Source organism: Microvirga sp. M2 (genome assembly GCF_047497095.1).
GTDB lineage: Bacteria > Pseudomonadota > Alphaproteobacteria > Rhizobiales > Beijerinckiaceae > Microvirga.
On the sequence record NZ_CP134063.1, the window covers coordinates 1169912 to 1223427 of the forward strand.

68 protein-coding genes are annotated in these 53516 nt (G+C 59.5%); 52 read left to right on the top strand and 16 right to left on the bottom strand.

The genetic code is table 11. The features are described 5' to 3' along the window. Positions 1 to 732 precede the first annotated feature (732 nt). Positions 733 to 1353 (bottom strand): response regulator FixJ, encoded by a 621-nt coding sequence (gene fixJ, locus RE429_RS05475; RefSeq protein WP_414473328.1) that lies wholly within the window; start codon positions 1351 to 1353, stop codon positions 733 to 735. 530 nt (positions 1354 to 1883) lie between these two features. On the opposite strand from fixJ, the gene flgB reads away from it, so the two are divergent. The 16 genes from flgB to RE429_RS05555 all read left to right on the top strand — a co-directional run bounded on the left by flgB (position 1884) and on the right by RE429_RS05555 (position 14736). Continuing rightward, the gene (gene flgB, locus RE429_RS05480) at positions 1884 to 2267 is read left to right on the top strand and encodes a flagellar basal body rod protein FlgB (RefSeq protein WP_414473329.1); all 384 of its coding nucleotides are present in this window, start codon (positions 1884 to 1886) and stop codon (positions 2265 to 2267) included. A gap of 5 nt (positions 2268 to 2272) precedes the next feature. Further along, positions 2273 to 2686 (top strand): flagellar basal body rod protein FlgC, encoded by a 414-nt coding sequence (gene flgC / locus RE429_RS05485; protein WP_414474132.1) that lies wholly within the window; start codon positions 2273 to 2275, stop codon positions 2684 to 2686. Position 2687: 1 nt separating this feature from the next. Then, positions 2688 to 3020: a flagellar hook-basal body complex protein FliE gene (locus RE429_RS05490; protein ID WP_414473330.1), complete on the top strand. Its 333-nt coding sequence runs from the start codon at positions 2688 to 2690 to the stop codon at positions 3018 to 3020. 10 nt (positions 3021 to 3030) lie between these two features. After that, entirely contained in the window at positions 3031 to 3819 is a 789-nt protein-coding gene (gene flgG / locus RE429_RS05495; protein WP_414473331.1) for a flagellar basal-body rod protein FlgG, read from the top strand. 101 nt (positions 3820 to 3920) lie between these two features. After that, on the top strand, positions 3921 to 4304 hold the full coding sequence (gene flgA / locus RE429_RS05500; protein ID WP_414473332.1) for a flagellar basal body P-ring formation chaperone FlgA: 384 nt from the start codon (positions 3921 to 3923) through the stop codon (positions 4302 to 4304). After that, positions 4301 to 5401, top strand: a complete 1101-nt coding sequence (gene flgI, locus RE429_RS05505; protein ID WP_414473333.1) for a flagellar basal body P-ring protein FlgI — start codon at positions 4301 to 4303, stop codon at positions 5399 to 5401. Before flgA ends, flgI begins: the two co-directional genes overlap by 4 nt. Next, complete coding sequence (locus RE429_RS05510; protein WP_414473334.1) at positions 5398 to 5907, top strand: MotE family protein; 510 nt, start codon at positions 5398 to 5400, stop codon at positions 5905 to 5907. The genes flgI and RE429_RS05510 overlap by 4 nt, the downstream gene beginning before the upstream one ends. Continuing rightward, positions 5904 to 6602 carry a flagellar basal body L-ring protein FlgH gene (gene flgH / locus RE429_RS05515; RefSeq protein WP_414473335.1) on the top strand — a complete coding sequence of 233 codons (699 nt, stop codon included), beginning with the start codon at positions 5904 to 5906 and terminating at the stop codon, positions 6600 to 6602. Before RE429_RS05510 ends, flgH begins: the two co-directional genes overlap by 4 nt. A 21-nt stretch (positions 6603 to 6623) precedes the next feature. Next, the gene (locus RE429_RS05520; protein ID WP_414473336.1) at positions 6624 to 7133 is read left to right on the top strand and encodes a flagellar basal body-associated FliL family protein; all 510 of its coding nucleotides are present in this window, start codon (positions 6624 to 6626) and stop codon (positions 7131 to 7133) included. A 76-nt stretch (positions 7134 to 7209) separates the two neighbouring features. Further along, positions 7210 to 7953 (top strand): flagellar type III secretion system pore protein FliP, encoded by a 744-nt coding sequence (gene fliP / locus RE429_RS05525; RefSeq protein ID WP_414473337.1) that lies wholly within the window; start codon positions 7210 to 7212, stop codon positions 7951 to 7953. Positions 7954 to 8040: 87 nt separating this feature from the next. After that, a complete protein-coding gene (gene fliF / locus RE429_RS05530) occupies positions 8041 to 9684 on the top strand; it encodes a flagellar basal-body MS-ring/collar protein FliF (protein ID WP_414473338.1) in 1644 nt (547 codons plus the stop codon). After that, positions 9684 to 10340: a hypothetical protein gene (locus RE429_RS05535; protein WP_414473339.1), complete on the top strand. Its 657-nt coding sequence runs from the start codon at positions 9684 to 9686 to the stop codon at positions 10338 to 10340. The genes fliF and RE429_RS05535 overlap by 1 nt, the downstream gene beginning before the upstream one ends. Next, positions 10334 to 11548 carry a MotB family protein gene (locus RE429_RS05540; protein WP_414473340.1) on the top strand — a complete coding sequence of 405 codons (1215 nt, stop codon included), beginning with the start codon at positions 10334 to 10336 and terminating at the stop codon, positions 11546 to 11548. The genes RE429_RS05535 and RE429_RS05540 overlap by 7 nt, the downstream gene beginning before the upstream one ends. Before the next feature lie 5 nt (positions 11549 to 11553). After that, a complete protein-coding gene (locus RE429_RS05545; RefSeq protein ID WP_414473341.1) occupies positions 11554 to 12837 on the top strand; it encodes a chemotaxis protein MotC in 1284 nt (427 codons plus the stop codon). A 434-nt stretch (positions 12838 to 13271) separates the two neighbouring features. Continuing rightward, complete coding sequence (locus RE429_RS05550) at positions 13272 to 14168, top strand: flagellar hook-length control protein FliK (protein ID WP_414473342.1); 897 nt, start codon at positions 13272 to 13274, stop codon at positions 14166 to 14168. Beyond that, positions 14113 to 14736 carry a transglycosylase SLT domain-containing protein gene (locus RE429_RS05555; RefSeq protein WP_414473343.1) on the top strand — a complete coding sequence of 208 codons (624 nt, stop codon included), beginning with the start codon at positions 14113 to 14115 and terminating at the stop codon, positions 14734 to 14736. Before RE429_RS05550 ends, RE429_RS05555 begins: the two co-directional genes overlap by 56 nt. Positions 14737 to 15578: 842 nt before the next feature. Here RE429_RS05555 and RE429_RS05560 read toward each other — a convergent pair. From RE429_RS05560 to motA, 7 genes are all read right to left on the bottom strand, one after another. Then, a complete protein-coding gene (locus RE429_RS05560; RefSeq protein ID WP_414473344.1) occupies positions 15579 to 16025 on the bottom strand; it encodes a hypothetical protein in 447 nt (148 codons plus the stop codon). Positions 16026 to 16075: 50 nt separating this feature from the next. Then, positions 16076 to 17140: a flagellar biosynthesis protein FlhB gene (gene flhB / locus RE429_RS05565; protein ID WP_414473345.1), complete on the bottom strand. Its 1065-nt coding sequence runs from the start codon at positions 17138 to 17140 to the stop codon at positions 16076 to 16078. Positions 17141 to 17156: 16 nt separating this feature from the next. After that, positions 17157 to 18185 (bottom strand): flagellar motor switch protein FliG, encoded by a 1029-nt coding sequence (locus RE429_RS05570; RefSeq protein ID WP_414473346.1) that lies wholly within the window; start codon positions 18183 to 18185, stop codon positions 17157 to 17159. A gap of 13 nt (positions 18186 to 18198) precedes the next feature. Next, positions 18199 to 18474: a flagellar motor switch protein FliN gene (gene fliN / locus RE429_RS05575; RefSeq protein WP_370439268.1), complete on the bottom strand. Its 276-nt coding sequence runs from the start codon at positions 18472 to 18474 to the stop codon at positions 18199 to 18201. A gap of 113 nt (positions 18475 to 18587) precedes the next feature. After that, positions 18588 to 18902, bottom strand: coding sequence for a hypothetical protein (locus tag RE429_RS05580; protein WP_414473347.1), 315 nt, complete (start codon positions 18900 to 18902; stop codon positions 18588 to 18590). Then, on the bottom strand, positions 18883 to 19812 hold the full coding sequence (locus tag RE429_RS05585) for a flagellar motor switch protein FliM (RefSeq protein WP_414474133.1): 930 nt from the start codon (positions 19810 to 19812) through the stop codon (positions 18883 to 18885). Before RE429_RS05585 ends, RE429_RS05580 begins: the two co-directional genes overlap by 20 nt. 2 nt (positions 19813 to 19814) lie before the next feature. Then, positions 19815 to 20696 carry a flagellar motor stator protein MotA gene (gene motA, locus RE429_RS05590; protein ID WP_414473348.1) on the bottom strand — a complete coding sequence of 294 codons (882 nt, stop codon included), beginning with the start codon at positions 20694 to 20696 and terminating at the stop codon, positions 19815 to 19817. A gap of 201 nt (positions 20697 to 20897) precedes the next feature. Between motA and flgF the strand changes: the two genes are divergently transcribed. From flgF to RE429_RS05705, 23 genes are all read left to right on the top strand, one after another. Then, positions 20898 to 21623: a flagellar basal-body rod protein FlgF gene (gene flgF, locus RE429_RS05595; protein ID WP_414473349.1), complete on the top strand. Its 726-nt coding sequence runs from the start codon at positions 20898 to 20900 to the stop codon at positions 21621 to 21623. Beyond that, complete coding sequence (gene fliI / locus RE429_RS05600; protein ID WP_414473350.1) at positions 21623 to 22954, top strand: flagellar protein export ATPase FliI; 1332 nt, start codon at positions 21623 to 21625, stop codon at positions 22952 to 22954. The genes flgF and fliI overlap by 1 nt, the downstream gene beginning before the upstream one ends. 90 nt (positions 22955 to 23044) lie before the next feature. Further along, the gene (locus RE429_RS05605) at positions 23045 to 24232 is read left to right on the top strand and encodes a flagellar hook protein FlgE (protein WP_414473351.1); all 1188 of its coding nucleotides are present in this window, start codon (positions 23045 to 23047) and stop codon (positions 24230 to 24232) included. 90 nt (positions 24233 to 24322) lie between these two features. Next, positions 24323 to 25726, top strand: a complete 1404-nt coding sequence (gene flgK, locus RE429_RS05610) for a flagellar hook-associated protein FlgK (RefSeq protein ID WP_414473352.1) — start codon at positions 24323 to 24325, stop codon at positions 25724 to 25726. Positions 25727 to 25729: 3 nt separating this feature from the next. Beyond that, a complete protein-coding gene (locus RE429_RS05615; RefSeq protein WP_414473353.1) occupies positions 25730 to 26764 on the top strand; it encodes a flagellar hook-associated family protein in 1035 nt (344 codons plus the stop codon). Between the two features lie 16 nt (positions 26765 to 26780). Further along, a complete protein-coding gene (flaF, locus tag RE429_RS05620; RefSeq protein ID WP_414473354.1) occupies positions 26781 to 27128 on the top strand; it encodes a flagellar biosynthesis regulator FlaF in 348 nt (115 codons plus the stop codon). Next, positions 27125 to 27547, top strand: a complete 423-nt coding sequence (gene flbT / locus RE429_RS05625) for a flagellar biosynthesis repressor FlbT (RefSeq protein ID WP_414473355.1) — start codon at positions 27125 to 27127, stop codon at positions 27545 to 27547. Before flaF ends, flbT begins: the two co-directional genes overlap by 4 nt. Positions 27548 to 27561: 14 nt before the next feature. Beyond that, complete coding sequence (gene flgD, locus RE429_RS05630) at positions 27562 to 27957, top strand: flagellar hook assembly protein FlgD (protein ID WP_414473356.1); 396 nt, start codon at positions 27562 to 27564, stop codon at positions 27955 to 27957. A 2-nt stretch (positions 27958 to 27959) separates the two neighbouring features. Then, positions 27960 to 28226: a flagellar biosynthetic protein FliQ gene (locus RE429_RS05635; RefSeq protein WP_414473357.1), complete on the top strand. Its 267-nt coding sequence runs from the start codon at positions 27960 to 27962 to the stop codon at positions 28224 to 28226. 260 nt (positions 28227 to 28486) lie between these two features. Further along, positions 28487 to 30562, top strand: a complete 2076-nt coding sequence (gene flhA / locus RE429_RS05640) for a flagellar biosynthesis protein FlhA (RefSeq protein WP_414473358.1) — start codon at positions 28487 to 28489, stop codon at positions 30560 to 30562. Then, positions 30559 to 31311: a flagellar biosynthesis protein FliR gene (gene fliR / locus RE429_RS05645; protein ID WP_414473359.1), complete on the top strand. Its 753-nt coding sequence runs from the start codon at positions 30559 to 30561 to the stop codon at positions 31309 to 31311. Before flhA ends, fliR begins: the two co-directional genes overlap by 4 nt. Before the next feature lie 6 nt (positions 31312 to 31317). Further along, a complete protein-coding gene (locus tag RE429_RS05650; RefSeq protein WP_414473360.1) occupies positions 31318 to 31716 on the top strand; it encodes a hypothetical protein in 399 nt (132 codons plus the stop codon). A 46-nt stretch (positions 31717 to 31762) separates the two neighbouring features. Continuing rightward, entirely contained in the window at positions 31763 to 32197 is a 435-nt protein-coding gene (locus tag RE429_RS05655; protein WP_414473361.1) for a rod-binding protein, read from the top strand. A gap of 10 nt (positions 32198 to 32207) precedes the next feature. Next, entirely contained in the window at positions 32208 to 32552 is a 345-nt protein-coding gene (locus RE429_RS05660; RefSeq protein ID WP_414473362.1) for a flagellar protein FlgN, read from the top strand. After that, complete coding sequence (locus tag RE429_RS05665) at positions 32549 to 32998, top strand: hypothetical protein (protein ID WP_414473363.1); 450 nt, start codon at positions 32549 to 32551, stop codon at positions 32996 to 32998. Before RE429_RS05660 ends, RE429_RS05665 begins: the two co-directional genes overlap by 4 nt. A gap of 55 nt (positions 32999 to 33053) precedes the next feature. Continuing rightward, entirely contained in the window at positions 33054 to 33437 is a 384-nt protein-coding gene (locus RE429_RS05670) for a response regulator (RefSeq protein WP_414473364.1), read from the top strand. Positions 33438 to 33441: 4 nt separating this feature from the next. Continuing rightward, positions 33442 to 34560: a protein-glutamate methylesterase/protein-glutamine glutaminase gene (locus RE429_RS05675; protein ID WP_414473365.1), complete on the top strand. Its 1119-nt coding sequence runs from the start codon at positions 33442 to 33444 to the stop codon at positions 34558 to 34560. Continuing rightward, positions 34557 to 35411 (top strand): CheR family methyltransferase, encoded by an 855-nt coding sequence (locus tag RE429_RS05680; RefSeq protein WP_414473366.1) that lies wholly within the window; start codon positions 34557 to 34559, stop codon positions 35409 to 35411. The genes RE429_RS05675 and RE429_RS05680 overlap by 4 nt, the downstream gene beginning before the upstream one ends. A gap of 520 nt (positions 35412 to 35931) precedes the next feature. Then, the gene (locus tag RE429_RS05685) at positions 35932 to 36831 is read left to right on the top strand and encodes a flagellin (RefSeq protein ID WP_414473367.1); all 900 of its coding nucleotides are present in this window, start codon (positions 35932 to 35934) and stop codon (positions 36829 to 36831) included. A 341-nt stretch (positions 36832 to 37172) separates the two neighbouring features. Continuing rightward, positions 37173 to 37472, top strand: coding sequence for a CheR family methyltransferase (locus RE429_RS05690; protein ID WP_414473368.1), 300 nt, complete (start codon positions 37173 to 37175; stop codon positions 37470 to 37472). Positions 37473 to 37810: 338 nt separating this feature from the next. After that, positions 37811 to 38683, top strand: coding sequence for a flagellin (locus RE429_RS05695; RefSeq protein ID WP_414473369.1), 873 nt, complete (start codon positions 37811 to 37813; stop codon positions 38681 to 38683). A 74-nt stretch (positions 38684 to 38757) separates the two neighbouring features. Further along, positions 38758 to 39357: a hypothetical protein gene (locus tag RE429_RS05700; protein WP_414473370.1), complete on the top strand. Its 600-nt coding sequence runs from the start codon at positions 38758 to 38760 to the stop codon at positions 39355 to 39357. A 36-nt stretch (positions 39358 to 39393) separates the two neighbouring features. After that, positions 39394 to 40176 (top strand): DUF1217 domain-containing protein, encoded by a 783-nt coding sequence (locus RE429_RS05705; RefSeq protein ID WP_414473371.1) that lies wholly within the window; start codon positions 39394 to 39396, stop codon positions 40174 to 40176. Between the two features lie 118 nt (positions 40177 to 40294). Here RE429_RS05705 and RE429_RS05710 read toward each other — a convergent pair whose 3' ends face one another. After that, entirely contained in the window at positions 40295 to 40900 is a 606-nt protein-coding gene (locus tag RE429_RS05710) for a hypothetical protein (protein ID WP_414473372.1), read from the bottom strand. A 243-nt stretch (positions 40901 to 41143) separates the two neighbouring features. Then, positions 41144 to 41311 (bottom strand): hypothetical protein, encoded by a 168-nt coding sequence (locus RE429_RS05715; RefSeq protein ID WP_414473373.1) that lies wholly within the window; start codon positions 41309 to 41311, stop codon positions 41144 to 41146. 146 nt (positions 41312 to 41457) lie between these two features. Between RE429_RS05715 and RE429_RS05720 the strand changes: the two genes are divergently transcribed. Next, on the top strand, positions 41458 to 41724 hold the full coding sequence (locus tag RE429_RS05720) for a GlsB/YeaQ/YmgE family stress response membrane protein (RefSeq protein WP_370436392.1): 267 nt from the start codon (positions 41458 to 41460) through the stop codon (positions 41722 to 41724). A 67-nt stretch (positions 41725 to 41791) separates the two neighbouring features. On the opposite strand, the gene RE429_RS05725 is transcribed toward RE429_RS05720, so the two are convergent. Further along, a complete protein-coding gene (locus tag RE429_RS05725) occupies positions 41792 to 42034 on the bottom strand; it encodes a YgaP-like transmembrane domain (RefSeq protein ID WP_414473374.1) in 243 nt (80 codons plus the stop codon). 126 nt (positions 42035 to 42160) lie between these two features. On the opposite strand from RE429_RS05725, the gene RE429_RS05730 reads away from it, so the two are divergent. Then, complete coding sequence (locus RE429_RS05730; protein ID WP_414473375.1) at positions 42161 to 42655, top strand: ferritin-like domain-containing protein; 495 nt, start codon at positions 42161 to 42163, stop codon at positions 42653 to 42655. A 169-nt stretch (positions 42656 to 42824) separates the two neighbouring features. Here the strand turns inward: RE429_RS05730 and RE429_RS05735 are convergent, their stop codons facing one another. The 3 genes from RE429_RS05735 to RE429_RS05745 form a co-directional block, all read right to left on the bottom strand. Then, the gene (locus RE429_RS05735) at positions 42825 to 43073 is read right to left on the bottom strand and encodes a hypothetical protein (protein WP_414473376.1); all 249 of its coding nucleotides are present in this window, start codon (positions 43071 to 43073) and stop codon (positions 42825 to 42827) included. Further along, positions 43060 to 43701, bottom strand: a complete 642-nt coding sequence (locus RE429_RS05740) for an acyl-homoserine-lactone synthase (RefSeq protein WP_414473377.1) — start codon at positions 43699 to 43701, stop codon at positions 43060 to 43062. The genes RE429_RS05735 and RE429_RS05740 overlap by 14 nt, the downstream gene beginning before the upstream one ends. An 82-nt stretch (positions 43702 to 43783) precedes the next feature. Then, positions 43784 to 44437, bottom strand: coding sequence for an autoinducer binding domain-containing protein (locus RE429_RS05745; protein WP_414473378.1), 654 nt, complete (start codon positions 44435 to 44437; stop codon positions 43784 to 43786). Between the two features lie 195 nt (positions 44438 to 44632). Between RE429_RS05745 and RE429_RS05750 the strand changes: the two genes are divergently transcribed. The 9 genes from RE429_RS05750 to RE429_RS05790 all read left to right on the top strand — a co-directional run bounded on the left by RE429_RS05750 (position 44633) and on the right by RE429_RS05790 (position 50323). Next, on the top strand, positions 44633 to 45019 hold the full coding sequence (locus RE429_RS05750; protein ID WP_414473379.1) for a helix-turn-helix domain-containing protein: 387 nt from the start codon (positions 44633 to 44635) through the stop codon (positions 45017 to 45019). A gap of 213 nt (positions 45020 to 45232) precedes the next feature. Then, the gene (locus RE429_RS05755; RefSeq protein ID WP_414473380.1) at positions 45233 to 45760 is read left to right on the top strand and encodes a hypothetical protein; all 528 of its coding nucleotides are present in this window, start codon (positions 45233 to 45235) and stop codon (positions 45758 to 45760) included. Between the two features lie 12 nt (positions 45761 to 45772). After that, the gene (locus RE429_RS05760; protein WP_414473381.1) at positions 45773 to 46168 is read left to right on the top strand and encodes a phage holin family protein; all 396 of its coding nucleotides are present in this window, start codon (positions 45773 to 45775) and stop codon (positions 46166 to 46168) included. Next, on the top strand, positions 46165 to 46578 hold the full coding sequence (locus tag RE429_RS05765) for a DUF3618 domain-containing protein (RefSeq protein WP_414473382.1): 414 nt from the start codon (positions 46165 to 46167) through the stop codon (positions 46576 to 46578). The genes RE429_RS05760 and RE429_RS05765 overlap by 4 nt, the downstream gene beginning before the upstream one ends. A gap of 20 nt (positions 46579 to 46598) precedes the next feature. Further along, positions 46599 to 47345, top strand: coding sequence for a hypothetical protein (locus tag RE429_RS05770; protein WP_414473383.1), 747 nt, complete (start codon positions 46599 to 46601; stop codon positions 47343 to 47345). A gap of 505 nt (positions 47346 to 47850) precedes the next feature. Beyond that, on the top strand, positions 47851 to 48192 hold the full coding sequence (locus tag RE429_RS05775; protein ID WP_414473384.1) for a response regulator: 342 nt from the start codon (positions 47851 to 47853) through the stop codon (positions 48190 to 48192). 43 nt (positions 48193 to 48235) lie between these two features. Further along, entirely contained in the window at positions 48236 to 49267 is a 1032-nt protein-coding gene (locus RE429_RS05780) for a UV damage endonuclease UvsE (protein WP_414473385.1), read from the top strand. Between the two features lie 108 nt (positions 49268 to 49375). Continuing rightward, the gene (locus RE429_RS05785) at positions 49376 to 49825 is read left to right on the top strand and encodes a response regulator (protein WP_414473386.1); all 450 of its coding nucleotides are present in this window, start codon (positions 49376 to 49378) and stop codon (positions 49823 to 49825) included. A gap of 186 nt (positions 49826 to 50011) precedes the next feature. Further along, positions 50012 to 50323: an SWIB/MDM2 domain-containing protein gene (locus RE429_RS05790; RefSeq protein ID WP_160884290.1), complete on the top strand. Its 312-nt coding sequence runs from the start codon at positions 50012 to 50014 to the stop codon at positions 50321 to 50323. 18 nt (positions 50324 to 50341) lie between these two features. Here the strand turns inward: RE429_RS05790 and RE429_RS05795 are convergent, their stop codons facing one another. Next, positions 50342 to 50950 (bottom strand): hypothetical protein, encoded by a 609-nt coding sequence (locus RE429_RS05795; protein ID WP_414473387.1) that lies wholly within the window; start codon positions 50948 to 50950, stop codon positions 50342 to 50344. A gap of 104 nt (positions 50951 to 51054) precedes the next feature. Here RE429_RS05795 and RE429_RS05800 point away from each other — a divergent pair, with 104 nt between their 5' ends. Together RE429_RS05800 and RE429_RS05805 are read left to right on the top strand one after the other, a co-directional pair. Then, a complete protein-coding gene (locus RE429_RS05800; RefSeq protein ID WP_414473388.1) occupies positions 51055 to 51918 on the top strand; it encodes a D-amino-acid transaminase in 864 nt (287 codons plus the stop codon). A gap of 157 nt (positions 51919 to 52075) precedes the next feature. Then, positions 52076 to 52417 (top strand): hypothetical protein, encoded by a 342-nt coding sequence (locus RE429_RS05805; protein ID WP_414473389.1) that lies wholly within the window; start codon positions 52076 to 52078, stop codon positions 52415 to 52417. A 6-nt stretch (positions 52418 to 52423) separates the two neighbouring features. Here RE429_RS05805 and RE429_RS05810 read toward each other — a convergent pair whose 3' ends face one another. After that, on the bottom strand, positions 52424 to 53446 hold the full coding sequence (locus tag RE429_RS05810; RefSeq protein WP_414473390.1) for a hypothetical protein: 1023 nt from the start codon (positions 53444 to 53446) through the stop codon (positions 52424 to 52426). Positions 53447 to 53516: the final 70 nt, after the last annotated feature.

Sequence of the window (53516 nt, forward strand, 5' to 3'; positions counted from 1 at the left end):
GCAACGCCCTGGGAGTACGGCAAATCTGAACCAGGTCGGCGCAGAGTCGAGAGCGCGCCATGTCCGGCGAGGGTTCACGGGCGGGATGGCCCCTATACCGTTTGCCTGTTCGGTCCCTCCGGGAGATGCTTCATCCGCGGTTTTCGGAGCTCTGCCCTGAAGCAGCTTTGGTTCGCTGATCGTGAAGGGATGGGAGTTTCGCCAACTGCGAATGCTGACGGTAAGCTTCCTTGTCGGCGATGGAACAAAAAATCCGAAGGACATCCTGCAAGACGTCACGTTTCGGTCGCAGTAGCCGGGAATGCCGACATACCAGCTGTGAGGATCGACCTGGGTTCTGGCCAGCCCCGGAACATACGCGAAGTCGATGCTCGACCCGTCTTCCGTCAAAAAGTCGAGGCCGACGACGGCAAAGTCGTGGGCGGCAAGGTTCTCTTCCTGGAGATGCCAGGCCAGCTGAAAGTCGATTTCGCACCACGTGTCTGCCTCCACGCCATCGAAATTCAAGACAGTGCGGGACCATCGATTATTGTTTGAGATAACATATCGGATCGGGTCCGCGTCGCGTGCCTCTCCCTCACGCAGGGTGCTTTGGATAGGTAGAAGGCAAGTGGGAGAGGGCATCGGGCACGCTTTGCGATCAAGGCTGCTCTGGAGGCCGCCGGCTCGGTCAATGGGGTGCCATGCTACCGGGCAGCGCGTCAGAGGCTTACGTTCTTCTAAGGAATGACATCAGTTGATGGTGACAGCCTCGACGAAGAGGGCCATTCGAATCAACTCGGAGAGGCTACGCGCCTCCATCTTGGCCATGACATTCGAGCGGTGAATCTCGACGGTCCGGATGCTGATGTTGAGCTCATGGGCGATGGCCTTGTTCGCCTTTCCTTCCACCAGGCAGTCCAGAACCTGGCGCTCCCGCTGAGAAAGGGACTGCAGTCGGGCTTGGGTCTTGAGCAGTTCCTGGCTTCGCCGGACACTCTTTTCATCGCACACAAGGGCAAACCGGACGACCTCCAGGAAGCGATCCTCACGGAAGGGTTTCTCGAGAAAGTCGATGGCTCCGGCCTTCATGGCCTCAACCGCAAGTGGGATGTCGGCATGCCCCGTCATGACGATGATGGGGGCGTTGAAGCCCCGCTCGTTAAGGCGCCGGATGAACTCCAGACCGTCGATCCCAGGCATGCGCACATCTGTAACGATGCAACAGCGTCCCGGATCGGAGACTTCCCTCAGGAATGAACTGGCCGACTCGTACAAGCGAACGTTCAGACCGGCGGATACGAGCAGAAAGGAGAGCGCCTTGCGCACTCCAACGTCATCGTCCACCACATATACGACCGCCCCGCTCGACATTGGGCCTACTCTCCTATTTCTGCCAAGGGAAGGGCAGGATGCGCCTCAAGCGAACGCCAAAGCGGAAGCGATCGTCCGCCATATGCCCCCGAGCCGCCTGACAGTTCGATGCGGATACTCACGATACATCTGTGCTCGTAACCGTCTCCAGGCGCTTCTTCAAGACCCTGATAAGCGTAGCTGAACATCGAAATCCGCTCGGCCCCGCTCCGCGATCCAGGCTGGTCCCGGGACTTGGCGATCAGCATCGGTCCGAGCGGTTCTGTGCCGTCATCCCATTGACCAGCAGTTGCACTTCTGAACAACAGTATATCGTCGCTACGATGTTCCCATTCAGCGCCATGACAGCCCGATGCGTGACGGGATCGAATGGCCTCCAGGACAAGCTGGACGGCCAAACACCGCTGGAGGCGTGAAGCCCACCGAGGACAAACGGGGGCCATCGGAGCGTCTCCGCACGGGCGACAGGTCAGCTCCATGCAAGGTTGCTTGGGTAAATGCACATTGACCCTGATGGCTTGGAGATCTCCGTGACGTCACCTGTCTATCTGTTCGATCTGGCATCGCGGCAGGCGCAATGGCTCGCTGCGCGGCAGACCACGATCTCAGGAAACATTGCGAACGCGAACACGCCAGGCTATCGCGCGAGGGATGTCGAGCCCTTTGTCGATATTCTGGACAAAACCAAATTGGCGATGGCCGCCACGAACAACGGACATATCGGCTTCGATGCGTCCCGGCCGGATGCCATGAAGGTCAAGAAGGCCGATACCTGGGACACCGTCTACTCACGCAACTCCGTCAGCATGGAGCAAGAGTTGATCAAGGCCGGGGAAGTCGATCGGCAGCACTCTTTGAACACCAGTATTATCAAAGCATTCCATCGGATGCTGATGTCGACGGTGAGAACTTGATGACGATCGATCCTCTTATTGCATCTACGAAACTTTCCAGCGCGGGACTCGAGGCCCAATCGGCACGCCTGCGCGTGATTTCCGAAAACGTTGCGAACGCTCAGTCCACGGGGCGTACGCCCGGGTCCGATCCCTACGCCCGAAAGACGATCACATTCAAGTCGGCACTCGACCGTGCGTTAGGAGCTTCATCCGTTTCCGTGAAGGAAGTCGGACGAGACGATACGCCATTCCCGGTCGAGTACGACCCCGGCAATCCCGCTGCGGATGAAAACGGAATGGTAAAAAAGCCAAACGTCAACATGCTGATCGAGATGGCCGACATGCGCGAAGCCAACCGGTCGTACCAGGCAAACCTGCAAATGATGAAGCAGGCCCGTGCGATGATTTCCGCAACCATCGACCTTATGAGAGGCTGATATGATCAGTGCAGCATCCTCGATCACCTCCCTGATCGATCACACATCCGCGGTAAGCTCCGCATCGACAGCTGCCGTCAGGCCGGTTGCCGCCGCACCTTCGAGCGGCGTCGGGCAGGTCAGCTTTCTCGACACCATGGCTCAGGTCGCCTCGTCGGCAATCGATACCTTGAAGGCGGGTGAGGCGTCTTCCATTTCCGGTATCCAGAGCAAGGCTTCGGTGCAGCAGGTGGCGGAAGCCGTCATGGCTGCCGAGCAGACACTCCAGACGGCAATCGCGATCCGCGACAAGGTTGTCGCGGCCTATCAGGAAATCGCCCGGATGGCGATCTAAGGAGATGACGATGAGAGCGCTTGCCATTGCTGCGACGGGCATGAATGCTCAGCAGCTCAACGTCGAAGTCATCGCGAACAACATCTCGAACGTGAACACGACTGCGTTCAAGAGCGCCCGCGCCGAATTCACGGACCTGCTGTATCAAGCCGAGCGTGCGCAGGCTGTCCCGACGCAGACCGGGGCGAGCCCGGTTCCGGAGGGTGCCATGCTGGGCCTCGGTGTCCGTGCGGCGGCAATTCGCAATCTGCACAGGCAAGGGTCTCTCACGAATACGTCGAACCAGTTCGATCTTGCCCTGAACGGAAGGGGTTGGTTCCAGGTGGACTCGCCCAACGGCGAAACGGTCTATACGCGGGCCGGCGCCTTCAACAAGGATGCCAATGGGCAGCTTGTCACTCTTGACGGCTACACGCTCAATCCGCCGATCATCGTTCCTCAGAACGCCATCGACGTGACGATCAACGAGTCGGGTGAGGTCTTCGCCAAGATCGACGGCCAAACAAATCCACAGAACATCGGACAGTTGACGCTCGCGAACTTTACCAATGATGCGGGCCTTGAGCCCCTCGGCGGCAACTATTACCGGGAAACGCTTGCCTCCGGTGCGCCCACGGTCGGAGTTCCGTCCGATCCGGGCTACGGCAAAATTCATCAAGGCTATCTTGAGGCTTCGAACGTCGATGCCATCAAGGAAATTACCAACCTCATCACGGCTCAGCGTGCATTCGAGATGAACTCCAAGGTCATTCAGGCAGCGGATGACATGGCGGGTACAGTCTCGAAGGGTATTCGCTGAGCGAAATGATGCCGGGTGATCTTATGAGACGTTTACTTCGCTTCGCAGTCATTGCGGCTACGGTTGCCATCATAATTCAACCGGCATTCGGCGAGGAGCGAGTGCTCCCCGTTCCGGCAGTCACGATCTACCCTGGCGATACGATCAGTGAATCGATGCTCAAGGACAGGGCGTTTCCTGAGAATTACCGTTTCCGGACGGCCGTCGTGGAGTCGCCGCGCGTCCTCGCCGGTAAAATGGCCCGCCGGACATTGCTGCCCGGAGAGCCGATTCCCATGAATGCCGTGGACGATCCGAAACTCGTCACGCGCGGAGCCCAGACGGCCATCCTGTTCGAGGAGGGTGGCCTGTCGATCATCGGCATCGGGATTCCGTTGCAATCGGGCACCTTGGGTGAGACGATTCAGGTGAAGAACGTCGATAGTGGCCGGATCATTACGGGGCGCGTTCAATCCGACGGCAGGATCAGGATCGGCATACAATGATCATCCGGGCTATTCTGTTTGTCCTGAGCATTCTCGTTGCGTCCCAGGCCGCGGCGGCCACACGCATCAAGGACGTAGCCAATGTCCAGGGCGTCCGTGACAATCAGCTGATCGGCTATGGCCTGGTCATGGGATTGCAGGGCACGGGCGATACGCTCCGGAACTCCCAATTTACCGAGCAGGCGTTGCAGTCGATGCTGGACCGAATGGGGGTGAATGTCAGAGACGTCAATCTGAGGACCAGAAACGTTGCGGCGGTTATCGTAACGGCTGACCTTCCCCCCTTCGTGGGGCCTGGATCGCGGATAGACGTTACAGTCACCTCCATGGGCGACGCGACGTCCCTGAAGGGCGGCACTCTGATGTTGACGGCCCTTCAGGGAGGCGACGGTCAGATCTATGCCGTGGCTCAGGGCGCCATCGTCGTGTCCGGTTTCTCGGCGCAAGGACAGGCGGAAACGCTGACGTCCGGCGTTGCGACGTCCGGCCGTATCGCGAACGGCGCCCTGGTCGAGCGGGAGGTATGGGGAGGTTTCGATGCCGTCGGGACGCTCGCCTTCGAGCTCAAGAACCCGGATTACAAAACGGCCACTCTGGTGACTGATGCGATCAATCAATATGCGCAGCACCGGTTCGGGATCCGTGTCGCTGCTCCGAAGGATTTTCGCACCGTCGTTCTTCAGAGGCCGAAGAATATCGCGGCGACCCGCTTCATCGCCGAACTGGGCGATATTGAGATCCAGCCGGACACACCGGCGCGTATTGTCGTCGATCAGAGGACCGGAACGGTCGTCATTGGCAAGAATGTGCAGATTTCGACCGTTGCCATTACTCACGGCGCTCTGACGATTCGCGTCACGGAGATGCCGGAGGTTTCGCAGCCTGATCCCTTGTCATTCGGTCAGACGGCGGTTGTGCCGCGAACTCAGATCTCTGCTGCCGAGGAGCGGGTCCCGCTTGCGATCGTCAGAGGTTCTGATCTGCAAACTTTGGTCAAAGGCCTGAATCAGATGGGACTTAAACCCTCCGATGTCATCGCGATACTGCAGGCGGTGAAGACCGCGGGAGCCCTCCAGGCAGAACTGGTGGTCCAATGATGAAGCACAAAGCTGTGACATTCGCACGGGTGCTCGTCGTTGGAGCGATGGCCGCTTTCGGCACACCCGGACTTGCCTTTGCCGAGGGAAAGGCGCCCGATCTCAAGAGCAGCAGCTATTGCGCGAATATTGCCGATGCCGCTGCAGATGCTCGCTTTGCTCTCCAAAAAGCGGAACTCGCCAATATGGAGAAGGAGATCGAGGGAAGGCTCAAGATCCTTGAAGCCAAGCGCGCCGAATACGAGGAGTGGCTTCGACGCCGCAATGAGGTTCTGGAGCGGGCGGACGAAACGGTCGTGGCGATCTATTCGCGCATGCGACCGGATGCGGCTGCGCTGCAATTGATCAACATGGAAGAGGAGATTGCGGCGGCGGTTATTGCCAGGCTCAACCCTCGAACGGCAAGCGCTATTCTGAATGAGATGGAGCCGGCGCGCGCAGCCCAGCTGGCCAATATCATCACAGACGCTCCTAAACGAGTTGCGAGCAACGGGAGGAAAGATTGAGATTTGTCATTGCCATTGGCAGCCTCTGCCTTCTTGCCGCCTGCGCAACCCGACCCGAGGAAATCGGTCGAGAGCCGACGATGTCGCCTGTCGGGGCAGGAATAGCGGTGGAGCGGGAGCCGCTTCCCGGAGTGTTCAGGAGCACGGCCAGCGCGGCGCCGAACTCCACCTGGAGCAATATCAGCGCCGATCTGTTCACCAGTCCCCGCGCACGACAGGTCGGCGATATCGTTACGGTCAATATCCAGATCGACGACAAGGCCCAGTTCGATAATGCAAGCGATCGATCCCGTTCGTCGAAGATCGACGCGGGACTTAGCTATGGATTCGCTTTCAAGGGCTGGCAGGCCGACGGAAAGGGTGACGTGGGGCTGGATTCCGCCTCGTCGTCGAAGGGGCAGGGGACGATCGACCGCTCCGAGAAGCTGCGCCTCTCGGTTGCCGCCATCGTGACGGAGGTTCTTCCGAACGGAAACGTCATCATCAGCGGCTCCCAGGAGGTCCGGGTCAACTATGAGGTGCGGATACTGAACATCGCCGGTATCGTGCGCCCGCGCGACATCTCGCCGAGAAACACGATCAGCTACGACAAGATTGCCGAAGCGCGCGTTTCGTACGGCGGCCGCGGGCGGATCATGGAAGTGCAGCAGCCTGCCTATGGACAGCAGATCTATGATGCCGTGGCTCCGTTCTGAGCAGGCGCGTAGGAACATCCCATGGCAGAGAACCTCGCGTTGCCCCCTCCGTCCCGTCAGAAGTCAGAAAAGGAAGGCGTCAAAAGCCTCCTTCTGACGCTTGCTCTGCTGACGCTTCTGTCTGCTCTCGTCGGCGGCGGCTTTGGGTTGTCTATCGTGACGAATATCGAAAAGAGGGTCGAGAAGAAGTACGCATCGCAGGTTGCGGAAGTGGGAGAGAAAAGTCCGTATTCCGGCGATATCACCGTTAAGAAGCTGGCACCTGTCGTCGCCAATCTCGCTGGCTCCGAAACCGACTGGATCCGTGTGGAAGCGTCCGTCGTTTACAAATCCGGATTTGAGTTCAACCCCGATCTTGTCGCAGCCGAGGCCCGACAGGATATCCTCGCCTATCTGAGAACCGTTACGCTGGCTCAGATCCAGGGTGCAAGCGGTCTCCTACATGTGCGAGAAGATCTCAACGAACGGGTTAAACTCAGATCCAAAGGGATGATCCAGGAGCTCGTTCTCGAGACCCTCGTCGTCCAGTAATCGGACGATCCCCATTCAGACGACTATTTTGGAGGCGCCTCATTCGGAGGTGTCTTCGTGGCGAAAGCACTCATTCATGAGCATTCGGCTTGTTTTCACGAGTTTGTTCATTCTTCTCCTGACGGGAGCTGGCGCGTCTGCTCAGGTTCCGAGCCTCGAGAACCTCCTCCCGCCCGGCGATGGGGCGGCGAGCGGACGAATCATTCAAATCGTCGTCCTGCTGACTGTCCTTTCTCTCGCACCGGGCCTTCTCATCATGGTGACGAGCTTCACACGGTTCGTCGTCGCATTTTCCTTTCTGCGCTCCGGCTTGGGACTGCAAAGCACCCCGGCCAACATCTTCTTGATAAGCCTCTCTCTTTTCATGACTTTCTTCGTTATGGGCCCGACTTTCGACAAGGCATGGAACGAAGGCGTTCGGCCTCTCACGGAGAACAGAATAACGGAGGCCGAGGCCTTTACCCGGACGGCCGATCCATTCCGGGAGTTCATGCTCGTCCATGTTCGTCCAAAAGACCTCCAGACCTTCATCGATCTGGCGTCCGCCAGCTATCCAGCGGCCGGCGAGGGAGAGAAGATCGATATGCGCATTCTCATCCCCGCATTCATGATTTCAGAGCTCCGGAGAGGCTTCGAGATCGGCTTTCTGATCGCTCTTCCCTTCCTGGTCATCGACATGATCGTGGCGACCCTCGTGATGTCCATGGGCATGATGATGATGCCGCCGACGGTCATTGCTCTTCCCTTCAAGATCCTTTTCTTCGTGCTCATCGACGGGTGGAACATCCTCGTCAGCGGACTGGTCCGGTCCTATTTCTGAAGCGTCCCGAAAAGGGCAGCAATCCTCGCACAAGGTTAATGGCGCAAGAAGAAATCTCGATTGGCCTTATTACTGCCGAGATTTTCGATGCCCGGTCGCCAGCATGCCGAAAGATTGTGGACGAGTCTGATGCAGCTTGGGGCACGCCGACTGGCGGCCCTGGCCGCGATCGGCCTTGTGGTGTTCCTTGCTGTCGGCATCGGCGCCTATTATCTCAGCCGCCCGGCCCAGGAGACGCTCTACACAGGCCTTGACCGCGAGGATGTCGGCCGAATGGGCGCCGTCCTCAAGGACGCGGGAATTGCGTTCGACGTCAGCTCCGACGGAACGGCCCTTCTCGTGAGCTACGGCAATACCGCTCAGGCCCGAATGCTGCTCGCCGAAAAGGGGCTGCCTCACAGCACGAAGTCCGGTTACGAGCTGTTTAACGATCTCGGGTCTCTGGGTCTGACGTCCTTTATGCAGGAGGTCACCAAGGTGCGTGCCCTCGAAGGGGAACTGGCTCGCACCATTCAAGGAATGAAGGGCATCAAGGCTGCCCGTGTTCACATCGTGCTGCCGGAACGCGGTTCATTCCGGCGCGACCAGCAACCTCCGTCAGCTTCCGTCGTGATCCGGACATCGCCTGCCGACGATACGTCTTCGGCGCAGGCGATCCGCCATCTTGTGGCCGCGGCCATTCCCGGCATGGCCGTCGACAAGGTGACGGTCATGAACACCGAGGGAACCCTTCTGGCCTCCGGAGACGAAGCCGCCAACGCATCCTCGGGCAAGCTGGCCAATCTTGAGAAAACCGTTGGGCTCGAGATTCAGGACAGCATCCGGCGGACCCTGTCACCCTACCTCGGCATCGGAAATTTCGAGATCAGCGTCGCCGCGCGGCTCAACACGGATAAGGTGAGCACCAACGAAACGATCTTCAATCCGGATTCCAAAGTCGAGCGGTCGACACGAACCGTGCGTGAAACCGAAGTCTCGCAGAATAAGACAGGCCAGCGGCCCACGACCGTTCAGCAGAATCTTCCGGAGGAGACCGTTCGTGGCGATTCGAACGACAGCTCAAGCGAGGATAACCAGCGTCGGGAAGAACTGACCAACTACGAGATATCTTCCAAGACGATTCAAACTGTCAGCGACGGTTACTCCATCAGGAATCTCTCGGTTGCCGTACTGGTCAACAAGTCCCGCATCGCGTCTCTGCTCGGCGAAGGGGCAAGCACGGGCCAGGTCGAAGAGAAGGTATCGGAGATCGAACAACTGGTATCCTCTGCGGCGGGGTTCAACAAGGATCGTGGGGACCAGATCAAGGTCGCTGCCGTGAGCTTCGTCGACGATAGCGGAGTGATGCAACCTGTCCCCGGGCCCTCGGTAGCCGAAATCCTGATGCGCCAATTCGGAACCGTTGTGAACGCCCTGACAGTGCTCGCTCTCTGTGCGATGCTGATCTGGTTCGGATTGCGTCCCGCCGTTCGCATGCTCATCGCCCGGCACCAGGCCGACATTGAGATTCAACGCGAGCAGATGGCGGCACTGGCAGCGGCCGAAGCCGCGAAGGAGCTCCAGATCGCCGAACAGGAAGGGGCGCTGCAGCATTCTCTTGAGGACAACTCAGGTCAGCCCTTGATCGAGATGCCGCGGACACCCCAGCGGAAGCTGGAGCAGATTGTCGAGCTTAGCGAAGAGCAGGCCGCTGCCGTCCTGAAACAATGGCTCCGGCAAGAGGCCGCATAATGTCGGGATCCATTGCAAGCCTCATCAGCGATTTCTCCGGCCCTGCCGCCCCCGATGGAATGGGAATCGGTATCCTGCGCCGGGTGCGGCAGGTTCCCGAGCCGGAGCCGGATCCGGTTCAGCCGGCGGTCGACCGCCAGGCTGAACTGATCAGGTCCCTCGAGCTCCGGGTGCGAGCGGAAGAAAGGGAAGCCGCCCGCACACAGCTTGAGCAGGCTCTGAAGACGGAGCAGGAGCGTCACCGTGAGGAGCTGGCGGCTCAACGGGAGATTTGGATCGAGCAGGAGGCCCAACAACTATCGATGCAGATCGTGACCGCGATCGGCAATCTCGAGGCTGCCCTGTCCGAGAAGGCGGCCAGAATTCTGTCCGCAGTCATTCCGGAAGCGCTCCGGCACAACGCGATCAGCGAGTTCCGGGAAGCCCTTGGCACGATACTCTCGGGCGAACCCGGCCCGCTCGTGAGAGTAACGGGACCCGAAGATATTCTGACGGCGCTAAAGGCCTGCATCGCTCCCCGCGACGGTGTCGTCGAGTTCATCCCAACCGATGCCGTCGAGGTGATGCTTGTCGCCGGCGATACAATCGTACAGACACAGTTCAGCGGTTGGTCCGACCGGCTGCAGAGCGCTCTAAAGGCAAAGTCGCCATGCTGAATACAGGCAAGCAGGAAATCATCATCGTTCGCCGCAGCGACGATGACGACGGCGCTGTCAAGGGCGGCGCGTGGAAAATCGCTCACGCCGACTTCATGACGGCCATGATGGCCTTCTTCCTGATCATGTGGCTCATCGGGGTCTCCGATCAGGACACCAAGGCCGGTGTGGCAAATTACTTCAATCCCGTTCAGTTGGCCGACTCGACCTCGAACAGGAAAGGACTGGAAGATCCCCAGAATGTCCCTCCCGAACGCGAGACCGAGCGCGACAAGAAGGGAAGGGAAAAAGGAAGCGGCTTGGGCACGGGGGGGAAATCCGAGCAGCTGCAGAAGCCTCGTTTCAAGGAGGGGGCACTGTTCCAGGACCCCTACGCCGTGCTCGCGAAGATCGCCGAGGAGATCGAGCCGAATCCCCACGATACTCTCGGGGCGGATGTGACGCCTGGTGAAAGCGACGTTCCGGGATTGAACAGCGGGGAGGTCTTCAGAGACCCTTTCGACCCGCTCTACTGGCAGGTTGCTCCTGTCGAGGACTTGAAGACGGAAACTCCGCCTAAGCCAGGAACCGCAAGCCCGCCTCCAAAGGCCGTGATCGACGTTCTCGCTCCATCCAACCCGAAGCCGCCAGCCGTGGAACGTTCCGCTTCGGGAACGGCGCAGGCCGCATCGACACAGGCGAAGCCGCCTGCTGAAGGGCAATCTTCGGTCGATGAAGGAGGAGGCAAGACGAGCCTGGAGGATGCCGCCGACCGGAAGGCCGCAGAGCTCAAGAAGGAAATCATGAATGCGGTTCAGCCTGAAACGGATGCGGCACCCAAGCCCCACATCGAAGTGCGGCGAACGGGTGCGGGCACGATGATCAGTCTGACGGACGATTTCGATTTCTCGATGTTTGCGGTTGGCTCCGCCGAGCCGCATGCCAAGGTCGTGCAGGCCATGGCGAAGATTGCGGCAATCCTGCAGTCCCGCCCTGGAAAGATCGTCATTCGAGGGCACACGGACAGCCGACCTTTCAGGTCCGCGAACTACGACAACTGGCGCTTGTCTCAAGCGCGGGCGCAGATGGCATTGTATATGCTTGTACGTGGCGGATTGGACGAGAACCGAATCGTGCGGGTGGAAGGCCATGCCGATCGTGACCCGAAGATTCCGTCGGATCCGAAAGCCGATCAGAATCGGCGGGTTGAAATATTGCTTCAGGAGTGATGACGGTGAACGGTCGACGCCAGGCTGCTCTTATGTTTGCTCTGTTGAGCGCATCCGGCGCTGCCATCGCCGAAGCCAAGCCGGACAGCGAGGCGAGCCTGCCGATCGTAGAGGAGCAGGCGCCGAAGGAGGGTGTTTCGAAACCCGTCCAGATGGTGCGAACCTTGCAGATGATGCAGGATCAGATCGCATTGGGTTCGACAGATGCCCATACGGGGCAACGAGGCTTGCTGACGATCCTCGACAGCCGATTTATGGCAATGGCGCCTGAGGTCTGGATGGATCGCAAGAATGTCCATGCTGCCATCGCGTTGACGCTGAGCGGCGGCAAACCGCAGATCCTCAGAAAGCTCCTGGAGATGGGTGATCCCGCTCTTCCTCTGGAGCATCGAACCTTGGTCGAGGGCGCTTTGGCCTATGTCGAGGGCCGGGAGGAAGAGGCGAAAAGCAAGCTGATGGCCGTGGACTTGCGGTCGCTGCCGCCGATGCTCGGCGCCCAGATCGCTCTGGTGCAATCGGCCCTTCTCGTTCGATCCGACGTGAAGAAGTCCGGTGATCTCCTGGATTTCGTCAGACTGCAAGCTCCGGGAACGCTTCTCGAAGAGGGCGCATTGCGGCGTCAGGTCTTCGTCGCCAGCCAGACGGGAGAGATGAAGAAGTTTCTCGCGCTCACGTCAGACTATCTGCGCCGCTACCGTCGTTCGGTTTACGCTGGGAACTTCAGGCAGCGTTTGGCTGCGGCTTTGACGAGAATCGACTTTGGAAAGGATCCGGCCCTTTTCGCCGATGTCGTGAAAGTGCTGGAGGACCTGGAACTGGAGCCGAGGCTGGACCTTTACCTCCTGGCTGCTCGCTCGTCCGTCGACCAAGGATTCACGGAATCCGCCCGCATGCTTGCCGACAAGGCGCAGGAGCTGTCGGAAGGCGATGTCGTCCGCTCCACGAGGGCGAAACTTTATCGCGCGGCCGCCATGATCGTACTCCCGGAGAGCATCGGTTCGGCCGTTGCGGATCTGAAGAGTATCGATGGATCGCTTCTTCCGGAGCGAGACGCCACGATCCTTGCGACAGCCCTGTCGATAGCCGGGCAAATACGACAACCGCCCGCTGGCGGTACGGTCGGTCCGCAGAATGCGGCGGGTCCGATAGCCGCTCAGGCCGACGCCGCTGCTCCAAAGAGTGCGACGACGGAGCAAGCGCCAGAACAGCCAGCGGCGCTATCAAAGGCGCGCCACATTTTGAGCCGCATCGATAAACTGATCAAGAACCAGGCGTCGACCGTTCAATGAACCCGTTTGACACTCTGTCCCGAAATCTCTCCCGGCCGGTCGATGCGCAATCCGCGCGGGAACCCGCTGCCGCTGCCGAGGGATTGAATGGGAAATCTGTATCCTCTGATGCGGACAGCTTCAGTACCTTCCTCCAAGGACTGTCCGATCGTCCGCAACGCGGCGCATCGTCCTCCCAGCCGGGCGACGGAACGCAGGCGCTCGAGCCGGCCGCTCAAGAGAACGTCGGCGACGCTGGTGGATTCGACTTTGCGAACTCGGTCTTTGCTCTTCTGCAAGGACTTCTTCCGGCGACATCCGGGCAGCAGGCGAGTACAGCAAGTTTCGATGCGAATGGGCAGGAGAATGATCCATCGGCATCACTTTCATTGGGAGGGATCCTGCAATCGCCGGAGGAAAGCGATGGCCCCTCGCTGACGGAAGCTCCAAAACTGATGATCGCAGTTCGGCATCAGGAGACGCATTTCAAGCCCGTACTCGAGAATTTCGAGACCGGGCTGACATCGGACGACCCTGTCGAGGGTGAGGTCTCCCCTGAGGTCGAGCTCGGCAACAGCCTTCCTCGCAAGTCGCCGGCGTCCGGCGCCCCAGAGTGGCGGGGCCCTGCCAAGGCTGTGCATGGGTCGAGTCAGCCGATCCCGGTGATGCAGGATTTACCGGGTGACGGTGGGAGCGGCGAGGATGTCCCAGCGGCGCATCCGATAGCCAGGCGTGCCAGCGGCACCCCGGAACTGCGGAACGAGATCGTCGCCAACACGGCAAAGCCGGAGGATCCGGTCAGTCTTCCCGCGGAGACGCTCCATAGGATCGCCAGCGCGGTCAGGTCCGATCTTCGAGCCATATCGGGAAGCGCTCCGCCTCAATCGCTCCCGGGAAGCGAGGCCATTCACAGCTTCTCCATCAAGGCCTCCGAGAGCGCGCTCAGGGTCCTTCACCTGCAGCTCCACCCCGCCGACCTGGGCTCAGTGACGATCAAGATGAGGCTTGCGGGCGAAAGCCTTGAAATGGAGCTGCATGTCGAGCGGGAAGAGACGGCTCAGCTCCTGCGCCACGACTCGGAAAAGCTCTCGGCGCTCCTGCGTGGATCCGGATATCGCCCGGATGTCATCAGCGTACAGGTGACCGATGGGGCTGTTCAGGATCGCGCTGCTCCACGACCGCACGGCGATATGCAGATGAACGGCCAATCGTTTCAGCACGGAGGAGCCGGTCAAGGGGGGCAGTCCCGAGACCAGGAAAAACCATATGCCAGTACGAGAGCAGAGCACCATCGGAATGTGGAGGAAGATCGGGGTCCGGACGGCCATCGCTCTGGCGGCGTTTACCTGTAGCCTGACAGCCTCGATTTCAGCCGAGACGGACTCCGCAAGTCAGCTCTGTGAACGGGAGATGCTGCGGGCATCGGCGAAATACGGTGTTCCCTTAGGGATGCTGTATTCGGTCGGCCTGACCGAAACGGGCCGCCGAGGGTCGCTCCAGCCATACGCCATGAACGTCGAAGGACGGGCAGTCTTTTCGAAGACGATGGCCGAAGCCGTTCAGCGATTTGGAGAGGCGCAGAGGGCAGGGACCAAGCTGATCGATCTCGGCTGCATGCAGATCAATCATTACTACCATCGCGATAAATTTCCGACTCTGGAAAGCATGCTCGATCCGCGTCACAATGTGGAATATGCCGCTCGCTTTCTCAGTGAGCTCAAGGGACGCCACGAAACATGGACGATGGCGGTAGCCCGCTATCACGCGGGCCCGGATAACGATCCGGCCCAAAAGCGCTATGTGTGCCGCGTGATCACGAACATGGTCGCAACGGGCTTTGGTGAATGGACGCCGAATGCCCGCTCATTCTGTGCCGATGCGCCGGGCCTGAGGCCGGGACAGACGGCATCCGACGGCTGAACTTCATGCATTGAAGGATCGGAGGGGCCATTGCACTCACGTCCGATCCCTCAACACGCCGCTCTTGAACATCCTCTCACGCAAAACCAGGCCCACTTTTTCGCACGATGCGCTAGCGGGTCATCTGGAGGGGAGCACCGGATTGATTGAACGTTCCGCTCAGCGACGCCTCTGTGCCTTCAAGACGAGCGATCTCCACGCCACGGGTGAGGAGAGTGACATTACCGCCTTCAAACTTCCACAGGTTGACACGGCGAAGCGTCTCGTTATCGCACTTGGAAACAGAGGCTTTGTAGAGGTCCAAGGATGCCGTGTTGGAAAGATGAACAAGGCAGGACCTCCCCTCCGAAACACGCACTTTCCAGGTTCCGGCGTATGAGGATGCGCGCCGTGGCGCGGTGAAAACGCCTGGAGGCGATTCGGCGGCAACCGGTGATTGCGCTGAGGTTGCAGGCATTGAAGGCCCGCTCGAAGGCGAAATCGGCTCCGCGACAGGCGTCATTGTCTGGCTTGCCGTCGGAACCTCGGCAGGAGGTCGAGGATCGACTGGCAGCCCGCTGTCGCGATAATACCAGTGCGGGCCGGATGCGGGCCGTTCTACACTCGCGGCCGCGTTTTCGACGGAATAGCCCAGTCCTGACATGACGAGCGGGCGCTGATTGGCAGGCGATCTGCCCCATGGCGCCGCGTACTGCGGATAGCTGCGTTGTGCAGCGACGGGTCCCCACGGCCCCTGTGACTGCAAGCTGTCGCTGGAATTGCAGCCGGCGAGCAAGCCGACGACCGGGAGGAGTAGAAGGGAGAAAGCGCCTCGTACCACGATCTGCACTCGATATCCGATATCAATGCCGCAAAGATTCCGTCGGGCAGTAAGGCGAGCGGAAACGGGGCGGCAAAGGTCTGAGACGGGCCGAAGTGACGATCCTCGCGAAGAAATGGGGGTCGAAATCAGCTTCGGGAAGCTCTTCCAGAAGAACTCTGTTAATATGCACCCCGACCGAGAACTCGCCGAGAATCAACTTGAAGTCGACGCTGACGACGTCGTGCGCGAATTCCATATCGAGGACGACGCAGGGTGGCTGGCCAAGCGCCGTGCTGATCGCGGCCGAGCGCGCATAGGACAATGTATGACCCTTGAAGAAGAGCTCGGCACAGGACGAGACGATCTCGTCCATGTTCCCGTGCAGTTCGTTGCTGACATAGGACTGGATGATCTCGGCGTCTACGAGACAGAAGTCGGCGATGACATCCTTGATATTGCAGGCGAGTACCTCTTCGAAGGCATTCACGTCAACATACCCGTGAAAGGACGTTGGTGTAGCCCTATGGGAAAGTCTTTTCATTTCGATCTCGTAAGGATGTAGAAGAGGATCTGAGCGACGGCCTTATAGAAATCAGGAGGAATCATGCGATCCACTTCAACATGATCGTACATGGATCTTGCCAGAGGCTTGTCCTCGATCACCGGAATGCCGTGCTTCTCGGCAGTTTCGCGAATCTTCAACGCAATGAGATCCTTGCCCTTTGCGACGACAATGGGGGCGCTCGCCTCGCTCCGCTCATAACGAAGCGCGATTGCATAATGCGTCGGATTGGCGATAACGAAAGTAGCCTTCGGGACGGCGGCAAGCATGCGCTTGCGGGCTCGATCCTGAGCCAGGGAACGCATCCGTGCCTTGACCATTGGATCACCTTCCAGCTGCTTGTACTCTTCCTTGACCTCCTGCGGAGTCATCTTCAGATCGCTGCGCCATTTGAAACGTGCCCAAACCAGGTCGGCCGCAACGAGGACGATTGTTGCAATGGCAATGGCCGACACCAGTCGCATCGCCATGCTCAGCATGAGCTCCGGAATGAGAGTCGGGTCACTGAACATGGCGTTGAAGACCTTGTGTTGCTCCGATCTCAGGAGCAGAATGGACACGATGGTAATGGTTCCGAACTTGAACAGCGATTTGGCGAACTCGACGAGGCCAGCACGGCTGAAGATCCGACTCCAGCCGCTAACCGGTGAGATCCGGTTCCACTGAGGCCGTATCCGTTCGGACACGAAGGACGGCAGATTCTGGAAGATCGAAGCGGCGAGGCTGCAGCCGGCAAGGACCGCGATGATTGGGACCAGGAAGCGGCCGACTTCAAGGGAAAGGGCCTGAAACAATGCCGCCGCATCCGCGCCCGAGTTCAGGCGAAAGTCCTGGGGGCGATCGATGAAGAGAGACAGCCTTTCCGTCAGGAACTTCGTGTTGCTTGGCGCAATGAAAGTCAGAACCAGAAGAATGCCGAGTATCGACGCGAAGATCGGCGCTTCTCTCGAGAAAGGTATGTTTCCCTTCTCGAGAGCATCTCGAACCTTCTTGTCGGAAGGTGCTTCGGTTTTGCTGTCCTTATCCTCGGCGTCTGACATCGGTCGCTAACGGCACTTACACGAAGGACTCGTCTTCAGTTTCGGAATTGATGACGATCTCTCCGCGCCCGGCCATGTCCAAAGCAAGATCCGTGATCGATCTGCGAGCCTCGGTAATATCGCGCTGAGGCGACGGCTCCTTGCTGCTCAGTTCGTGCTCGATCATGCGGCGGACGCGCGACGAGAGTGCTGCCAGGACCACTTTGCGGAACTCTTCGTTTGTGCCTTTCAGTGCCAGAACCACACGATCCGGGGGAACCTGATCGAACAGGGTGGTACGATCTCTTGGGGTCAGCTTCACGATGTCGTCGAAGGTGAAGAGAAGGCCTCTCAGGATCTCTGCAGACTTTGGACGCACGCTCGAAAGACTGGTGAGCACGTCCTCCATGTGCTCACGCTCCATCTTATTGATGATGTCCGCGATTTTTGCGTGAGTATCGGATCCGGCGTTCTTCGAAAAGTTCACCATGAAGTCTTCATGGAGGGTTCTTTCGATATTCTTCATTGTCTCATCGACAATGGGCTTCATGCTCAGCATACGCCGCATCAAGTTGTTGCGTAGGGGCTGAGGAAGTTGAGCCATGACCTTCGCGGCACATGATGGTTTGACTTTTGTCAAAATGAGCGCCGCCGTTTGGGGATGTTCTTTGAGCAGGTACGACGCGATGGCGCTTTCGGAGACAGTCGAGATGCGTTCCCAGATACTCCTGTTCGCAGTGCCGGCAACATCATTGAGGATATCGGCGATCTGCTCAGGCGAAAGAACGCCGGACAACAGCTTCTCGATATGGGCTACGCTGCCGATGACGTCAGCGCCGTTGGAGAAGTTCGAGGCGAATTCATCCACGAGGGCCTCGATTTGCGCCGGCGAAACAGCACCGAGCTGAGCCGCCGACTTCGTGACGACGCGGATTTCGTCCTCGCTGAAGTGCTTTAGAATTTTGTTTGCAGCAGGCTTCCCCATGGCCAGGAGAAGTGTTGCAACGCGTTCCGGCCCTTTCATGGCCTTGGCGCCGCTTGCTCTTACGGGAAAACTCGCAACCATGAGTGCAACCGCTTCAGCCGGTGATGTCGTTGGTTGGCGGTCCAACGATTTCGGTCAGGGAGATGCCGAATCGGGAATTGTCGTCCTCGACGACGACAACTTCTCCGCGCGCAATGACACGGCCGTTGACAACGACGTCAACAGGCTCGCCGACTCTGTGATCCAGAGGAACGATGGCGCCGCGTCCGAGCTTCATGAGGTTCGAGACCGGCATGGTCGCCGAGCCGAGGACGACCTGGATCGTCACGGGAATTCGCAGAATGGAATCGAGGTTGCGGCCGTTGTCCATCTTGCCGTCGCGCGAAACCGGGCCACCGAGGCTCTTGCCGAGTTCCCCGTCCTGCTGCCACGAGGCCTTGTCCTGGAAATTATTCTCAAAAGGATTGGACATGTTACAGATCCTTATACGCTGGAGCTGCGGGAGCTTGCCTTGGCAAGCTCTCGGGCAGATTGTGTCAGTGTTTCGAGCTGCCGGGCAGCTTCTCGCGCCTCTTCGATGCGCGTGCCGAGCAATGCGAGCGTCTCGCGGCCCTCGGAGCCGAAGCTCGCAACGGCGTTCTGAGCGCCGATGAGGGCTGCGCCGGTCTTGTCGAAGATGCGTTGATAGTCGGCGTGATACTGATCCAGTCGCTTGAGCTTCCGGTACATCAGGGCAACCATCGCGCTCGTAATGACCAGTGCGACGAAGAGAATGATGTTAGCGAGCGAAGACATCATCAAGAAACTCTTTCTCTTGGTCGATCAATTCATCGATTTTGAGGACATAGGACCCATCTGCCTGTCCCATGTGACACCAGAACAGGCTCTGCTGATTGCCTTCGAGCTTTACGCGCGTCTTGGGCGTGGCCTGCAACTCGATAACCTGTCCGACCTTCAATTCTGCAATTTCACCAAGCGAGAGGAATCGCTCCTCGAGAACGGCCGTCAGAGTGATCTCCGTTTTGCTGACTTCATTGGCCATCTGCTTCAGCCAACGCGGATCACGGCTGGTCGATTCCCCTGATACCACCTTCGAAAGTGATTTCCTCATCGGGTTGAGAGCCGATTGAGGAATAATGACGAACATCTCCCCACCGCGGTTGAGAGCCTGGAGAAGGAACTTGGCCGCGACGGCCTGATTGTTCCTTCTGCCGATGACGGCAAAATCCATACGGGTCTCGAGACGTTCGAGCTTGAACTTCGTGTTCGAAACGAGAGCGAAGGAGGCCTGGAGAGCCTTTGCGACCTGTTCGAACAGAACCTGAGCCATCCGGAGCTCGATGTTCGAGAAGCCACGCGCCTCTTCGACAGGTGGTTCCGAACCATCGGATCCGAACAGGACCTCTACCATCGTGTAGACGAAGTCGCGATCGAACCCGATGAGAATGTGGCTGTCCCAGTCCGGGGCATGAAAGATGCCCGCGACGGCGTTCGCCTCGTACATCTCCAGAATCTCGCTGACGCGACCGCTCTCGATCCCGCTGAGAGAATAGTACATGGGAGAGGCCGCCATATGGCGGAGATGCTCTGCACAGCTCGTAGACATGCGATCGAAGATCACATGGAGCATCGGCAGGCGATCAATGGAAAGTCCTGCGGAGTCAAGGAGCATATCGCGAATATCGCTGGGGCTTTGCATGCCGCTCATGATCACGCCGCCTCTCTCAGTTCCTCGACGCGGCTACCCATCGTGGTTGCCGTCTCGACCTCATCGATGGTCGGCCGGTAATCGACGGAAATGCCCTTTCGTCCGTGCTCGACGGCGATCTGCGGCAGAGCGCCGTTCATATACGCGATAAGTGCCTGTTTCACGATGACATAGACGCGGGTTTGCTTCTCGCGCGTCGCTTTCACCTTGTTGGCAAGCGGGGACAGGAAGGCATATGAGATGAAGATGCCCCCGAAGGTGCCCACGAGTGCCGACGCGATGAGACCGCCGAGGATTGCAGGCGACTGATCGATCGCTCCCAAAGCCTTCACGATTCCCAGAACCGCGGCCACGATACCGAGAGCGGGCAAGGCTTCCGCGACGGAGGTGAGCGAATAGTATGGCTTCGTGCGATCGCGCTTCAGAGTGGCGATCTCCTCCTCCATGAGCGCCTCGATTTCATGCGGGCGTGCGTTTCCGATGATGATCAGACGGACGTAATCGCAGATGAAAAGGGTCAGATCCTTGTCGTTCAGAACGCTCGGGAAGGCTTTGAAGATGGTCGATTCTTCAGGCCGGTCGATATGGGCCTCGACTTCGTTGCGGGGCTTGTTCTTCAGCTCCCGCAGAAGAGCGTAGAGAAGCCCCAGAATGGCGAGATACTGGTCTCTCTTGGGAACTTTGCCTTTGATGGCCTCGAGCGAGGCCCGGCCGGTGTCCTTCAAGAGAGGCATGGGATTCGCGATAATGAACGTGCCGATCGCGATCCCGCAGATAATGACGTATTCCCACGGCTGCCAGATGACGGAAAGATGCCCGCCCATGGCCACATAGCCGCTGACGAGCGAGCCGATGGCAACAACCAATCCAATGATGACGCCCAACCTGATAGTCCTCGTGCAAGCTCATTTCGTCCCCAATCCCTAATCGCGGAGGCTTGCGCGAAGCTGGAACCGACGGGGCAAGCCTCATGCAAGACTGGATTGATAGCTCTGTGCCGCTATCGCAGGCTGCCTAAGCTCTGCGTATCGGAATATTAACCTATATGGGCCGTGGCCGCCGAGCCGTGCCTATGGGAGGTCCAGATGCAATCCGCCCTCTACGTGTCGTTGTCGGCTCAGGTCGCGATGGAGAAGCGTCTCACGACCGTTGCTCACAACGTCGCCAACATGACGACCGGCGGCTTCCGTGCCGATGAGATCAAGTTCGAGGAGCTGCTCTCCCTCGCCGGAAAGAACGATGTTTCCTTCGCCTCATCGGGCCAGAATTTCATCTCGCGTCAGGCCGGGGCCCTGAACAAGACGGACAATCCTTTGGACGTTGCGATCCAGGGAGATGCCTGGTTCGCGTACAATGGACCGCGTGGTCCGGTCTACACGCGCGACGGCCGCTTCAGCATGAATGAGAATGGAGACCTGCTGACGGTCGACGGTCGCGCGGTCCTCGATTCCGGTGGTGCGCCCATCGCACTTGATCCGAATGCCGGCTCTCCGCACATCGCTCGCGATGGAACGATCACCCAGGGAGGCAATCAGGTCGGGATCCTCGGAATGTTCCAGTTGAGCAGCGGCAGCCGGCTGACCCGCTACGGGGGCTCCGGTATCATATCCAGCATCCCAGGTGAGGCCGTTCAGGACTTCACATCCAACGGCGTTCAGCAGGGATACAGCGAGGGATCCAACGTCAATCCGATCCTCGAGATGACGAAGATGATCGCACTCCAGAGGAACTTCGAGAGCGCTGCGACCACGATTCAGGAAAGCGAATCGACGCTGATGGATGCGATCCGGACACTGGGTCCTAGCAGCTGATGGGCGGCGTGAACACTCTCGGCGAGCTCGAGCGCCTCGTCCTTGCCCAAAGCACGGGAAACCGCCTGGTCAAAGTTGCGGGAACCATTCGCGAGGTCACGCCCAGCCACTACCGCGTGACGGGACTGTCTCGGTTCGTCAAGTTGGGAGATCAGGTCGGCTTCGAAGCGAATGACAAGGTTCACACCGGTGAGGTTGTCCGCATCGATCCTGACGGCTTGACGATCAAACCGTTCAACGGGCGGATCGACGCCAAGATCGGAACTCCTGCCTTCGTGGTGTCGAACAACGGCTTGAGCCCGGATCAAGGCTGGAAAGGGCGGGTCATCAACGCCCTCGGCGAGCCGCTCGACGGGCAGGGACCCCTGCCGGCCGGGGCCGTGCCCGTGCATCAGGATGCCGAACCGCCCTCTGCGATGACGCGAGCAAGGGTCCACAAGCCGCTGCAGACGGGCGTGAAGGCGATCGACCTCTTCACGCCGATCTGCCAGGGCCAGCGCATCGGAATCTTTGCCGGTTCAGGCGTGGGAAAATCCACACTTTTGACGATGCTGGCGAGATGCGAGGGGTTCGACACGATCGTCGTCGCCCTGGTGGGCGAGCGCGGCCGTGAGGTAAGAGAGTTTCTGGAGGGGGCGATACAGGCCAGCCTGCACAGGGCCGTTCTCGTCGTCTCCACAGGGGACGAGAGCCCGATGATGCGCCGTCAGGCGCCCAGAACGGCGATTTCGGTTGCCGAGTATTTCAGAGACCGCGGCGATTCGGTTCTGCTGATTGTCGACTCCGTGACCCGCTACGCTCATGCCGCGCGCGACGTGGCGCTTGCCGCCGGCGAGCCTGCCGTTGCGCGGGGCTACACTCCCAGCGTTTTCAGCGATTTGCCCCGGTTGCTTGAGAGGGCCGGTCCCGGGGAGGAGGGGAAGGGGTCGATTACCGGCATCTTCTCCGTTCTCATCGATGGCGATGATCATAACGATCCCGTAGCCGACAATATTCGCGGAACCCTCGACGGCCATATCGTTCTCGACCGTTCGATCGCCGATCAGGGCCGATACCCGGCGATCAATGTTCTCGGGTCCATCTCCCGCCTCGCAGATCATGTCTGGACACGGGAGCAGAAGGAGCTGGTCCGTCGCCTGCGCGGCATGATCGCCCGCTACGAAGATACCCGCGACCTGCGAATGATGGGTGGATACCAAGCGGGCGCCGACCAGGAGCTCGATCAGGCGGTCGTTCTCGTTCCGAAAATCTACGAAGCCCTTCGGCAGGACCCATCATCTCCCTTGAGCAGGGACGCCTTCATGGATCTCGCTCAGATGCTCAAGCCATGACGATCGTTGGGATCGTTTGCCCCTACATCCACCCCAGCTTCGCACAAGCATTCCGGTGCTACGCTCAAACTATATTTGCAGGAGTCTCACATGAGCCTTTATGGTGTCCTTCGCAGCGGCGTATCCGGCATGACCGCCCAGTCGAACAAGTTGGGAACGGTTGCCGAGAATATCCAGAACTCGAGCACCAACGGATACAAGCGAGCCTCCACGGAGTTCTCGTCCCTTATCCTGCCGTCAAGCTCAGGCTCATATAATTCAGGCTCGGTCACAAGCGCCGTCCGGTATACGATCTCGGACCAGGGCCCGATCAGCTATACGACCTCGGCTACCGATCTGGCGATCTCCGGCAACGGGTTTTTCGTCGTGTCCGATCCGAAGGGATCGCCCTATCTGACCCGGGCCGGCAACTTCGTCGTGGACGGGAAGACCGGCAATCTCCTCAACGCCTCCGGATTTACCCTGATGGGCTTTAGTCTTGCGGACGGGGCGGGCACCCCATCGCTGAACAGCCTCGACGGGATGGTCCCTGTCAACCTGGCCTCGTTCGGCATGCAGGCTTCCGCATCAACGAACGGTATATTTACGGGTAATCTGCCGTACGGTGCCGAGGACGGATCGACCAAGTTGTCCTCGCTCCAGGTGTACGACAATGTCGGCAATCCCGTGAAGATCAACATCAAGCTGGACAAAGTCGATGCGACGACTTGGACCATGACGGTCACCGACGCGGCCGGGGGCGTCCTGGAAGGCGCCGAGACGCCGATGGATCTGACGTTCGACGCCAACGGCAACATCGCTCCTCCGTCTGATCTGACATTCAAGATTCCCAACGGCAAAGATTTTACTCTCGATATGAAGGGCATGACGCAATTGGCCGGCGAATACTCGCTGACGGGCGCGTCCAACGGTAATGCTCCTTCGGCCGTCAAGAGCGCCGAGTTCGCCACCGACGGAACGGTCTACGCAGTGTACGAGGACGGCTCGCGTATCGCCGCCTACAGGATCCCGCTGGCGACCGTTCCGAGCCCTGACAATCTCAACCCGCGCGCCGGGAACGTCTACGAAGCAACCAACATGTCGGGCGGCTATCAGGTTGGATTCCCCGGCACCGTCGGCTTCGGATCGGTGGCGTCGGGGGCGCTTGAGGGCTCGAACGTCGATATCGGCACCGAACTGACGGCGATGATCGAAGCTCAGACCAGCTATACTGCGAACTCGAAGGTGTTTCAGACCGGATCCGAACTCCTCGACGTGCTCATGAACCTGAAGCGATAGCGTTTCCGGTCGATTCTTAGGGCTTTTGAGATGTCACTTTCGGTTGCCTATAATACGGCTCGGTCGTCGCTGCAGGCTTCGCAATCCCAAATGGCGATTGTTTCCCGCAACACGGCGGGGGCGTCCGACCCGGGATATTCGCGCAAGATCGGCGCCTTGATCACCACGGGCGGGGCCGCGCGTGTCACGGTGATCCGTGCCTCCGATCGAGCCCTCTTGAACAAGATGCTGGAGACCACTTCGGATGCAGCGATGCAGAAGTCGCTTCTGGAGGGGCTTCAAAAACTAAGCCAGACCATCGGGGATCCGGAGCTGGACGAGTCGCCCGCCGCCCGTGTCGGAGCGTTGAACGACGCGCTTCGGCAATATGCGAATGCTCCCGATGACAACGTATTGGCCCGCGGCTTCGTGAAAGCCGCGGCCGATCTCGCGACGAGTCTGAACCAGGCGACGGCAGCGATCAATGCGGTCCGTAAGGAGGCGCAGGTCCAGATTACGGAGTCCGTGTCTCGGATCAACGATATCCTGGCCAAGTTCAAGATGGCGAACGATGAGGTCATGAGCGGAAGTGCCCTCGGCAGGGATGTTTCGGATGCTCTCGATACGAGAGACTATCTCATCGCTCAGCTCTCCGAGGAAATCGGGATCACGGTCGTTCCGAGGGCCGACAACGATATAGCGCTCTATACGGATAGCGGCGTGCCGCTCTTCGACAGACTGCCCCGTACCGTGAAGTATGACGCGAGCGTTGGACTGGCACCCGGAAAGCCCGGCGGGGCGATCCTGATCGATGATGTTCCGGTTACAGGCGAGCAGTCGCCGATGCCTCTGAGTTCCGGCAGCCTAGTCGGTCTCGTCAAGGTCCGGGATGAGGCTGCGGTCGGATACCAGCGTCAGCTCGATGAGCTGGCTCGCGGCTTGATCTCGGCATTCGCCGAAGTCGACAAGTCGGGCGGTGGAAAGCCTGATCTCGTGGGCATCTTCACCTATGCGGGCGGGCCTGGCATTCCGACGATGCCGGCTGCCGAAGGACTCGCGGCGCAGATCAGGATCAACGATGCTGTCGACCCTTCACAAGGGACGGGCGGAAAATTCGAACGAATCCGCGACGGCGGCATCTATGGCGATCCGGATTACACGTATGGTGACGGCACGGCGTCCTTCTCGACGCGCCTTTATCAGCTGGTCGACGCCATGGGGGCCGATCGCGGGTTCGACCCGGGATTGGGCCTGGGAAGCACGATGACTCTGCATGAATTTGCATCGTCTTCCGCCGGCTGGGTCGAAGCGAAACGCCAGGACGCCTCGCAACAGGTGGCCTATCGCGAAACGCTGTTGGCGCAAGCATCCGAGGCCCTTTCGAATGCGACGGACGTCAACATGGATGATGAGACGGCGCTCATGCTCCAGTTCGAGAAATCCTATTCGGCCTCTGCGAAGCTGATCTCCGTCATCAATCAGATGCTTCAGACGCTCCTCAACGCGGTGGGCTAAGACATGAAGACAACATTCATCTCGACCACGACACTTTGGAATTCGCCCAGGTCGACACTCGACAAGCTCCAATCGGAGCTTGTGAAGGCCAACAAGGAGGTCGTGACAGGGCGCCACATGGATGTCGGTCTCGCTCTTGGGCGCAAGACCGGGAAGTCCTTGTCCCTGCGCCAGGAGAGATCGACCCTCGATACATTGACCGACAGCAATGCAACGGCAACACTTCGTCTGAAGTCCACGTCGGCTGCTCTCGATCAGGTTCGCACGGTTGCTGATAATTTCAAGGATACTCTTATCGCGTTGAACGTCGGCTCGCAGGACATGCCGCTGATCGTGAGCCAGGCAAAAGCCGGTCTCAACAAGCTGATCTCGACGTTGAACGAAAGCAATGGCGGGCAGTATCTCTTCGGTGGGGTGAATTCGAAGGCTCAGCCGCTCAACGAATATGTGCCCGGCCCGAAGGCCGCGATTGATGCCGCGTTCCTGGGTTTTTTCGGGTTTTCCCAAAGCGATCCCGGAGTTGCGGACATTACGCCGGGTGAGATGCAGGCGTTCTTGGATGGGCCTTTCGCCGAGATGTTCGCGGACGACTGGCAGGGCACATGGTCCCATGCATCCGAGCAGAACATTCAAAGCCTGATCTCCCCGACCGAGAGAGTCAAAACATCGGCGACGGCCGATGAAGCCGGATTTCGGAAGCTGGCGATGGGTTACACGATGATCATCGACCTCGGAGCCGCCGGGTTGAACGACGAAACCCGGAGCTCCCTTCTGAATAGGGCGATCGGCACACTTGGGGAAGCTGTCTCCGATGTGACGGAAATTCAGGCGGACCTTGGAACGGCCCAACAGAAGATTGACCGGGCCAATGAACGGATGAGCCTTCAGAAAACCTTCCTGGACGAGAGGATCACGAATTACGAGGCAGTCGATCCCGCAGAGGCGAAGGTTCGGGTCGATCAGATCTCAACACAGATTCAAGTGTCGTACTCCCTGACGGCACAGATCAATCAGCTCAGCTTGATCAAGTTCCTTTAACGGCAGGAATGCGTACATGTATCAGTTCTCCTACTCCGAGATCCTCGAGGATTCGCCGAAAGACTGCCGACAGCGCGAGTACGACCTTTTCGAGCGCGCTATCACGCTGCTACGGGCGGCCGAAGGGCATTCATCCCAGTCTCCCGAAATGCTGGGCGCCATCGTATTTCTTCAGCGCATCTGGACCTTCCTGATCAAGGACCTTGGGCATCCTGACAACGGCCTTCCTGATAAGCTGAAAGGACAGCTTATCTCGATCGGCCTGTGGGTGATGAAAGAATCCGATCTCATTATCCGCGGCGAGCATAACAATCTCGCTGCCCTCATCGACATCAATATTCTCATCAAGGACGGTCTGAAATGACTGCGAAGATGCGCTTTTCACTCAAGGCCGGAGAACGGATTTTCATCAACGGCGCCGTGCTGACAGTCAGTCAGAAGGTTACGCTCAGCCTCCTCAACGATGCTCGCTTTCTTCTGGAGAGCCATGTTCTCCAGCTGGCGGACGCGACGACGCCCATGCGGCAGCTCTATTTCGTGGTGCAGTCACTCCTGATCAACCCTCAGGAGGAGGCGAATGGAATGATTGCCTTTCGGACGATGCATGAAGCCGTCACGATGGTTACCACGGACGAGTCCGTGAAGGACGAGTTGAAGCGGATCGAGGGATTCGTCCTTGCAGGACGCACGTTCGAGGCTCTTAAGGTCATTCGGAACCTTTTCGAGCCCAATGAGAACTCTGCTCCCATGGAACCAGCCATCGTCCCCGGAAAAGCAGCCTAGCTCGGAGAACCGGAATGAATGTCCCATCGGTTACGGCTTCCGCAATGAGCCAGAAGACATCGACGACCGAAAAGTCGTCGACTGTCAGCTATGACAACTTCCTCCGCCTTCTGTTGACCCAGATGAAGAACCAGGATCCCACGGATCCCATGAAGTCGACGGAGTATATGGCCCAGCTCGCAACATTCTCCCAGGTCGAGCAAGCGGTGAAAAGCAACGAGAAGCTCGATGCATTGTTGTCGTCCTTTACGCTTTCCCAGGCGGACAGCGTCATCGGCCGAACAGTGACTTCCGCGGACGGCAAGGTTTCCGGAGAGGTCACTGCCGTGAGAATTACCAGTCAGGGGCTGCTCGCCACTCTCTCGACCGGCTATGAAATGCTGCTCGGGCAGGGCATCGTGGTCAGCTGACGATGAACGAGATCGACGCCCTGGAACTGGTCCGGACGGCCATATGGACCGTCATCGTCGGCTCCGGACCAGCCGTTCTGGCTGCAATGGTCATTGGTGTTGCGATTGCGCTCATCCAGGCGCTCACCCAGATTCAGGAGGTGACCCTCACATTCATCCCGAAGATCATCGCGATCCTCGTCGTCGCGCTACTGACCGGATCTTTCGCCGGATCGCAGATCTATGCCTTTACCGAGCTCGTCTACGGAAAGATTGTTACGGGGTTCTAGAGCATCGGACGTGAGAAGCGGAATCCACTTTTGGGGTTGAATCCGATCCTCTCTTCTTCAATGAGCGCATCGTCCGAGCGGAGAACCGGGTCCACTTTTCGCCAGCGCGGCCCGCCGGGTCCGCACGATGCGCTAGAACGTGACCTCGGGCCGTACCCTTCGAGAAAGGGATGCGCTCCCGGTCAGTGGCATGCGACCTTCGCGCAAGCTACATGGGGCATGTGTCAGACATACGGTCGGCTCACCGAATGGAAAGACACATGGCGTCAAGCGACACGATGGCAAAGGACCGCGGCCGGGATGTGATGTTCGCCGCCGGCGTTGTCGTCATCCTTGCAATTCTGTTTCTTCCGATCCCGCCGCTGGTCATCGATATGGGGCTGGCGTTCTCCATAGCCCTTTCGGTCCTCATCCTGATGGTCGCGCTGTGGATCCAGAAGCCTCTTGAGTTCTCCGCCTTCCCGACAGTCCTTCTGATCGCGACTCTCCTTCGACTTGCCCTCAGTATCGCGTCGACGCGCCTCATCCTGTCCCATGGCCATCAGGGCGTCGATGCCGCGGGTCATGTGATCAGCGGGTTCTCCCGATTTGTCATGAGCGGCGACTTTGTCATCGGCATTGTTGTCTTCATCATCCTGATCACCGTCAACTTCCTGGTGATCACCAAGGGCGCAACCCGCATCGCCGAGGTCGGGGCCCGCTTCACGCTCGACGCCATTCCTGGAAAGCAGATGGCGATCGATGCCGATCTGTCCGCGGGTCTGATCGACGAAAAGGAGGCCCAGAGAAGGCGCCGTGAGCTCGAGGAGGAAAGCGCATTCTTCGGCTCCATGGACGGCGCCTCGAAGTTCGTTCGCGGCGAGGCGATCGCAAGTCTGATTACAATCGCCGTCAATATCTTCGGCGGCATCATTATCGGTGTTACGCGGCATGGCCTCCCGCTGTCGAAAGCGGCGGATGTCTTCACCCAGCTGTCCGTCGGCGACGGCCTCGTCAGCCAGATCCCGGCCCTTGTCGTCTCCCTTGCGGCGGGCCTCCTCGTTTCCAAGGGCGGCACGCGCGGTCAGGCCCAGCAGGCGATCCTGGACCAGCTGGGCGCATATCCTCGCGCATTGATGGTCGCATCGGGGATGATGTTCATCTTCGCTGTCGTCCCAGGCCTGCCGATGTTGCCGTTCTTGGTGCTGGGAGGTTTCATGGGCTTCGTCGCCTATAGCATCCCTCGGCACCGCGCGGAGAATGAGGCCCGCGAGAAATTGGTTCAGGAGCAGGCGCAGCAGAGCAAACTCATCGAAGCGAGCGATACCGTCAAGGAGACGTTGAAAATTGCCGAGGTGGAGCTCTGCCTTGGCAAGCACCTCTCGTCCTTCCTCGCGAGTTCCCATGGCGACCTGGCTCATCGCGTGAAGAAGATGCGCAAAAAGTTCGCCCAGGATTTCGGGTTCGTTCTACCGGAGGTCAAGCTTTCGGATAGTTTTATGATTCCGGCAAAAAGTTACCAGATCAAGATTCACGGCACGGTCATCGCCACGCACGAGATTCGTCCGGGCGATCTCCTCGTGGTGCTGGGCGACGGTCCTGTTCCGGATGTTCCGGGCGACGAGGTTCGCGAACCGGCTTTCGGCATGCGGGCGCTCTGGGTGTCGGACGCCTATGCCGGCGAAATCAAGCGCCAGGGGTTCACGGCGGTAGACGGGGCCTCGGTGCTTCTGACCCATCTCAGCGAGGTCATCCGCAATAATTTGCCGCAGCTTCTCTCATACAAGGACGTCCGGAACCTCCTGGACGGGCTCGAGCCCGAATACAAGCGCCTGCTCGACGATATCTGCCCCTCACAGATATCCTACTCGGGCCTTCAGGCCGTTCTGAAGCTGTTGCTGGCCGAGCGGGTTTCCGTCCGAAACTTGGGGCTCATTCTGGAAGCGATCGCCGAGGTTGCCCCTCACGCGCGACGGGCGGAGCAGCTTGTCGAACACGTGCGCATGCGGATGGCTCAGCAAATATGCGGTGACCTGGCGGAAGGTGGAGCGCTCAACGTTCTTCGCCTTGGCAACAAATGGGACATCGCCTTTCATCAGAGTCTGAAACGTGACGCCAAGGGCGATGTGGTCGAGTTCGATATCGATCCGCGCCTTGTCGAGCAGTTCGGTACGGAGGCGTCGGAGGCGATCAAGGTCCGAATGGGACAGGTGAAGAACTTCGCCATCGTGACGGCTCCGGATGCGCGCCCCTATGTCCGAATGATCATTGAGCGAATGTTTTCGTCTTTGCCGGTCCTATCTCACCTTGAGATTGCGCGCGGAATCGAGGTCAACTCGCTTGGTACGGTCGCGTGACGACGATCACGACGGCAACATTGCTAGGGATCTTCCTGATCTTCTGCCGCATCGGCGGGTGCATGCTGATCGCGCCGGCGCTCTCGAGTGCCAGGATTCCGCCGCAGATCCGTCTGTTTCTGGCATTGACCGTCAGCCTCGCTCTTTCACCTGTTCTGCTGGATCAGATCGGAAGCGGCATTGCCGGGCAGCCTCCTGCCGTCGTACTCGGTTGGATCGCATCCGAACTCCTGGTTGGCTTGCTGATCGGCCTTTTGGCGAGAGTGTACTTCTTCGCGCTTCAGACGATGCTCGGCGCAGTAGCCATGGCTCTGAGCTACGGCGGAATGCCAGGAACCCCGATCGACGACGCCGAGCCGCTTCCTGCGATCAGCTCTCTCATCATGATGGTGGCGACTGCGGCAATCTTCCTGTCGGATCTTCACTGGGAGCTGTTCAGGGGATTGATCGCTTCGTATTCGAGGATGCCCGCGGGGCAGGGAATAGCCTTTCAATCGTCCCTGACAGAGATCGTCGACCAGGTCACTGCCGCTTTCGTCGTCTCGCTCAGGATAAGCAGTCCGTTCCTGCTCTACTCCGTGATCGTCAACCTTATGGCGGGCCTCACCAACAAGCTGACGCCTCAGATCCCCGTCTTCTTCATCGCCACACCCTTCGTCATGTTTGGAGGGCTGTTCGTTATGTACTTTGCCGTTCATGATTACGTGCTGCTCTTCATCGGAGCTTTCTCCTCATGGCTGAGAGGATGATCGTCCATGAAACAGAGATTGAAAAAGATCGACAGGCTGATCAGGGTTCAGCAGCACCTTCATAGAAAGGCAGAGCTCGATCTTGCCTCGCTGCAACGCAAGGAAGGCGAGCTGAAGGAGGCTCAGGAAGTCCTTCTTCAGACGATGGGTGAATCCGATGCGCTGCATGGCCTTTTCGTCAACGTTCTTGCCAAGCGATTGAAGGACCTGTCGTTGGAGGAGGTCCGCACGCAGGCGGAGATCGTCGGGCAGAAGTCCCTGACCGTCGAAAGGGCGCTGCAGGTCAAGCGCAGCGAGAGAATGCAGTCTCGCCTGAAGGAGGACATCCGGCACATGCGGGAAAGGGAGGAGCTTACCGAGATTCTCGAAGGTATGGCGCGGAAAGAGCGCACAAGCCTCCCGTAAGCCTCAGGCATTAGAGTTCCCCCGCAGTGAATACAAGGAAATCGGAATGGCGATCAGCCCACCGACCGACATCATCAGCGAGGTTGCCAGGGCCGCGGACCCGGCGCGATATCAGGCGGCCGCGCAGAGTCTGCTTCAGGGACAGGCTCCGGTGAACGGGGCGAGTTTCGAGGATGCGGTTCGTGCCGTGGCGCCTCGCCCGCTGGGTATAGGTGCCGACGTCTATCAGATCCGGAACTCCTTGCGAAACGATGCAGAATCGGCCGCGGCCGAGAAGGCGAGAAAGACCAGTCAGGAGTTCGAGGCCTTTATCCTTCAGACCTTCGTCGAGTCGATGCTCCCGAAGGATGCCGAGAATACCTACGGCAAGGGAAGCGCCGGATCCGTCTGGAGATCGATGCTGGCGGAGCAGATCGGCGTACAGGTCGCAAAAGCCGGCGGAATTGGGATTGCAAAGCACATTCTGGACGGGAAGAGATAAGGAGTTTCCGATGCTGACGAAGTCGCTGGATCGCCTCGAAGAGACGCTCGATCTCGAAACGACAGCTCTGTTGTCGCGGGACCTGAACAATCTCGACGAATTCAATCGTCGAAAGAGCCAAAGTCTTCTTGAAATCAGCCGGATGGCGCGCTCGGTCGAGACCGCCTCGATGAACGAGCTGTCCGTCAAGAGGCTCGAAAGGCTCAAGATGAAACTTGAGAAGAATCAGGAGATTCTTGAGCGCCACATGCGAGCCGTGCAGGAGATCTCCGCGGTCATTTCCGGCGCAATCCAGGCCGCCGAGTCGGATAGCACATACTCGGCCAACGTGATGCGTGGAGGGTATGGGGCGTGATCAAAAACGTCATAGCCGGATTCTGGGTTTGCGCGGTTACGCTTGGCTCATGCTATGCGGCTGTGACGTGGATGGTCGGCCGTTCCCCGGCGGAGGAACAGCCACATTACGAGGGCCTGCAGTACAAAAAGATCCCGCCGATCAACATTCCCATTATCGCCGAAGGGGCGGTGCAGGGATATGTTGTGGCGAATTTTGTTTTCACTGCGGATTCGAGGACGTTGCGAGAGATATCCGTTCCTCCTGAGGCATTTATTCAGGACGAGGTCTTCCGCTACATCTATTCGGACGAGACGCTCGATTTCAGAAGATTGTCCCGGTACAACGTGAACGGGATGATCAGCAATGTCAGGGAAAGAATTAACAAGCGCCTCGGTGCCGAGATCGTCAAAGAGATACTGATCGAGAACTTCAATTTTATCAGCAAATCGGACATCCGGTCCTGATCATTGTCCCCTTGGCGGCGTGGACATCTTGTATGGTTACTAGGAACTTTCCTCTATGACATATTGCCTAGTCGTGGATGACTCTCGCACCATACGAAAGGTGTCGCGGGAGATCCTTGCAAGCCTTTCGTTCGAGGTTGCCGAAGCGGAGAACGGCGAAGCCGGACTTGCGGCATGCCAGGAACGAATGCCGGACGTGATCCTTCTCGACTGGAACATGCCAGTCATGGATGGCTACAGCTTTCTCAAAGCGCTCCGGATGTACCCGGGTGGCGAAGCTCCCAAGGTCGTTTTCTGCACGACCGAGAACGATATGGATCATATCACCCGGGCCTTGGAGGCCGGGGCGGACGAGTACATCATGAAGCCGTTCGACAAGGCCATTCTGGAGGCGAAGTTCCAGGAACTCGGGCTTATCACCCACACTTCCCCGGCTTAAGGCGATGGCATCGAAACCGCTCCCCGCAACGAGCGTCAGCTTGCCGGAACCAGTTCGGGTCTTGGTCGTCGATGACAGCGCCGTCATCCGCGGCATGATTGCCCGTTGGGTCGGCGAAGCCGGCGGCTTTGAGGTCGTCTGTACGGCCGCCAATGGGCGAATGGCGGTCGATATGGTCGAGCGTCATAAGCCGGAAATCGTTCTCCTCGATATCGAGATGCCCGAGATCGACGGCTTGGCCGCGCTTCCGCTGATCTTGAAGGCGCATCCCGCCAGCAAGGTGATCGTGATCTCGACGCTGACAAAGCGGAATGCGCAGATTTCGCTGAAGTGCCTGTCCTTAGGGGCTGTCGATTACCTGGCAAAGCCGGAGAGCGCACGCAGTGCTGACGCGGCTGCGGTGTTCCGGCGGGAACTGGTAGAGAAATTGCGCGCATTGGGCGTGACGAAGCGCCGGCAGGTGCGGTCGGCACCTGCGGCATCCTCGACCTCCACTGCGATCCGGCAGGCCTCGCCGGTGCAGAGATCGGGAGGCGCGCGACCTCAATGCGTTCTCATCGGCTCGTCGACCGGCGGGCCCAGGGCCGTCGAACGGGTCCTGCAGGATCTCAAGCCGTCGCTTTTGGAGGTTCCTGTCCTGATCGTCCAGCACATGCCCGCCATGTTCACTGCGGTCTTCGCCGAACATCTCCAGGCGTTGCTCGCGGTTCCCTGTCGGGAGCCGGTGGATGGCGAGGCCATTCGGGCCGGCACGATCTTCATCGCCCCTGGAGGGCGCCATATGGGTGTGACCGTGACAGGAGGGAAGCCCGCCATCCGCCTCAGTGACGGTCCGCCTGAGAATTTCTGCCGTCCGGCCGTGGACGTCCTATTCCGGGAGGCGGCATCGGTCTTTGGTGCTGGAGCCATTGCCGTGGTGCTGACAGGCATGGGCTCCGATGGAACGAACGGTGCCCGCCATCTCACCAAGGCAGGTGCGACGGTCATCGCACAGGACGAGGCCAGCAGTATTGTCTGGGGAATGCCGGGAAGCGTCGTGAAGGCCGGCCTGGCTCACGACGTTCTGCCTCTGGACGCCATCGGTCGCTCAATGAAGAGTCTTATCGCAGGAAACGCACGATGACTGAATTGGAGTTCGAGGTCCTGCGCGCGTTCCTGAAGGCCCGGTCCGGCCTGGCCCTGTCTGTGGACAAGAGATATCTGGTGGAGAGCAGGCTCGCTTCCGTCTGCACGCGCTTTAAAGTCGAGAGCCTGTCGCGCTTGATCTGGGAGATCAAGTCCGGTCGATCGCCGGCCATGGAGATCGCCACAATCGAGGCCATGACGACGAACGAGACCTTCTTTTTCCGCGACAAGGCCCCGTTCGATCTGTTCCAGGATATTCTGATCCCGCGCTATCTCAAGGACCGAGCCGCAAGCCGCCGCCTCAGGATCTGGTGCGCCGCGGCATCGACCGGGCAGGAGCCTTATTCTCTCGCCATGCTTCTTAAGGAAGCGTCGGGGCGAATGCCGGGCTGGCACGTCGAGATCATCGCAACCGACATCTCGAACGACGTTCTCGAGAGGGCGCGGGCAGGCATCTACAATCAGTTCGAGGTTCAGAGAGGCCTGCCGATCCGCCTTCTCGTGAAGTATTTCACGCAGAAGGGTGAGCAGTGGCAGATCGCACCTGAGATCCGCTCGATGGTGGATTTCCGCTATCTCAATCTCATCGAGGATTTCAGCCGCCTTGGGCCGTTCGATATCGTGTATTGCCGGAACGTGTTGATCTACTTCGACGCTCCGACGAAAGCCCAGGTGCTTCGCAGGATCGCACAGGCAATGGCGCCCGACGGCAGCTTGGTGCTCGGAGCCTCCGAGACGATCCTCGGTATTACGGATGCCTTGTCGCTCGATCCGGCCTACCGGGGTTTGTACTCGAAATCCCCTTCGACGGGCCCGGCCTCCAGGTCGGCCCTGGCCGGGGTCCGCTAGAGCATCCAACGCAAATGCGTGTGACGATTTTGCGTAGAAAGATGCTCGAAATCATAGGCTGACAGGATCGGATGTGGGTTCGATGCCACGTCCGATGCGCTGGTCGGGGGACGTCGCCCGATCAGGTGTGGCAGATGTCGAAGGTCTTCCTCCGGCAGAAGTCGAGTACTCACGGCTCCTGATCTTTCGGAGGCGCTTGTGTGCTGCACGGTTGCTCATGGTTAACAGAGGAATAACAGTAATTTTGGGCTTTGTTGGAAAATCAATCTTGACTTCTCCGGCGCGGTTCGGTCATAACTGAACGAACGAAGGCAGGGATCTGATTTGATGACCCTGCATCGCGAACGCACTATGGAGTGCTCCTCTTTTCGGGCATGGCATGATGCCGCTCCATTTTACCGGTCGAGCCCGGATATCATGTGAGCAGCGGATCGAGTTTTTCTCGAGGCATGACGCCACTTCGCTGGGTCGGTTAGATCCCGACATTCCCTGAAAACCCCATTATTCAAGGAAGAAGCACATGTCTTCGATCAATACCAATCTGTCCGCCATCACCGCTCTGCAGTCCCTGAAGACCACGCAGAACGCCATGAACAAGACCCAGAACCAGATTTCGACGGGTCTGCGCGTCGGCTCGGCGGCCGACAATGCCTCCTACTTCTCCATCGCGACGCAGATGCGTTCCGACAATGGTGCTCTCGGCGCCGTGAAGGACTCGATCAAGCAGTCGAAGGCGATGATCGACACCTTCACGTCGGCTCTGGGCAAGATCTCGGCCTATCTCGACAAGGCCAAGCAGAACCTGGTCAATGCGACGCAGCCGGGCGCTCAGCAGGAGGAGATCAACACCGAGCTGGCGAAGCTGGCAGAAGGCATCAAGAACACGGCGGCTTCCGCCAACTTCAATGGCGAGAACTGGCTGCAGCAGTCGGATGCCGACGCTGCCCTTAACAAGGCCCTCGTCGTTTCCTATGACTCGAATGGCGCTGCCACGAGCAAGGTGGGCACGATCTCCGTCGACACCGGAGTGACGCAGATGTTCAATGCAACGCAGGCGGCGGGCGGCACCAGCAAGCTCGGCGATCTGATGGCTGCTCTGACTACCGGTTACAGCAACGCGACCGCGGATGTCGCGACCAAGGGGTCTCAGAAGCTCCTCGACGATCTCGAGACAGCAATCGACGACGTGAAGACGGCTGCTGCCCAGCTCGGCGCGACCAAGTCCCTGCTCGAGACGCAGGAAGAGTTCATCGGCGTGCTCTCCGACTCGCTGACGGCCGGCGTCAGCGCCTTCGTCGATGCCGACATGAACGAGGCCTCGACCCGCTTCCAGGCTCTGCAGACCCAGCAGCAGCTCGGCGTGCAGTCTCTCTCGATGGCGAACCAGAACAGCCAGATGATCCTGAAGCTCTTCCAGTAAGGGCCTCGGAATGGACTGAGAGGAGCCTCGCCTTGCAAAGGGCGAGGCTTCTTTTTTGAAGCATTGGTGCGGCCATGAGTCAGCAGCCGTCATATTCGATTTCAGTTAGATGCATTTCGAGCCTTGCCCTGGCGCTCGGCACAGCATGCTTTTTCGCTCCCGAGCGGGCGCAGGCTCTCGCGACCTGGATCGGCTCGTGGGACTATGTCGTCCGGCACGATCAGGAGGGGAGGCCGCAGGCCGCCTTCACGGCCTGATCTGTAAGGCCAAATCCGCCCGCCGATCCCCGGCCATGGAGATCGCCACGATCGAGGCCATGACGACGAACGTGACCTTCATTTTTGCGCGACAAGGCTCCGTTCGGTCCGTTCCAGAATATTCCGATCCCGCGCTATCTCAAGGACCGTGCCGCAAGCCGCCGCCTCGGGATCCGGTGTGCCGCGGCATCGACCGGGCAGGAGCCTTATTCTCTCGCCATGCTTCTTAAAGAAGCGTCGGGGCGAATGCCGGGCTGGCACGTCCAGATCATCGCAGCCGGCATCTCTGACGAGGTTCTCGAGAGGGCAAGGGCAGGCATCTACAAGGTGTGGCAGATGTCGAAGGTCTTCCTCCGGCAGAAGTCGAGTACTCACGGCTCCTGATCTTTCGGAGGCGCTTGTGTGCTGCACGGTTGCTCATGGTTAACAGAGGAATAACAGTAATTTTGGGCTTTGTTGGAAAATCAATCTTGACTTCTCCGGCGCGGTTCGGTCATAACTGAACGAACGAAGGCAGGGATCTGATTTGATGACCCTGCATCGCGAACGCACTATGGAGTGCTCCTCTTTTCGGGCATGGCATGATGCCGCTCCATTTTACCGGTCGAGCCCGGATATCATGTGAGCAGCGGATCGAGTTTCTCTCGAGGCATGACGCCACTTCGCTGGGTCGGTTAGATCCCGACATTCCCTGAAAACCCCATTATTCAAGGAAGAAGCACATGTCTTCGATCAATACCAATCTGTCTGCCATCACCGCTCTGCAGTCCCTGAAGACCACGCAGAACGCCTTGAACAAGACCCAGAACCAGATTTCGACGGGTCTGCGCGTCGGCTCGGCGGCCGACAATGCCTCCTACTTCTCCATCGCGACGCAGATGCGTTCCGACAATGGCGCTCTCGGCGCCGTGAAGGACTCGATCAAGCAGTCGAAGGCGATGATCGACACCTTCACGTCGGCTCTGGGCAAGATCTCGGCCTATCTCGACAAGGCCAAGCAGAACCTGGTCAATGCGACGCAGCCGGGCGCTCAGAAGGAAGAGATCAACACCGAGCTGAAGAAGCTCGTGGAAGGCATCAAGAACACGGCGGCTTCCGCCAACTTCAACGGCGAGAACTGGCTGCAGACGGACGATACAACTGCCAAGGCCCTCGTCGTCTCCTATGACTCGAACGGCACTGCCACTAAAAAGGTGGGCACCGTTGACGTCACCATAACAGACACGCAGATGTTCGACGCGGCTCAGACGGGTGGCCACCTCGGCGCGCTGATGACTGCCCTGGACACCGGCTATGACAACTCCGCCACTGCAACCTCCTCTCAGACCCTGCTTGACGATGTGGAGGATGCGATCGACTTGGTGAAGACGGCTGCTGCCCAGCTCGGCGCGACCAAGTCCCTGCTCGAGACGCAGGAAGAGTTCATCGGCGTGCTCTCCGACTCGCTGACGGCCGGCGTCAGCGCCTTCGTCGATGCCGACATGAACGAGGCCTCGACCCGCTTCCAGGCTCTGCAGACCCAGCAGCAGCTCGGCGTGCAGTCTCTCTCGATGGCGAACCAGAACAGCCAGATGATCCTGAAGCTCTTCCAGTAAGGGCCTCGGAATGGACTGAGAGGAGCCTCGCCTTGCAAAGGGCGAGGCTTCTTTTTTAAAGCATTGGTGCGGCCATGAGTCAGCAGCCGTCATATTCGATTTCAGTTAGATGCATTTCGAGCCTTGCCCTGGCGCTCGGCACAGCATGCTTTTTCGCTCCCGAGCGGGCGCAGGCTCTCGCGACCTGGATCGGCTCGTGGGACTATGTCGTCCGGCACGATCAGGAGGGGAGGCCGCAGGCCGCCTTCGCACGACTGCGGGGAGACAACGAGGCGCTGCTGTGGCTGACCTGTGCGAGGTCCTCGGCCGATAACGACGCCCCGGACACCGTCTCCCTGTCGGCGACGGTGTCCCAGAAAGGCTTCCTCGGGCGCAGCGCGCCGCGAGGACGCAGCACCGTCTATTGGTTCGACGACGGCAGTCCGGAGCTGTCCTATTGGGTTTATCGGGACAAGGCAGGCCAGATGTCCAGCACTGAGCAGGTCTCTCGTTTCCTCGACAAGCTCAAGGGCTCCCAGACGCTCGTCATCGAACTCTCCGACTACCGTTACGAGGCGCGACGGTCGGAATTTCAGTTCGATCCGGCGGATACGAAGGCCGTTGCTGAAAGGTTCAGGCAGGATTGCCGGGATATAGCTGGTCTCGCGAAAGCCGAATCGCCCCTGATCCGCTGAAGCAGTTCTCGAAGTTGAAAGGCTTGAAGATTTGCCATGATCAGCACGTCCACCCGATACCAGATCATCACAAGCAACTTGGCCCGCACGAAGTCGATGATCGAGAACGATGCGTCTGTCAAACGTGAAATCGAATACTACAACAAGACCATCAAAACGATCAAAACGATCGACGATTTCATCAAGAACGACCGTGTCTTCAAGTTCGCCATGAAGGCCTATGGACTCGAGGACATGGCCTTTGGCAAAGCGCTCATCAAAAAGCTGCTCCAGGAAGGGACCAGCAATCCGCTGAGCATGGCGAACAAGATGAGCAATCCGCTCTACAAGGAGTTCGCGAAGGCCTTCGACTTCGTCGGAAAAGGAGCTGATGCGACCTCCGCCGCGAGTGCGACCACCGAGGCCGTGGCGAAGTACGTTCAGCAGACCTTGGAACAGCGCGAGGGTAACGACAACCAGGGTGTTCGTCTGGCTCTGTATTTCAAGCGCAAGGCTTCGTCTATCACCAACACTATGGGAATTTTGGCCGACAAGGCGATTCTGGAGTTCGTCCAGACGACCTTCAATATCCCCAAAGCGGCGGGCCGTGCGGATATCGACGTTCAGGTGCGCCAGCTCGAGAAGCTGCTCAACGTGAAGGACCTGCAGGATCCGAAGAAGGTCGACAAGCTGATTCAGCGTTTCAGCGTCATGTGGGACATGAACAACGCGTCGGCAGCGACATCGCCGATCCTCACCCTCTTCAACCAATCGACGGATCAGGGAATTAGCGTCGATCTGATGATGAGCATCGCCAAGCTGCGCCCGGGCGGATTCTAGCGCATCGTGCCTGCGAGAAACCGGGCCCACCTATTCGCACGATGCGCTAGTGCGGCCCGCTGGGTCCGCACGATGCGTTAGAGACCAAGCCTCACGGGGATCCCGGCCGGTAGCGAGGTCAATTCGTGACTTCGGTGATCGTCGTCTCGGACGTCACGACAGCCCATCCGGCTTCGGAATGCTCGATGGAGAGAATGTGTCCGGCGCCCGGAACCTTCATCCCGGGGGTGACCCACCACAGACCGTTCGGCCCTTCGATCAGCGCGGACCCTTCCGTGGCGCGATGAATGACGTAGCGCGGGAGCGGAGCTGCACCCGACGGGCCCGACCGAGCAGGCGTCACAACCGAGTGAGTGAAGGTAGCCTTGGCCTCGAGCGCCTCCATCTGAGACGGAGAGGCGGTCCGTATGCGCTCACCGGTCGATCCGCCTTGTCCCGTGACCGGGGTCCCGATGCTGGGGAGATAGACATATCCATCACGAAGGAAAGCAGCATAGACGGGAAGGGCGGTCGCACAGATCACGAGGGCTGCGCCGATGCCGACAACGATACGGTCTCCGGAAGCCTCCTTGGCACGGATGAGTTCCTCGAGCCGACGGACCTTCTGCGCACGGCTTTCCGAAGCAGGACGATTCTCCCGGACTTCGCCTGCCCGGGCTGCCTGCTCCAATGCCTTCTCGAACCGTGTGATCATAGCCGCTGCCGTAAAGAGAATCAGAGACATGTTCTAGATGTCTCACATTCTATTACTAAGTTGTTAGCACTATCCTCGAAGGTACTTATTCCGGCGCTTACGCATGAAAGTCTTGTGCAAGCTTTGCCAGCATGGTGCTCACCCGCTCGCCGCCGGTATCCGAAAGCGGGATCTTAGGCGCACTTCCCCGCGGGGCCGCCGCTTTCTATTCTTGTTCCAGCGCCCTGCGGCTCAGGTAGCTCTGACAGCTGTCAGGACAGTGAGCCGTCGAAATCAAAGCTCCTCGGCCGCCGGAATGATCCCGAGTTCGTCAAGTTTGGCGCGCACGTCCGCAATCGGCCGCTTGAGTTTGAGGCTGATCACCGAGGCGGGCATTCCTTCCTGAGCCAATGTCTTGAGGAGCTGAACGGCTTCGAAGGTCCAAGGTGATACAGTGTTCATGGTCTTCATCTCCGAATATGCCCAAGCAGGCTCCTCTCCAAGTACGGCGAGAACATGGAAAAATGCCACTCCAGGACGACAGTAAGCCGCAACCTTAGCTTGGGATATGCGTTCCTTGAGAAGGCAACCCACTCAGGGATCAAACCATGACCATTATCTGGACCATCATCATCGGCTTCGTGGCTGGCCTCATCGCCAAATGGATCATGCCGGGCCGGAACGAGCCCTCCGGTTTCATCATGACCACCATCCTCGGCATCATCGGTGCCGTCGTGGCCACCTATCTCGGAAGAGCCATCGGCTGGTACGGCCCCAATGATGGCGCAAACTTCATCGGAGCCATCGTCGGAGCCGTTATCGTGCTCTTCATCTATGGTCTCATCGTCGGTCGGCGTTCGACGACGACCTATTGATCCGTATGCCGCACGAATAATGGGCCGCACTCCACAGCGCGGCCCATTTTTTTGTCGCCGAGCGAGATCAGGCTGGTTCGTGGGAGCCCATCAGGGCTGCCTTGATGGGGCAATTGCCGACATATCCCCTCCACGCCAGGTAAGAGCCTCCTGCAAGCGCCAGCACATTCAACAGCGGGTTGGGGCGTGGCTTGGCGGCCGCGGCGGCAAGGCCAAGGCCGGCGAGCATATAGACGCCACGCTCCATCGTGCTGAGGTTCGGCTCTCCGTTCGTGAGGGCTCCAGGTCCTGCCGAGGTGATATTCGCCACGTTTATTCTCCTTGAATAGCAGGGGGCGAACGCAACGCGGATCGGTGTTGTTCCGCGAGTCGAATCCCGCGGAACCGGAAAACTTGGCCGTCGTTGAGTCCACGCTCGCCAACATGGAGTGAACCGATGGCTGCCAAGGAAAAGACTTTGAACGACCTGTTCCTTCACACTCTGAAGGACGTCTACTATGCCGAGAAGCAGATTCTGAAAGCGCTGCCGAAGATGGCTAAGAATGCCGAATCCGAGGAGCTGAAGCAGGCATTCGAAACCCATCGCGACGAGACCGAGGGACAGATCGAGCGCCTCGAGCAGGTCTTCGAGATGCTGGGAAAAGCCGCCCGCGGCGTGCAGTGCGAGGCCATCAACGGCATTATCGAGGAAGGCAAAGAAGTCATGGAGGACTTCGCCGACAGTGAGGCTCTCGACGCCGGTATCGTGGCGGCGGCTCAAGCAGTCGAGCATTATGAGATCACGCGGTACGGCTCTCTGAAAGCCTGGGCTCAGGAGCTGGGTATGGACGAGGCCGCCAAACTGCTCGACCAGAATTTAGAGGAAGAGAAGAAGACGGATGCGCTCCTGACAAAACTGGCCGAGGCGCGCGTCAATACCAAAGCTGCTTGAAACTGAGATCGCGAGAGCCCCGCCTTTCGGCGGGGCTTGCTTCATGGGGCTCCAGCATCGGACGCGACATCGAACCCTCTTCCGATGCTGCCAGTCTCTGTTATCGAGCATCTGTTCACACAAGCCCGGTTCCCACTTTTCACGTGCCATGCCCTCAATTGCTGGCGCGTCAGTGCCTGTGAGCGTGGCAAGGGGCGATGGCCGTGTCGAGGGTCAACCGCAGAGTCCCGGACGGTTGGATCTCGAGGGTTGCCGTCATGGTGCCAGGCTGCTCCACCAGGTGCAGAAATGCCAGAAACCTGAGGCGCGCGACCGGTGGCAGCAGATCGAGCATCTGGCAAAAGGTCTCCCGGATTCCATCGATCATCTCCTCCTGCACGAAAGAGGAGAGGGGCAGCTTATCGTCAGGCAGCGACATGGGGCACCTGACGGGCAGGAGGAATGGGCATGCCGTGCCGGACAAGGGATGGTCCGCGTAATCCGGCGAGCTTGCGAACATGCTCAAGGCTTGCCGAGGAAATCTCGATGGCGGCTGCAATGCAGGGCTGCCCTTCGATGAGCCGGGGCAATCCGAGCGGGCGGACCTTAAAGCTGGTCTGCTGCCAGCGCGGCAGCCACCACATCTCGACGACGGCGGTCACCTCGCTGATATCCTCTTCAAGGCAGAATTCCTGCAGCGCGGCCAGAAGACGGCAATCCGTCCGCCCGATGCGCCGTTCCTTCACGACGAAGTAGCGGGTCCACTCAAGGGCATCCGCGGCCTGTGGAACGCCGCGTTGAACCATATGAGGAAAGACCTCGCTGATCATGTGAGGCAACAGGGTCGGATAGAGCCGCTGCCCGCCCACGACGCGGTTTGCGTCGATGGCAAGGAGATAGATGGCATTTTCGTTGTCATAGGCATCGACCTCGAGCCCGTCTGGCCTCCTCAATCTGTTCCAGCCGCGCTCTTCCACGAAGACCTGATGCCGGAGGCGATAAAACTGCTGGATACTGTCGGCGTATAGCCTTCTATTCTCATGCGTAATCACGTGAACATGGGTCACTGATGTCATCCCTTTTGTGAACGGGATGACATTTCACCCAAAATATTGGTGAGTGGTATTGTAGAAAATTACAGGTATTGGGTCAGAACTGAATCAATTTGTACTGTAGGGCCCGGGCTACGGCTTGGGTTTTGTTGGTGGCGTCCAGCTTTTGGCAGGCGCTGACGATATGGGCCGTCACCGTACGTTCGGTGATTCCGAGGATGTCGCCGGTGTCGGCCGCCGATTTGCCTGCCGCCGCCCATGCGAGAGTCTCGCGCTCCCGCGGGGTCAGGAGGTCCACTCTGCGGCAGGGGAGGGGATCGAGAATTTGCCGGACCCGTTCGAACGCATACATGGACATGAGGTGGAGAGCGGGCTTCGCTTGCGGAGACAGGTCCAGATCGACGCCGCTCATGGAGAAGCAGGCCTCATAGCCGCTGACGCCGTGGATCGGCAGGCAGAAGCCATCCGTCATTCTGAAATCTCTGGCCCGGTGCATCACCTCGGCTGCGCGGGGCTCCTTTTCGCGATTGTAAGGGGCCTCAGACCATTCAAAGGGTTGTACGGTGTTTCTGCACAGACGAATGACCGGATCGGCGCGGACATAATCCTCCTTCGCATAGATATCGAACCAGCCGATGGGCCATTTCTTCAGCAAAACGACTTTTTCAAAGCGTTCCCTCGGGTTAGGCAAGCCCGTAATAATGAAATTCTCGAAGCCGAATATGGAGAACGACTTCGCGATTGCGTCCATGATTTCTTCGGAAGTCTTTAGAGTCTCAATTCTTCCAATGAAATCAAAGGCCTCTGTCGCATGATCACAGCTTTGATGTGGCACCGGTTCCCCCAATGGCATTTCCATCAGTAGGTGTATATTATACAGATACTACCCTTGGTTAGGAAAGGGGTTTATAGGTCTGAGCCATAACGGCGTCGGCAGGAGAGACGGTTGCAGCAGAAGCTACCCAGTCCGGTGGACAGGCATATCGGCCATCGGGTGCGAACCAGACGGGCCATGCTCGGCATGAGCCAGGAAAAGCTGGCGGAGGCCTTGGGGCTCACGTTTCAGCAGATCCAGAAATATGAGAAGGGCACCAACCGGATCGGGGCAAGCCGCCTGCTTCAGATCGCGGGAATCCTGGATGTCAGCATCGAGTTCTTCTTCGCCGGTTGCCCCGACACCTCAAGAAATGGCGCTGTGGCCCGCAGTGCTATGGCGGAGATTCTGATCAGCCCGCACGGCGACCGCCTCGTCCGTGGCTTCCTGCGCCTGAAAGATGACGAGATGCGCAGGAGGGTGGCGGATCTCGTCGACTGGCTCGCCTCGCCGCGCTGAGTGCCTGAGCCGCGGCAGTCCCCTCACCGGATGATTGCCGGCGGTCCCGCTTTGGCGAACTTTGGCGGATGCAGGGCGGCGGACCGCCTTCCGAATGAAGCGTTGGGCCCGAACTCCCTGACAAGGATGATATTTTGGGCGAAAGAGCCTTGCGCCGTGCGGAACCTGCCGCGCTTCTGATGGTTACTCCCCCACGATTGAGAGAGGTTGACCATGGGCGTGGGACAGCAAAACGGAAACAGGCAGAAGGATAGCGGCGGCGACGATTGGGATGCCCTCAAGGGCGATGTCGGTGACATGGCAGGCGCAGCCGTCGAGCGCGGCCGCGATTTCATCGACTCGGCCCGTGAGCAGGCGACCGACTATGCCGGCCGCCGCAAGGACGACGTGGCGCAATCGGTTGCGGATTTCGCGACGTCCTTGCGTGAATCCACCCACTCCTTCGATGAGCGGCCGAATATTCGCGCCGTCGTCGATAGCGCGGCCGATGGCCTGGAGCAGCTGGCGGATTCGATCCGTGACCGCAGCTTTGCGGACATCTTCAATGATTTCGAGGACGTGGTCCGACGTCGTCCGGCAGCGGTGGCTGCCGTATCGGTCGCGGTCGGCTTCCTGGCGGCTCGCTTCCTTAAAAGCACGGCCGAGGATCTGCGTCAGGAACGCATGAACCCGAGCGTGTCGCCGCCACGCCGCAACAGATCCCAACCGGCACAGCGTGAAGACGCTAGAGCCGGGGCGTGAACGGAGGCGCTCATGCAGGGCAATACCAATCAAACCATACAGGGCCTCGTCGGTGATGCCCTGCGCGAGTCAACCGATCTCGCGCAGAAGGAATTCACGCTGTTCCGCACGGAAATCTCGCAGAATATCCGAACTCTCTTCATGGGAATGGCGATGGTGGTGGTCGCGGCGATCTTCGCGATCGCCGCGGTCATGCTCCTGACGGATTCGCTGGTCAAGTGGCTGGCAACGGTCGTCCATTCGGAGGCGCTGGCGGCTCTCATCGTCGGCGGTGTTCTGGCGGTCATTGCGATCGGTCTCGGTCTCTACGGGCGCCATGCCATGTCGGCCTCGGCGCTCACGCCTCAAAGGACTGTGCGTTCGCTCAAGCGTGATGCGGAAGTTCTCTCCGAAAGAGGTGCAGGATGACACAGAGCCTTCAGGAGCTGGAGAAGGACATCGAGCAAAGCCGTGCACAACTCGACCGCACCATCGATCAACTCCAGAACAAGATGACCGTTTCGGGCGTCGTCGACGACATGCTCGGCACGGCCCGCACGAGCCAATACGGCCCGCTTTACGACAGGGTTCTTGAAACCGTGCGGCGCAACCCGGTGCCGGTGATGCTGATTGCTGCCGGGCTGGGTCTGCTGGCCTTCCGCTTGGGGCGGCCCGCGCAGCGGCGCCCGACCAGGCTGATCGCCGCGGACGAGGATTTCATCACCGAGCAGGATCTCACGGGAGAACCGGACGACCTGCGTCTCTATGGCTCGGGAGCTGCTCCGCTGGAGCAGACAGATGGCATGTTCGACCATCGCAGAACGAATTCCCGCATTTGATAACGGAACAGGAGCTTCTCATGACCAACACGAAGAACGAAGGCGGCAAGTCGCCCATGGACAAGTCGCCGATGGAATCGCAGGCTGACACGGGATCCGGCAAGATTTCCGCCGGTACATCGGTGGGAAATATCGGCGAAGCCCCGATGCCACATGCTCAGGACGACAAGAAGGGTGCGCAGAGCGCGACGCTCGCTTCCCACACCTCTCATCCCCTCGGCGGCAACCGGAGCGAAGAGGGAAAAGGCGCATCCCAGACGCAACAGCGACATGCACAGGACCAAGGCGCGTCGATGACCGACAAGGCTCAGCAGATGGCGAGCGACATGCGCGATCGCGCCGGAGAGGCCTATGAAGGCGCTTCCGAATGGGCGCAGGATACCTATGAGCGGGCGACGGGATGGGCCTCGGACGCCTATGAAGGGCAGCGTCGCCGCGTCCGCCACATGGGCGGTCGGTCGGCGAAGGCTTTCGGCAATGTCCGGGGCGGCATGCAGGACTACGTTTCCGAGAACCCGATGGTCGTCGGCCTGGTGGGCCTTGCAGCCGGACTTCTGCTCGGCGCCCTCCTGCCACGCACGCGCCGCGAGAACGAAGCCTTTGGCGAGTGGGCCGATGAGGTTCGCAATCAGGGTCTTCGTTATGCCCGCGAGGCAGCCAATCGCGGCCGGGAATATGTGGAAGAGAACTTCACGGGCGACGAAGCGCAGTTCAGCCGCCATGAGAGCGAGTTCGGATCAGGCGATCGAGGCGCGAACCGGCACTGACGGCAATCCGACTTCAGAGCATCCGGCATGAGAAGTGGACTTGCTCTCGGCTGATCGGTCCGATGCCCGGTTCATGAGAAGAGGGCCTCGTATGAAACGTTCGAGGTCGCTTTTCGCAAGACGCGCTGAGCGCGAACGCGTCGGCTTCACGCCGGCGCTTTCTCTTTACGGCGGCCTCGAGGGACGGCAAGGGACGAGAAGCACTGAAAAAGGCAACGGCCACGGCGAAATCATGCGCGTACGTCCGGCGTCATCGTTTCGGCATCGTGACCGTATCTGGCAGACGAGGCGCCGCCAGCTTGGCGCCGATCCGGTGCTGCAACGGCCTCGTTTCAAGGCCTCGGCCCTATGATTTACCATAGTCGCGGAAAGCGGTGGAGATTCCGGCTGAGCTGGAACCTGGATCTTCGTAAAGCCGTTGCTCAGAAGGGTTCGAAGAAGGTTGTCATGACCGGGGAAGGCGGGCTCTCAAAAGCGATCGGTTGATTTTTGGCGGAGTGTTGGCGTGCGTATCCTGGTTCTGGAAGATGATCCCTTTATCGCCTCTGACCTTCAGGCCATCCTGGAGGATGACGGGCATGAAGTTGTCGGCGTTTTCACTTCGCTCGCTGAGACCTATGAACATCTCGATGACGGCTTCGACTATGCGCTTCTCGATATAGACGTGGTAGGGGGCAAGAGCTTCGGGGTGGCGTCGGCGCTTGCCGAGCGCGATATTCCGTTCGCTTTCGTTTCGGCATCCCAACCCGGCGATTTGCCCTCGTCTCTTTGTCGGGTGGCCTTCATTCCGAAGCCTTTCGAAGAGCGCACCATTCTGCAATCGATCAGCGATACCTATTCGTGCTAATGGCGTGAGGCATAACTTCGCCATTTGAGATTCCGCCCCCACCATGTCCCCTCCGAGACTAGGCTTCTGCTGCAAGTTCGTACCCGAGAGCCGTGATGCGGCCGATGCGCGTCGGATGAACACGACGACGGTCACCATGACTTATCTCGCGCGGCTCGAGCCGAAGGCGGCATACGACAAGATCGCTTCCGTCGTCTCCCACAATCTGGATGCGATCACACGGCAAATCGAACATGTCGCCGCCCGTCCCGCGCTGGAACGCCTCCATCGCCTTTCGAGCGATCTTTTGCCCGGCTATACGCATCCGAGCTGCCGCCGGTTCTATGAGGACCCCGATTTGAGGGGCCTGATCGAAAGCAAGCTCGCATCCGCCGGACAGAACGCCCGGGCGCACGGCGTGCGCCTCAGCATGCATCCCAGCCAGTTCTGTGTGATCGCTTCTGCCAATCCAGCTGCCGTCGCCAATGGTGTGGCCGAGTTCGAATATCATGCCGACGTGATGCGCTATCTGGGATACGGCGAGGGATGGCACCCTGACGGTGCGCATATCAACATTCATGGTGGAGCGAAGGCCGTCGGAGCCGAGGGAATCCGGGAAGGATTGCGGCGTTTGTCGGAAACCGCACGCAACCTCATCACCGTAGAGAACGATGAGGTCAGTTTCGGCCTCGACGATCTGCTGCCGTTGGCGGACGTGGTGCCTCTCGTGCTCGACCTGCACCATCACTGGATCAAGACCGAGGGCGAATATATCGAGCCTGACGATCCCAGGATCAGGGTCATCCTTGCCTCCTGGCGCGGCGTTCGACCGCTCGGCCATGTCAGCGTGTCCCGGGAGCCTCTGCTGGCGGAGCACGACATTCACGCGCTTCCCGACTATGAGGCGCTCATTCGGGCGGGGATCAAGCCGAGAGACTTGCGCGGTCACTCGGACCTCATGTGGAACCTGGCCGTCAACGATCTCGTCGCGCGCCACCTCAGGTGGACGGACTTCGAGGTGGAGGCGAAACTGAAGAACGTTGCATCCGAGGGGCTGGCTCGTCATGTGAGGGAATTCCTCCCGATGGCCGGGTGATATCCCGGTCGGGAGCCATGCCGGGAGCCACGGGGCGGCGGTCCTCGTGCGTGGAACAACTCGCCGGCTCGGGCGTTCTGGGACATTGTGCCGTGCGCCGAGTGCCTGATGTCCGAGTCCCCATCCACAGTTCTTTTGGTCGAAGACGAACCTCTTATCCGCCTGTTTGTCGCCGAACTCCTGGAGGATTCCGGGTTCAAGGTGGCCGAGGCCGCGAATTCCACGGAAGCGCTCGTTCTCCTGGAAGCGGGCCTCGAGATCGATGTTCTGCTCACGGATGTCGACATGCCCAACGGCTGCAACGGGTTCGAACTTGCCCGCAAGGTCCATGAATCCTGGCCGAGAGCCGAGATTCTCATCATGTCGGGTCGCCGCTGGCCGGCCGAGGGCGATCTGCCCCTGGGAGCGGCCTTTCTGGCCAAACCCTGCCCCAACGAGGCTATTGTCTCTCACGTACATTCGGCGGCCGAGCGGTCCCGACGTTACCCCGGCCACGGAAAGGAGCGGTCTCGTTCAAAGGAAACGGCGAGAATCCTTCCTTTTCCGAAAACAGCCTAAATTCCTGAACTCTATCTTGCTGAAGGCGCGGAGCAGACATAAGCTCTGCGCGAATTGACCTTCCATCGGGGACTGGGGTCTTGAAAACAGTCTCCGGACTATCCGACCCAGGGAAGGTCAATAGGCTTTCGGCACCATGGTACAAGGCTGCCGGCGAGCTTTCCCACTCTACTCCCGGAGGAATACATGCCGACCAAGACGACAGACGGAAAAGCCGGAGCTAAGAAGGCTGCTGCCAAGCCGGCTGCTGGTTCCAAGCCCAATGCCCTTCAGAAGCCCCTGCAGCCGTCCAAGGAGCTGGCCGCCATCGTTGGCTCGAACCCGCTGCCGCGCGGCGAGGTGGTGAGCAAGATGTGGGACTACATCAAGAAGAACAATCTGCAGAACCCCGAGAACAAGCGCGAGATCCTCGCCGATGACAAGCTGCAGCCGATCTTCGGCAAGCCCAAGGTGACCATGTTCGAGATGAACAAGCACCTCGCGCAGCACCTGAAGTAAGTCTTCAGGCCGGAATTGTCAGGAATTCTGCCGCCATTGACCGAGCGGCAGGATTTCCGGCCTCTGGCCGGGCGCTCGCCTCCATGGATCGACCGCCCATTCCTGCCCGCTTCCCTTCTCCACGATGACCGCGGAGTAGTGCGGGTAGCGTCCATCCAGAAAGAACCCCCGCGATTCCGGCCGTTTGACCTGATGATGGGCGAGCAGGCCCTTCGTTTCCAGGACGATCAGCAGGCTCGTCGTATTGGCGGTCTCATCCAGGCAGTCCATTTGACCGTGTACGCCGGACATCCGGGCGGGTGAGCCGGGAAGGTCCGGCTTGCCGCCGATCGAAGCGGCAAGATAGGCCGTATAGGAGCTCACCACCTGGGCGAGGGCGTTCCGCTCCGAGGAGGAGGAAGCCCTGGCGGCCCTGAGGAGCGCGGTCGCCCGGCCGAGCCAGGCCCCGTCCACGGAGACCGCCTGACGCCGCGAGCAGCCGTAGCCGTGACAGGCGATGATCCTGGTGCCCTCGGGCCCGACATATCCCTGGCTCTTGAACCATCCCAGCGCCGCCTGCGAAGCAAAGGCGGGTGAAGCGAGCAAGAGCAGGAAGGCCGCTGAAATGAAGGATGGCGCCGCTTTCATCGAGGGAGTACCTAAGGCTGTGCTGTTTGCCAGCGCATATAGGTCGGCAGGCCGCCGCGCCTATCAGCCAAGCTTGCTCAAGACGTCCATCCTTCGAGGTAACCATGTCCCGCATCGTCTTCCTGAACGGCTCCTTCCTCCCGCTGGAGGAGGCGAAAGTGCCCTTCATGGATCGAGGTTTCCTCTTCGGGGACGGCGTCTATGAAGGGGTCGGCGTTCTGGAGGGGCGCCTCGTCGACAACGAGGCGCATCTCGAACGCCTGGAGCGCTCGCTTCGCGAGGTGCGCATCCCGAACCCCTACAGCCGGGCGGAGTGGACGCATCTCGAGGAGGAACTCGCCCGACGCAACGGCATGACCGAAGGATTCATCTATTTCCAGGTGACCCGGGGTGTGGCCGAGCGGGATTTCACTTTCCCCGAGAACGCTTCCCCTGGCGTTGCCATGTTCACGCAGGCGAAGCCCATCGTGAATGCGCCCGCGGCCGCGACGGGCATCGCCGTGATCACCGTTCCGGACCTGCGCTGGAAGCGCCGCGACATCAAATCGGTGAACCTGCTCGCCCAGGTTCTTGCCAAACAGGCCGCCAAGGAAGCGGGAGCTCAGGAGGCCTGGATGGTGGAGGACGGATTCGTGACGGAGGGCGGCTCCTCGAGCGGCTTCATCATCACCCGAGAGGGTCGCATCGTCGTGCGCCCGCTGTCGAACGCCATTCTGCCGGGCATCACCCGCAAGGCGCTTTTGGCTCTGTCGAAAGATGCGGGAATCGAACTCGAGGAGCGCTTGTTCACGGTCGAGGAGGCCTATCAGGCCGCGGAGGCTTTCATGACGAGCGCATCCAGTTTCGTGCTCCCCATCGTTTCCATCGACGGACGCACCATCGGCGACGGGAGGCCAGGTCCGATCACGAAGAAGCTGCGCGAGATCTATATCAGGATGGCGGCAGCCCCGCGCATGGCTGCCGAATAACGACCGCGTCGGACATGACGTCGAGCTCACGTCCGATGCTTCAACATTTTGATTTTGATCATCTTTTCACGCAGAACCGGTTCCCGCTTCCCGCGTCCGATGCTCCAAAGCGGAACTGTGATGAGGATCGCCCGTTGCCTCTCGAAAGGAGCGATCCATGAAGAGAATTCTGGTTCTATCCGTGGCCCTGGTGGGCGGGGTTACGGCTGCCATGGCCCAAAACCCCGATGTTCTGAACCAGCGGGCGCCGAACATGCCGCCGCTGCAGCAAATGCCCCCTGAGAAGGTGGAGCCGCCTGGATCGGCGACGCCGCAGGATCCGCCATCGACAGGCTCGACCTTGAGCGACAAGCTCGAGCAATCCAATGGGGTCATCCGCCCGCCGGAAACCGGGGCACCCGATATCACCGTGCCTGCGCCAGTGCCGAATCCGGGCACGACGCCAGTCATCCCGCCGCCGGGCAGCCCGGGCGGCAATCAGCAGATCCAACCCAAATAAGGCGGCTCAGGACGCAGCCGGACCGGGCTGGCTCTGCTTTCCCGCCGACTTGCTGCGCCGTCTGTTGTTGCGGCCATTGCCGCCGCGGCGTGACGCGCCGCCATTGGCGTTCATCACCTTTGCGGCGACTTCGCTGATCTGACGGCGCAGCTCTTCATCTCCCTTGCCGGAGCTTTCCTGGTTGGCAAGGCGGGTCTGCGCTTCGTCGCGCTCCGCTCCGATCTCACGAATGCGCTGCTCCAGAATCAAGCCCCGTTCCTGTTCGGCGGCCAGATCGCGGGCGAGATCCGCGAGGCGCTTGCGCTCGTCCGAGAGTTCCGTGTGACGCTCGTTGAGCGCACGCTCGAAGTCGTTGCCGCGCGCCGTCTGTGTCATCAGGCGCGTTTCGAGGTCCGAGATCGCGATGCGCTTGGCGTCGATCTCGGTGAGAGCGGCCGTCAGGCGCTGATCGGCATCGCCATATCCGGATTCCAGCTGAACGAGCTTTTCCTGCGCATGAAGCAGGTCGGTTTTGAGCCTGGAGCGCTCGCCCTGAGCGAGATCGAGCTCCATGCGGGTATTGGACAGCTCGTCCAGGGTCGCCCGGTGGGCATTTTCGAGCGCCGTGAGGGTCTCGCGGGTGCCGGAAAGGAAGGTGCGCGTCTGGCCCAGCTCGTCCTCAATGGCCGCGAGCTGCGTCTGCGTTTGTGCGAGAGCAGTCTCGAGCTGCACGATCGTCGCGTCGCGCTGGGTGAGAGTGCTCTCAAGAGCCTCGATGCGCACGGCGCGACGGCCCAGCTCTTCCATGCTCTCGTGCTTCGCCGCGAGCGCCTCCTCGGCCCTGCGCTCGATCTTGCGCTGCAGCACCGCGAATTCGGCGCGAAGATGATCCTTCTCCGCCGTCAACTCGGAGATCGACATGGGAAACAGCGCCTCGGCCCTGCGGCGCGCAAGGCGCTCCGCGCGGGCATTGATGGCAGGAATGATGAGGAGTGCGATGAGGGTTGCAGCTACAAACCCCAGCGCGAAAATCATGATGGTTTCAACCACGCGGACGCCAACTCCAAGAGACCTGACAAGAGACCTGACCGGTCACGAGACCTGACTGGTAACGCTCAAG

What these genes read in the sequence shown, in the direction of transcription:
- fixJ (WP_414473328.1), bottom strand. Translation starts at nt 1,353, where the DNA reads ATGTCGAGCGGGGCGGTCGTATATGTGGTGGACGATGACGTTGGAGTG.
- RE429_RS05490 (WP_414473330.1), top strand. Translation starts at nt 2,688, where the DNA reads ATGATCAGTGCAGCATCCTCGATCACCTCCCTGATCGATCACACATCC.
- flgG (WP_414473331.1), top strand. Translation starts at nt 3,031, where the DNA reads ATGAGAGCGCTTGCCATTGCTGCGACGGGCATGAATGCTCAGCAGCTC.
- flgI (WP_414473333.1), top strand. Translation starts at nt 4,301, where the DNA reads ATGATCATCCGGGCTATTCTGTTTGTCCTGAGCATTCTCGTTGCGTCC.
- RE429_RS05510 (WP_414473334.1), top strand. Translation starts at nt 5,398, where the DNA reads ATGATGAAGCACAAAGCTGTGACATTCGCACGGGTGCTCGTCGTTGGA.
- RE429_RS05520 (WP_414473336.1), top strand. Translation starts at nt 6,624, where the DNA reads ATGGCAGAGAACCTCGCGTTGCCCCCTCCGTCCCGTCAGAAGTCAGAA.
- fliP (WP_414473337.1), top strand. Translation starts at nt 7,210, where the DNA reads ATGAGCATTCGGCTTGTTTTCACGAGTTTGTTCATTCTTCTCCTGACG.
- fliF (WP_414473338.1), top strand. Translation starts at nt 8,041, where the DNA reads ATGCCCGGTCGCCAGCATGCCGAAAGATTGTGGACGAGTCTGATGCAG.
- RE429_RS05535 (WP_414473339.1), top strand. Translation starts at nt 9,684, where the DNA reads ATGTCGGGATCCATTGCAAGCCTCATCAGCGATTTCTCCGGCCCTGCC.
- RE429_RS05540 (WP_414473340.1), top strand. Translation starts at nt 10,334, where the DNA reads ATGCTGAATACAGGCAAGCAGGAAATCATCATCGTTCGCCGCAGCGAC.
- RE429_RS05550 (WP_414473342.1), top strand. Translation starts at nt 13,272, where the DNA reads ATGATCGCAGTTCGGCATCAGGAGACGCATTTCAAGCCCGTACTCGAG.
- RE429_RS05555 (WP_414473343.1), top strand. Translation starts at nt 14,113, where the DNA reads ATGTGGAGGAAGATCGGGGTCCGGACGGCCATCGCTCTGGCGGCGTTT.
- flhB (WP_414473345.1), bottom strand. Translation starts at nt 17,140, where the DNA reads ATGTCAGACGCCGAGGATAAGGACAGCAAAACCGAAGCACCTTCCGAC.
- RE429_RS05570 (WP_414473346.1), bottom strand. Translation starts at nt 18,185, where the DNA reads ATGGTTGCGAGTTTTCCCGTAAGAGCAAGCGGCGCCAAGGCCATGAAA.
- fliN (WP_370439268.1), bottom strand. Translation starts at nt 18,474, where the DNA reads ATGGACAACGGCCGCAACCTCGATTCCATTCTGCGAATTCCCGTGACG.
- RE429_RS05580 (WP_414473347.1), bottom strand. Translation starts at nt 18,902, where the DNA reads ATGATGTCTTCGCTCGCTAACATCATTCTCTTCGTCGCACTGGTCATT.
- RE429_RS05585 (WP_414474133.1), bottom strand. Translation starts at nt 19,812, where the DNA reads ATGAGCGGCATGCAAAGCCCCAGCGATATTCGCGATATGCTCCTTGAC.
- flgF (WP_414473349.1), top strand. Translation starts at nt 20,898, where the DNA reads ATGCAATCCGCCCTCTACGTGTCGTTGTCGGCTCAGGTCGCGATGGAG.
- fliI (WP_414473350.1), top strand. Translation starts at nt 21,623, where the DNA reads ATGGGCGGCGTGAACACTCTCGGCGAGCTCGAGCGCCTCGTCCTTGCC.
- RE429_RS05605 (WP_414473351.1), top strand. Translation starts at nt 23,045, where the DNA reads ATGAGCCTTTATGGTGTCCTTCGCAGCGGCGTATCCGGCATGACCGCC.
- flgK (WP_414473352.1), top strand. Translation starts at nt 24,323, where the DNA reads ATGGCGATTGTTTCCCGCAACACGGCGGGGGCGTCCGACCCGGGATAT.
- RE429_RS05615 (WP_414473353.1), top strand. Translation starts at nt 25,730, where the DNA reads ATGAAGACAACATTCATCTCGACCACGACACTTTGGAATTCGCCCAGG.
- flaF (WP_414473354.1), top strand. Translation starts at nt 26,781, where the DNA reads ATGTATCAGTTCTCCTACTCCGAGATCCTCGAGGATTCGCCGAAAGAC.
- flbT (WP_414473355.1), top strand. Translation starts at nt 27,125, where the DNA reads ATGACTGCGAAGATGCGCTTTTCACTCAAGGCCGGAGAACGGATTTTC.
- flgD (WP_414473356.1), top strand. Translation starts at nt 27,562, where the DNA reads ATGAATGTCCCATCGGTTACGGCTTCCGCAATGAGCCAGAAGACATCG.
- RE429_RS05635 (WP_414473357.1), top strand. Translation starts at nt 27,960, where the DNA reads ATGAACGAGATCGACGCCCTGGAACTGGTCCGGACGGCCATATGGACC.
- flhA (WP_414473358.1), top strand. Translation starts at nt 28,487, where the DNA reads ATGGCGTCAAGCGACACGATGGCAAAGGACCGCGGCCGGGATGTGATG.
- RE429_RS05650 (WP_414473360.1), top strand. Translation starts at nt 31,318, where the DNA reads ATGAAACAGAGATTGAAAAAGATCGACAGGCTGATCAGGGTTCAGCAG.
- RE429_RS05655 (WP_414473361.1), top strand. Translation starts at nt 31,763, where the DNA reads ATGGCGATCAGCCCACCGACCGACATCATCAGCGAGGTTGCCAGGGCC.
- RE429_RS05660 (WP_414473362.1), top strand. Translation starts at nt 32,208, where the DNA reads ATGCTGACGAAGTCGCTGGATCGCCTCGAAGAGACGCTCGATCTCGAA.
- RE429_RS05670 (WP_414473364.1), top strand. Translation starts at nt 33,054, where the DNA reads ATGACATATTGCCTAGTCGTGGATGACTCTCGCACCATACGAAAGGTG.
- RE429_RS05675 (WP_414473365.1), top strand. Translation starts at nt 33,442, where the DNA reads ATGGCATCGAAACCGCTCCCCGCAACGAGCGTCAGCTTGCCGGAACCA.
- RE429_RS05680 (WP_414473366.1), top strand. Translation starts at nt 34,557, where the DNA reads ATGACTGAATTGGAGTTCGAGGTCCTGCGCGCGTTCCTGAAGGCCCGG.
- RE429_RS05685 (WP_414473367.1), top strand. Translation starts at nt 35,932, where the DNA reads ATGTCTTCGATCAATACCAATCTGTCCGCCATCACCGCTCTGCAGTCC.
- RE429_RS05695 (WP_414473369.1), top strand. Translation starts at nt 37,811, where the DNA reads ATGTCTTCGATCAATACCAATCTGTCTGCCATCACCGCTCTGCAGTCC.
- RE429_RS05700 (WP_414473370.1), top strand. Translation starts at nt 38,758, where the DNA reads ATGAGTCAGCAGCCGTCATATTCGATTTCAGTTAGATGCATTTCGAGC.
- RE429_RS05705 (WP_414473371.1), top strand. Translation starts at nt 39,394, where the DNA reads ATGATCAGCACGTCCACCCGATACCAGATCATCACAAGCAACTTGGCC.
- RE429_RS05710 (WP_414473372.1), bottom strand. Translation starts at nt 40,900, where the DNA reads ATGTCTCTGATTCTCTTTACGGCAGCGGCTATGATCACACGGTTCGAG.
- RE429_RS05715 (WP_414473373.1), bottom strand. Translation starts at nt 41,311, where the DNA reads ATGAACACTGTATCACCTTGGACCTTCGAAGCCGTTCAGCTCCTCAAG.
- RE429_RS05720 (WP_370436392.1), top strand. Translation starts at nt 41,458, where the DNA reads ATGACCATTATCTGGACCATCATCATCGGCTTCGTGGCTGGCCTCATC.
- RE429_RS05730 (WP_414473375.1), top strand. Translation starts at nt 42,161, where the DNA reads ATGGCTGCCAAGGAAAAGACTTTGAACGACCTGTTCCTTCACACTCTG.
- RE429_RS05735 (WP_414473376.1), bottom strand. Translation starts at nt 43,073, where the DNA reads ATGTCGCTGCCTGACGATAAGCTGCCCCTCTCCTCTTTCGTGCAGGAG.
- RE429_RS05745 (WP_414473378.1), bottom strand. Translation starts at nt 44,437, where the DNA reads ATGGACGCAATCGCGAAGTCGTTCTCCATATTCGGCTTCGAGAATTTC.
- RE429_RS05755 (WP_414473380.1), top strand. Translation starts at nt 45,233, where the DNA reads ATGGGCGTGGGACAGCAAAACGGAAACAGGCAGAAGGATAGCGGCGGC.
- RE429_RS05760 (WP_414473381.1), top strand. Translation starts at nt 45,773, where the DNA reads ATGCAGGGCAATACCAATCAAACCATACAGGGCCTCGTCGGTGATGCC.
- RE429_RS05765 (WP_414473382.1), top strand. Translation starts at nt 46,165, where the DNA reads ATGACACAGAGCCTTCAGGAGCTGGAGAAGGACATCGAGCAAAGCCGT.
- RE429_RS05770 (WP_414473383.1), top strand. Translation starts at nt 46,599, where the DNA reads ATGACCAACACGAAGAACGAAGGCGGCAAGTCGCCCATGGACAAGTCG.
- RE429_RS05780 (WP_414473385.1), top strand. Translation starts at nt 48,236, where the DNA reads ATGTCCCCTCCGAGACTAGGCTTCTGCTGCAAGTTCGTACCCGAGAGC.
- RE429_RS05785 (WP_414473386.1), top strand. Translation starts at nt 49,376, where the DNA reads ATGTCCGAGTCCCCATCCACAGTTCTTTTGGTCGAAGACGAACCTCTT.
- RE429_RS05790 (WP_160884290.1), top strand. Translation starts at nt 50,012, where the DNA reads ATGCCGACCAAGACGACAGACGGAAAAGCCGGAGCTAAGAAGGCTGCT.
- RE429_RS05795 (WP_414473387.1), bottom strand. Translation starts at nt 50,950, where the DNA reads ATGAAAGCGGCGCCATCCTTCATTTCAGCGGCCTTCCTGCTCTTGCTC.
- RE429_RS05800 (WP_414473388.1), top strand. Translation starts at nt 51,055, where the DNA reads ATGTCCCGCATCGTCTTCCTGAACGGCTCCTTCCTCCCGCTGGAGGAG.
- RE429_RS05805 (WP_414473389.1), top strand. Translation starts at nt 52,076, where the DNA reads ATGAAGAGAATTCTGGTTCTATCCGTGGCCCTGGTGGGCGGGGTTACG.